The 57671-nt window shown below is 35.0% G+C and carries 54 protein-coding genes, 1 pseudogene and 3 other annotated features (2 of these 58 running past the window's edge); of the genes and pseudogenes, 44 read left to right on the top strand and 11 right to left on the bottom strand.

The window, feature by feature from the left end; genetic code table 11:
* The 3 genes from PSR14_RS09925 to PSR14_RS09935 all read left to right on the top strand — a co-directional run.
* On the top strand, positions 1-792 hold the 3' portion of the coding sequence (locus PSR14_RS09925) for an S-layer homology domain-containing protein (RefSeq protein WP_098486999.1). The gene continues 621 nt to the left of window position 1, outside the view; 792 of the gene's 1413 nt are visible here — the last part of the coding sequence; its start codon lies beyond the left edge, outside the window; its stop codon occupies positions 790-792.
* Between the two features lie 196 nt (positions 793-988).
* Complete coding sequence (locus tag PSR14_RS09930; protein ID WP_074542493.1) at positions 989-2251, top strand: MFS transporter; 1263 nt, start codon at positions 989-991, stop codon at positions 2249-2251.
* 29 nt (positions 2252-2280) lie between these two features.
* The gene (locus tag PSR14_RS09935) at positions 2281-2559 is read left to right on the top strand and encodes a hypothetical protein (RefSeq protein WP_000905834.1); all 279 of its coding nucleotides are present in this window, start codon (positions 2281-2283) and stop codon (positions 2557-2559) included.
* 19 nt (positions 2560-2578) lie between these two features.
* On the opposite strand, the gene PSR14_RS09940 is transcribed toward PSR14_RS09935, so the two are convergent.
* The gene (locus tag PSR14_RS09940; protein ID WP_098486998.1) at positions 2579-3043 is read right to left on the bottom strand and encodes a hypothetical protein; all 465 of its coding nucleotides are present in this window, start codon (positions 3041-3043) and stop codon (positions 2579-2581) included.
* A 90-nt stretch (positions 3044-3133) separates the two neighbouring features.
* Between PSR14_RS09940 and PSR14_RS09945 the strand changes: the two genes are divergently transcribed.
* The 5 genes from PSR14_RS09945 to PSR14_RS09965 all read left to right on the top strand — a co-directional run bounded on the left by PSR14_RS09945 (position 3134) and on the right by PSR14_RS09965 (position 8506).
* Entirely contained in the window at positions 3134-3442 is a 309-nt protein-coding gene (locus tag PSR14_RS09945) for a hypothetical protein (protein ID WP_000661601.1), read from the top strand.
* A 273-nt stretch (positions 3443-3715) separates the two neighbouring features.
* Entirely contained in the window at positions 3716-4528 is an 813-nt protein-coding gene (locus PSR14_RS09950) for a polyphosphate kinase 2 family protein (protein WP_061130804.1), read from the top strand.
* A 176-nt stretch (positions 4529-4704) separates the two neighbouring features.
* Positions 4705-5244 carry a PadR family transcriptional regulator gene (locus PSR14_RS09955; protein WP_061131122.1) on the top strand — a complete coding sequence of 180 codons (540 nt, stop codon included), beginning with the start codon at positions 4705-4707 and terminating at the stop codon, positions 5242-5244.
* A gap of 35 nt (positions 5245-5279) precedes the next feature.
* Complete coding sequence (locus PSR14_RS09960) at positions 5280-7028, top strand: MFS transporter (RefSeq protein ID WP_098486997.1); 1749 nt, start codon at positions 5280-5282, stop codon at positions 7026-7028.
* Positions 7029-7267: 239 nt separating this feature from the next.
* On the top strand, positions 7268-8506 hold the full coding sequence (locus tag PSR14_RS09965; RefSeq protein WP_406644237.1) for an MFS transporter: 1239 nt from the start codon (positions 7268-7270) through the stop codon (positions 8504-8506).
* Positions 8507-8549: 43 nt separating this feature from the next.
* Here the strand turns inward: PSR14_RS09965 and PSR14_RS09970 are convergent, their stop codons facing one another.
* Positions 8550-9533, bottom strand: a complete 984-nt coding sequence (locus tag PSR14_RS09970) for a ketoacyl-ACP synthase III (RefSeq protein WP_001983142.1) — start codon at positions 9531-9533, stop codon at positions 8550-8552.
* A 174-nt stretch (positions 9534-9707) separates the two neighbouring features.
* Between PSR14_RS09970 and PSR14_RS09975 the strand changes: the two genes are divergently transcribed.
* Complete coding sequence (locus PSR14_RS09975; protein ID WP_000821911.1) at positions 9708-10253, top strand: hypothetical protein; 546 nt, start codon at positions 9708-9710, stop codon at positions 10251-10253.
* 483 nt (positions 10254-10736) lie between these two features.
* On the top strand, positions 10737-11996 hold the full coding sequence (gene hflX, locus PSR14_RS09980) for a GTPase HflX (protein WP_000391879.1): 1260 nt from the start codon (positions 10737-10739) through the stop codon (positions 11994-11996).
* A gap of 41 nt (positions 11997-12037) precedes the next feature.
* Here hflX and PSR14_RS09985 read toward each other — a convergent pair.
* Positions 12038-13688 (bottom strand): annotated as a pseudogene (locus PSR14_RS09985) (peptide ABC transporter substrate-binding protein).
* A 222-nt stretch (positions 13689-13910) separates the two neighbouring features.
* On the opposite strand from PSR14_RS09985, the gene PSR14_RS09990 reads away from it, so the two are divergent.
* From PSR14_RS09990 to PSR14_RS10005, 4 genes are all read left to right on the top strand, one after another.
* Entirely contained in the window at positions 13911-15122 is a 1212-nt protein-coding gene (locus PSR14_RS09990; RefSeq protein ID WP_001149408.1) for an MFS transporter, read from the top strand.
* 10 nt (positions 15123-15132) lie between these two features.
* Entirely contained in the window at positions 15133-16050 is a 918-nt protein-coding gene (gene cysK / locus PSR14_RS09995) for a cysteine synthase A (RefSeq protein ID WP_000762261.1), read from the top strand.
* A gap of 77 nt (positions 16051-16127) precedes the next feature.
* Positions 16128-16640, top strand: coding sequence for a GNAT family N-acetyltransferase (locus tag PSR14_RS10000; RefSeq protein ID WP_000771318.1), 513 nt, complete (start codon positions 16128-16130; stop codon positions 16638-16640).
* A 90-nt stretch (positions 16641-16730) separates the two neighbouring features.
* Positions 16731-17555 (top strand): DUF4037 domain-containing protein, encoded by an 825-nt coding sequence (locus PSR14_RS10005; RefSeq protein ID WP_000523168.1) that lies wholly within the window; start codon positions 16731-16733, stop codon positions 17553-17555.
* 39 nt (positions 17556-17594) lie between these two features.
* Here PSR14_RS10005 and PSR14_RS10010 read toward each other — a convergent pair whose 3' ends face one another.
* The gene (locus tag PSR14_RS10010; protein ID WP_000107888.1) at positions 17595-19229 is read right to left on the bottom strand and encodes a polysaccharide biosynthesis protein; all 1635 of its coding nucleotides are present in this window, start codon (positions 19227-19229) and stop codon (positions 17595-17597) included.
* A 220-nt stretch (positions 19230-19449) separates the two neighbouring features.
* Positions 19450-19672: a binding site (T-box leader), on the top strand.
* A 300-nt stretch (positions 19673-19972) separates the two neighbouring features.
* Between PSR14_RS10010 and PSR14_RS10015 the strand changes: the two genes are divergently transcribed.
* Entirely contained in the window at positions 19973-21310 is a 1338-nt protein-coding gene (locus tag PSR14_RS10015; protein ID WP_001088182.1) for a sodium-dependent transporter, read from the top strand.
* Between the two features lie 40 nt (positions 21311-21350).
* On the opposite strand, the gene PSR14_RS10020 is transcribed toward PSR14_RS10015, so the two are convergent.
* A complete protein-coding gene (locus PSR14_RS10020) occupies positions 21351-22055 on the bottom strand; it encodes a polysaccharide deacetylase family protein (RefSeq protein ID WP_098486994.1) in 705 nt (234 codons plus the stop codon).
* Between the two features lie 330 nt (positions 22056-22385).
* Here PSR14_RS10020 and PSR14_RS10025 point away from each other — a divergent pair, with 330 nt between their 5' ends.
* The 4 genes from PSR14_RS10025 to PSR14_RS10040 all read left to right on the top strand — a co-directional run bounded on the left by PSR14_RS10025 (position 22386) and on the right by PSR14_RS10040 (position 24553).
* Complete coding sequence (locus PSR14_RS10025; protein WP_000878319.1) at positions 22386-22649, top strand: CD3324 family protein; 264 nt, start codon at positions 22386-22388, stop codon at positions 22647-22649.
* Positions 22650-22804: 155 nt separating this feature from the next.
* Positions 22805-23491 carry a DUF421 domain-containing protein gene (locus PSR14_RS10030; protein ID WP_001015532.1) on the top strand — a complete coding sequence of 229 codons (687 nt, stop codon included), beginning with the start codon at positions 22805-22807 and terminating at the stop codon, positions 23489-23491.
* Between the two features lie 110 nt (positions 23492-23601).
* Complete coding sequence (locus PSR14_RS10035) at positions 23602-24243, top strand: FusB/FusC family EF-G-binding protein (RefSeq protein WP_000387063.1); 642 nt, start codon at positions 23602-23604, stop codon at positions 24241-24243.
* A 109-nt stretch (positions 24244-24352) separates the two neighbouring features.
* Positions 24353-24553: a hypothetical protein gene (locus tag PSR14_RS10040; RefSeq protein WP_000473064.1), complete on the top strand. Its 201-nt coding sequence runs from the start codon at positions 24353-24355 to the stop codon at positions 24551-24553.
* Positions 24554-24716: 163 nt separating this feature from the next.
* Here PSR14_RS10040 and msrA read toward each other — a convergent pair whose 3' ends face one another.
* Positions 24717-25253 carry a peptide-methionine (S)-S-oxide reductase MsrA gene (msrA, locus tag PSR14_RS10045; RefSeq protein ID WP_073541907.1) on the bottom strand — a complete coding sequence of 179 codons (537 nt, stop codon included), beginning with the start codon at positions 25251-25253 and terminating at the stop codon, positions 24717-24719.
* Positions 25254-25445: 192 nt separating this feature from the next.
* Positions 25446-25691 (top strand) — a binding site (T-box leader).
* A gap of 62 nt (positions 25692-25753) precedes the next feature.
* Positions 25754-25993, top strand: a binding site (T-box leader).
* 152 nt (positions 25994-26145) lie between these two features.
* On the opposite strand from msrA, the gene ilvE reads away from it, so the two are divergent.
* The 6 genes from ilvE to ilvA are packed head-to-tail and all read left to right on the top strand — an operon-like array spanning position 26146 to position 33028.
* Positions 26146-27045: a branched-chain-amino-acid transaminase gene (ilvE, locus tag PSR14_RS10050; RefSeq protein WP_000528129.1), complete on the top strand. Its 900-nt coding sequence runs from the start codon at positions 26146-26148 to the stop codon at positions 27043-27045.
* Between the two features lie 22 nt (positions 27046-27067).
* Positions 27068-28783: an acetolactate synthase large subunit gene (gene ilvB / locus PSR14_RS10055; protein WP_000437840.1), complete on the top strand. Its 1716-nt coding sequence runs from the start codon at positions 27068-27070 to the stop codon at positions 28781-28783.
* A complete protein-coding gene (locus PSR14_RS10060; protein ID WP_000019906.1) occupies positions 28780-28992 on the top strand; it encodes an ACT domain-containing protein in 213 nt (70 codons plus the stop codon). Before ilvB ends, PSR14_RS10060 begins: the two co-directional genes overlap by 4 nt.
* A 14-nt stretch (positions 28993-29006) precedes the next feature.
* Positions 29007-30014 carry a ketol-acid reductoisomerase gene (gene ilvC / locus PSR14_RS10065; RefSeq protein WP_098486993.1) on the top strand — a complete coding sequence of 336 codons (1008 nt, stop codon included), beginning with the start codon at positions 29007-29009 and terminating at the stop codon, positions 30012-30014.
* A 46-nt stretch (positions 30015-30060) separates the two neighbouring features.
* A complete protein-coding gene (gene ilvD, locus PSR14_RS10070; protein WP_001255809.1) occupies positions 30061-31734 on the top strand; it encodes a dihydroxy-acid dehydratase in 1674 nt (557 codons plus the stop codon).
* A gap of 31 nt (positions 31735-31765) precedes the next feature.
* Positions 31766-33028 carry a threonine ammonia-lyase IlvA gene (gene ilvA / locus PSR14_RS10075; RefSeq protein ID WP_000250338.1) on the top strand — a complete coding sequence of 421 codons (1263 nt, stop codon included), beginning with the start codon at positions 31766-31768 and terminating at the stop codon, positions 33026-33028.
* A gap of 80 nt (positions 33029-33108) precedes the next feature.
* Here ilvA and PSR14_RS10080 read toward each other — a convergent pair whose 3' ends face one another.
* Positions 33109-33336, bottom strand: a complete 228-nt coding sequence (locus PSR14_RS10080) for a hypothetical protein (RefSeq protein WP_000910228.1) — start codon at positions 33334-33336, stop codon at positions 33109-33111.
* A 52-nt stretch (positions 33337-33388) separates the two neighbouring features.
* Positions 33389-34492 (bottom strand): CapA family protein, encoded by a 1104-nt coding sequence (locus PSR14_RS10085; protein WP_061536822.1) that lies wholly within the window; start codon positions 34490-34492, stop codon positions 33389-33391.
* Positions 34493-34705: 213 nt separating this feature from the next.
* On the opposite strand from PSR14_RS10085, the gene PSR14_RS10090 reads away from it, so the two are divergent.
* The 3 genes from PSR14_RS10090 to PSR14_RS10100 all read left to right on the top strand — a co-directional run bounded on the left by PSR14_RS10090 (position 34706) and on the right by PSR14_RS10100 (position 37675).
* Positions 34706-35422, top strand: a complete 717-nt coding sequence (locus PSR14_RS10090) for a DUF554 domain-containing protein (RefSeq protein WP_000236043.1) — start codon at positions 34706-34708, stop codon at positions 35420-35422.
* Between the two features lie 18 nt (positions 35423-35440).
* The gene (locus PSR14_RS10095; RefSeq protein WP_000390865.1) at positions 35441-36292 is read left to right on the top strand and encodes a GNAT family N-acetyltransferase; all 852 of its coding nucleotides are present in this window, start codon (positions 35441-35443) and stop codon (positions 36290-36292) included.
* A gap of 168 nt (positions 36293-36460) precedes the next feature.
* Complete coding sequence (locus tag PSR14_RS10100; RefSeq protein WP_000179317.1) at positions 36461-37675, top strand: multidrug efflux MFS transporter; 1215 nt, start codon at positions 36461-36463, stop codon at positions 37673-37675.
* A 50-nt stretch (positions 37676-37725) separates the two neighbouring features.
* On the opposite strand, the gene PSR14_RS10105 is transcribed toward PSR14_RS10100, so the two are convergent.
* Positions 37726-38487, bottom strand: coding sequence for a class III extradiol ring-cleavage dioxygenase (locus tag PSR14_RS10105; RefSeq protein ID WP_000982925.1), 762 nt, complete (start codon positions 38485-38487; stop codon positions 37726-37728).
* 203 nt (positions 38488-38690) lie between these two features.
* Between PSR14_RS10105 and PSR14_RS10110 the strand changes: the two genes are divergently transcribed.
* The 6 genes from PSR14_RS10110 (at position 38691) to PSR14_RS10135 (ending at position 44572) form a co-directional block, all read left to right on the top strand.
* Positions 38691-39614 carry an alpha/beta fold hydrolase gene (locus tag PSR14_RS10110; protein WP_001102559.1) on the top strand — a complete coding sequence of 308 codons (924 nt, stop codon included), beginning with the start codon at positions 38691-38693 and terminating at the stop codon, positions 39612-39614.
* Between the two features lie 247 nt (positions 39615-39861).
* The gene (locus PSR14_RS10115; protein ID WP_000389714.1) at positions 39862-40506 is read left to right on the top strand and encodes a LytTR family DNA-binding domain-containing protein; all 645 of its coding nucleotides are present in this window, start codon (positions 39862-39864) and stop codon (positions 40504-40506) included.
* Between the two features lie 127 nt (positions 40507-40633).
* Positions 40634-42148, top strand: coding sequence for an acetyl-CoA hydrolase/transferase family protein (locus tag PSR14_RS10120; protein WP_000429847.1), 1515 nt, complete (start codon positions 40634-40636; stop codon positions 42146-42148).
* 214 nt (positions 42149-42362) lie between these two features.
* Complete coding sequence (locus PSR14_RS10125) at positions 42363-42806, top strand: GNAT family N-acetyltransferase (protein WP_000701904.1); 444 nt, start codon at positions 42363-42365, stop codon at positions 42804-42806.
* 27 nt (positions 42807-42833) lie between these two features.
* A complete protein-coding gene (locus tag PSR14_RS10130; RefSeq protein ID WP_000342916.1) occupies positions 42834-43193 on the top strand; it encodes a hypothetical protein in 360 nt (119 codons plus the stop codon).
* A gap of 53 nt (positions 43194-43246) precedes the next feature.
* Entirely contained in the window at positions 43247-44572 is a 1326-nt protein-coding gene (locus PSR14_RS10135; RefSeq protein ID WP_001997220.1) for a bifunctional S-methyl-5'-thioadenosine deaminase/S-adenosylhomocysteine deaminase, read from the top strand.
* Between the two features lie 151 nt (positions 44573-44723).
* On the opposite strand, the gene PSR14_RS10140 is transcribed toward PSR14_RS10135, so the two are convergent.
* Entirely contained in the window at positions 44724-46106 is a 1383-nt protein-coding gene (locus PSR14_RS10140; protein WP_001035239.1) for a S9 family peptidase, read from the bottom strand.
* Between the two features lie 583 nt (positions 46107-46689).
* Here PSR14_RS10140 and PSR14_RS10145 point away from each other — a divergent pair.
* The 8 genes from PSR14_RS10145 (at position 46690) to PSR14_RS10180 (ending at position 55126) form a co-directional block, all read left to right on the top strand.
* Positions 46690-48318 carry a peptide ABC transporter substrate-binding protein gene (locus PSR14_RS10145; RefSeq protein ID WP_000823528.1) on the top strand — a complete coding sequence of 543 codons (1629 nt, stop codon included), beginning with the start codon at positions 46690-46692 and terminating at the stop codon, positions 48316-48318.
* A 337-nt stretch (positions 48319-48655) separates the two neighbouring features.
* The gene (locus PSR14_RS10150) at positions 48656-49441 is read left to right on the top strand and encodes a hypothetical protein (RefSeq protein WP_000418478.1); all 786 of its coding nucleotides are present in this window, start codon (positions 48656-48658) and stop codon (positions 49439-49441) included.
* 58 nt (positions 49442-49499) lie between these two features.
* Positions 49500-50372 (top strand): WXG100 family type VII secretion target, encoded by an 873-nt coding sequence (locus PSR14_RS10155; RefSeq protein ID WP_000526898.1) that lies wholly within the window; start codon positions 49500-49502, stop codon positions 50370-50372.
* Between the two features lie 14 nt (positions 50373-50386).
* On the top strand, positions 50387-50596 hold the full coding sequence (locus PSR14_RS10160; RefSeq protein ID WP_001036914.1) for a hypothetical protein: 210 nt from the start codon (positions 50387-50389) through the stop codon (positions 50594-50596).
* A 1-nt stretch (position 50597) separates the two neighbouring features.
* On the top strand, positions 50598-50882 hold the full coding sequence (locus PSR14_RS10165; protein WP_000531359.1) for a DUF4176 domain-containing protein: 285 nt from the start codon (positions 50598-50600) through the stop codon (positions 50880-50882).
* Between the two features lie 79 nt (positions 50883-50961).
* Positions 50962-51342 (top strand): hypothetical protein, encoded by a 381-nt coding sequence (locus PSR14_RS10170; RefSeq protein WP_000838921.1) that lies wholly within the window; start codon positions 50962-50964, stop codon positions 51340-51342.
* A gap of 342 nt (positions 51343-51684) precedes the next feature.
* Entirely contained in the window at positions 51685-53715 is a 2031-nt protein-coding gene (locus PSR14_RS10175; RefSeq protein WP_000835418.1) for a class I SAM-dependent methyltransferase, read from the top strand.
* Positions 53716-53992: 277 nt separating this feature from the next.
* Complete coding sequence (locus PSR14_RS10180) at positions 53993-55126, top strand: TIGR04053 family radical SAM/SPASM domain-containing protein (protein WP_001046898.1); 1134 nt, start codon at positions 53993-53995, stop codon at positions 55124-55126.
* Between the two features lie 117 nt (positions 55127-55243).
* Here the strand turns inward: PSR14_RS10180 and PSR14_RS10185 are convergent, their stop codons facing one another.
* The gene (locus tag PSR14_RS10185; RefSeq protein ID WP_000483981.1) at positions 55244-55774 is read right to left on the bottom strand and encodes a GNAT family N-acetyltransferase; all 531 of its coding nucleotides are present in this window, start codon (positions 55772-55774) and stop codon (positions 55244-55246) included.
* Between the two features lie 142 nt (positions 55775-55916).
* Here PSR14_RS10185 and PSR14_RS10190 point away from each other — a divergent pair, with 142 nt between their 5' ends.
* Together PSR14_RS10190 and PSR14_RS10195 are read left to right on the top strand one after the other, a co-directional pair.
* On the top strand, positions 55917-56615 hold the full coding sequence (locus PSR14_RS10190; RefSeq protein ID WP_000414537.1) for a response regulator transcription factor: 699 nt from the start codon (positions 55917-55919) through the stop codon (positions 56613-56615).
* Positions 56605-57671, top strand: partial view of a cell wall metabolism sensor histidine kinase WalK gene (locus PSR14_RS10195; protein WP_000695279.1) — the 5' portion only. Its footprint extends 1 nt past the window's final position; 1067 of the gene's 1068 nt are visible here — the first part of the coding sequence; the start codon lies at positions 56605-56607; only part of the stop codon is in view: it crosses the right edge, with 2 bases visible at positions 57670-57671. The genes PSR14_RS10190 and PSR14_RS10195 overlap by 11 nt, the downstream gene beginning before the upstream one ends.

The following is a 57671-nucleotide window of genomic DNA, read 5'->3' on the forward strand; positions in this document are numbered from 1 at the left end:
GTTCCTGTTGAACAACCATCATATATTAATCTAGATGTGACATTACCATCTAACGTAACAGCGCAAGAGATTGATAATTATATTCAAAGATTCCATCCAGATAGCCCGTTAGTTGGAATTGGACAAGACTTTATTAAAGCGCAAAATGAGTATGGTGTGAATGCACTATACTTAGCTGCACATGCAATCTTAGAATCTGGTTACGGTAAATCAGAAATTGCATATCGTAAACATAATTTATTTGGTTTAAGAGCATATGATCGTGATCCATTTGCATATGCAAAATATTTACCGTCATACGGACTAAGTATTTCATATAACGCTGATTATGTAAAAAAGAACTACTTAGAAGATGGTGCAAGATATTTCAAAGGTTACACATTGCCAGCAATGAATGTTATGTATTCAACAGATACAGCATGGGCTGGGAAAATCGCTAATATCATGGAACGCATTAAGCCTTTTAATAAAGCAGATTACCAAAATGCAAAACGACTACCGAAAAACCCTAATACATTAAATGTAGAAGTATTAAGTGAAGCGATTCCTTATACAGATTATGCAAAAGATGCAAAAGCTACTGTCCAATCGGTAGGATCTTACTATCAAGTTCCATTCCCGTTTAACAATCCAATTAAGAGTGTACCAAATGTGACACAAAATGAAGTTGGAAAACTAGAAAATGGTACAAAAGTAAATGTATATCGTGAAGATCCAAATGGCTGGGTAGAATTTTCATTTGAAAATGCGCAAGAAAAATATTGGACATTGAAGAAGAACTTAAAAATATAAATAAAAAAGGTGTTTTCATAAGTGAAAACACCTTTTTTATTTATATTTAACATGTAATATTTTTAGATTCAGTATGAGTTTCTTTTTTATGTTTTACCAATAATTAAACCGTTTCATATATAATTAAAATTGTTGAAGATTGAATTTTCTGTTTTTTGGTTTTGTTGTTAACTTAATTTGAAAAGAGGAGAGGTATATGCAAGGAGAAATACCAACAGAGAAAAGTTTAAGTTATATCGGTAAATTGTTATTGCCGGTTAAAGCGTCACCACATTTTAAATTTTTATGGATCGGGCAATTGCTTTCGACTTTAGGTAGTTCGATAACGATGGTTATTTTGCCAGTCGTTGTATATTCATTAACTGGATCAACAGTTGTAATGGGAATGACTATGGCAATGTACATGCTTCCTAATATTCTTGCGTTACCGTTTGCGGGATTAATCGTAGATCGAATGGATCGAGTGAAAGTAATGTTATTTACAGATATAGTTCGCTGCATATTAATGCTATTACTTGCAACACTTATATTTATGGATGATTTAACAATTCCGCTTCTATATGTCCTCATAGCATTATATGGACTTATGGAAGGGATATTTCAGCCAGCATATGCGGCTGTAAGAGCGAAAGTATTTGTACCAGAAATTCGAAATGCAGCTAATGCATTAACGCAAATGAGCAATCAAGGTATACGACTAATTGGACCGGCTCTTGGAGGATTGATCGTTTCAGTTGCATCTGCCGGAATAGGGTTTGGACTAGATGCAGTAACATATTTGTTATCATTTTTTTGTTTATTATTTTTAAGAGAAATAAAGTTTAAAAAAGTAAAACCTATTGAAAAGAAAAAAGTCGATTATAAACAAGAGTTTATGGAAGGTGTTTTCGTTTTAAAAAGTCATCCGTGGCTATGGATTACAATTTTAGTCTTTTCTTTCATCAATATTTGTTATGCAGGAATTATCGTCGTATTAATTCCATGGTTATTTAATGTTCATCATCATTTTGAAGCATACGTGTATGGATTAGGAATGGCATCCTCTGGTGTTGGAGCTGTAATTGCCGCGCTAATATTTGGCGGGAGAGAACGGTGGCATAAGCGGGGATTACTTGCCTATGGTGGTGTTTTAATAAGTGGTTGTGCGCTTTTAATAATGCCGTTTATTGCTTGGGCACCTGCTTTAATCGCATTAATGGCAATTGAAGGATTCGGTATGATGATATTTGGACTCATTTGGGAAACGAGTTTACAAGAGCTCGTGCCAGAAGAAGCATTTGGAAGAGTGGCAAGCCTTGATATGTTAGGTTCATTTGCTTTATTGCCACTAGGTTATGTAGTTGTAGGATGGTTAGCTACTGTCATAGGTGGTGAGATAACGATTATAACATTAGCTATTTTAGTACTTGTAACAATTGGAGTAGCATTATGTGTGCCGAGTATTCGAAGATTTGATTGATGATATAAGGGAAGGTGGGAACGACTTATATGCTTATAAAAAATTTGAACGATATAGTCGCAAAGGAATGGGACAACCAATATACTTTGCAGGAAAAGATCTTTGAAGCAAAAAATTTCACAGTCTATATTGCTACCCATAGAGAAAATAAGCTAGCATATAATCAACTAGTATTAATAAAACATTTTTGTAACGAAAAGCCTTCCGTGCATATTTGGCATAAGAAAATTAGCACCGATGCAACAAAACTGGACATAACAAAAGAAGTGACAGAAGCCATTCAAACTGGTTTTGTAAATGAAGAGTAAGCCCTAATTAAATTAGGGCTTACTCTTCATTAAATACAAATGTTTGTTTCATTTTTTTACTTTCATTTACTGGATGGCCGTTGTAAGAAAAGTTCTTTTCTTCCCAAGTAATCACAACTTTAAAATTATGGCTATTAAAGTCTAATGGGAATACCATGTAGTCAAAGCTTGTATGACATTTAGAAATATTTTCATTAGGGGTAGTAGGTTTAAAGGTAGCTTTAGAGGTAGGATTGTTATTAAGTATTTCCACGGATACGTTTGATACATCATGACCGATGTTTTTTACGAGTAAACTATATGTATCAAATACACCTTGTTTTGGCTGGATTGCTTGCTTGTTTACGTTATGAGATTTATCAATTTCGATATACCATTGTTTAGACTTTGATGCAATTGGTAGTGATTGAAATGTGTATGCACTAGCTTGTATTGGTAGTGCTAAGCATATAAGCGTAAAGAGAGTTAATATTTTTCGTTTCATTTTTTGAGAGCTCCCATTCTTTAATGAATTTTTTGTTATTTTCTTCTTTTTTTTGAGATAATATACCATACGGTTTAGGGGGAGGATATATTGAAAGAGCTCGTAAGTATGGGAAGCAGTATTTTTCTACAATTATTATTTTTGTATATATTTATTTCTGGTGTTTTATTAGAACTCAATCCATGGTATGCAGTAGTTGTTTATGTGACTATTGCTATAATAAGTCTTCTTCTGGGGGTATACTCGATGATTTTCTCTATGAAGAGAAGGCCGAATACTCTTTTTCTAACATTACCAGGTGGAATTATAATAACATTATTTTCAATGTTAATCATAGGATTTACAGTATTTGCTTATTTTTTACCAGAAGGAGGTATTCCGCCTGTCATTCGTTTGTAGTATGAGTGAATCGATGGAGTTTCTATTTTTTTTGTTAGTCTTTCTAAGTAAGCGACATACATCTTAAAAAAGGAAACTGTGTAGAGATTTTTTTGCATAGTCTCCTTTTTTGTTTTTGTAATTAATAATAGGTGTGCTTAAAAATATATTGGTGAAGTTAATTTATCGATATAAAAAAAGTAGAGATTGTTTTTCGAAAAAATTTTTAATTTGAAAAAAATCCCAATGGATATGTTAAAATAACATTGTCATACAACAAGGGGGATTTGTTTTATGGAACATGGATATCTTGCTAAAGTAAATGTAACGAAAAGAATTGAATCGAAATCTAAGTACAATAAGAAACTTGAAAAATATCAAAGGCGCTTATTAGCGTTGCAGCAAATTGTAAAAGAAGAAAAAATTGCAGTTATGCTCGTTATGGAAGGCTGGGATGCGGCTGGAAAAGGTGGGGCGATTAAACGAGTGACGGAACACCTTGATCCGCGTGGATTTCAAGTAAATCCAATTGGAGCACCGGCACCTCATGAGAAACGGTACCATTACTTGCAACGTTTCTGGCGGAAACTACCTCAGTACGGGCAAATTACTATTTTTGATCGCTCGTGGTACGGCCGCGTGTTAGTTGAGCGTGTTGAAGGGTTTGCTACAAAGGAAGAGTGGACGAGAGCGTATGACGAGATTAATGATTTTGAAAAACTATTAACAGATGATCATTATATAATCGGGAAGTTTTTCTATCATATTAGTAAAGATGAACAGTTAAAGAGGTTTAAGGATAGAGAGAACAATCCTTTAAAAAGATGGAAAATTACAGATGAAGATTGGCGTAACCGTGAAAAATGGGACGAGTATGTTGAGGCAATGGAAGACATGTTTGAAAAAACAAATAAGCCTAATGCAAAATGGCAAATAATCGCGAGCAACGATAAATTATACGCACGTTTGAAAACGTTGAAAGTGATTATTTCGTTAATTGAGGATTATTTTGTAGAGCATGGTATAGAATTGCCTTCTTATTATTATGAAATGAAAGAAGGTAAGACGGAAGACTTTGAAACGAATCAAGATGTAGTTGTAAAATAGTACAAGGTTTACATATGAAATATAAAGTAGAGATACCCTGTAATTTTGAACAATAAAATTACAGGGTGTTTTTTATTTAGAAACATTTTACAAATAACAGAATAAGGTATATAATCAATAATCATATTAACATTGTTAATATGATTATTGATTATATACTATGTGGGGGTCTTATTTTGAAAGGAAGAGATGTTGTTTTAGGTTTATTAATGGGAAAAGAATTGTCTGGTTATGATATTAAAATTGTGTTTGAAGATGTATTTACTCATTTCTTTGATGGAAGTTTTGGGATGATCTATCCAACGTTACGTCAGTTGGAAAAAGAGGGGAAAATAAAAAAAGAAGTTGTTATGCAAGAAGGGAAACCGAATAAGAAAATGTACTTTATTACAGATGCAGGGCGTGAAGAGTTTTATCAATACATGCAAACGGATGTAGAGAAAGATGTTTTACGTTCAGATTTTTTAATGAGGATGTATTTCGGTAATTACAGCGATGGTCAGGCGATAAAAAAATGGATTAAGGACGAAATTGAAAGGAAAGAAGCATACATTGCGGATCTACGTCTGAAATATGAAAAGTGGAGAGAAGGTATTACTTTTGTTGAGGAAATTTCACTTGATGTAGGAATCGCATCGTATAGTGCTCAAGTAGAGACTTTGAAAAGAAAACTAGAGCAACTAGAAGCAAAAGAACACAATAAAATGGAAGACTGAAAAAACGTTCATAATAAATAAAGGGGTAGAAGAACATGGAACAATCAAAGGGTATTAAGATTGTCTTTTTAATGTGCTTAGGTATATTTCTTTGTATGATTGATACGACAATTATGAATATAGCTTTACCAGCGATACAAACGAGTGTAAATACTTCATTAGAAAAGATGTCTTGGGTATTAAATGTTTATACAATGACAATAGCTGTACTCGCTATTCCGCTAGGACGGATAGCTGATATTTTTGGGAAAGCAAAGATGTATATTGTTGGTTTGATAATTTTTGGTGGTGGATCAGTACTTTGTGCTTTTGCTAATACGGGCGATTTTCTTATCTTTTCTCGCTTTATACAAAGTGTAGGTGCAGCGATTTTATTTCCAACTAGTATGGTAATTGGCGTATCAGCTATGCCATTAGCAAAGAGGCATGTTGCACTTGCGATTTTGGGAGTAACACAGGGACTATCAGCTGCGATGGGTCCAGTAATAGGTGGAATTATTACACAAAATTTCGGTTGGAGATGGGTGTTCTTCGTAAATGTTCCAATTTGTATTCTTGGAATCATTTTATGCTGCTTTATGCTACAAATAAAAAATGAAGAACGTATTACCTCAAAAATAGATTGGATAGGATTGCTATTAAGTAGCACAGCAATTTTTTCTTTTACTCTCATATTAGTAAAAGGTAATACATGGGGATGGCAAAGTAATATAGCTTTGTTTTGTTATGCAATTAGCACTATTTCTCTTATTCTATTTGTTTTAGTAGAGCGAAAGATTCATAACCCCATGGTGAATTTAAATTTATTTAAAGATCGAATGGTTGTCGGAGCATCTATCGTTGTCATATTAAGTAATGTATTTTTAATTGGAGTTACTGTATTGCTTCCGACGTTCTTGACGAAAATACAAGGTCGAACGGAAATTGAAGCAGCTTTTTTAGTGACACCTATTTCAGCAATGATATTTTTTGTTTCACCAGCTGCAGCAACTTTAATTAAAAAACTCGGAAAAGTAACTATTATTTTATCAGGCTTTCTTGTGATGGGCTTATCTTATTATTGGTTGCAAATGATTGATGTTAATTCAACAAATATAGAAATTATTATTCCATGTATGATATTGGGTGTTGGGTATGGTTTAGTAGTAGGTCCAATTACAGTTTTAAGTGCTTCTTCGTTTGAAGGGGAATTATTAACTGCTTCTCAAAGTGTCGTGTCAATGTTGCGGCAAGTAGGTATTGTTTTAGCGGTCGCAATATTTGTATCTAATTTAACTCACAACTTAACTGTAAATAAAGAGAATGTATATCGTTATGCAGAAGAAAAAGTTCATAATATTCATGTGAGTAGTGCCGAGCAAGCGGAGATATTACAAGTAACAAAGGAAAAAATAGAGAATCAAAGTATAGAAACAAATGTAGAAAAGCATCAAAATGAAACATTTGTAGGGTTAAATAAAGAAAAAAAAGACGAATTAATTCACCAAAAAGTGGATGAAGTATTAAGAGAAGTTCCAGTAGAATATAGAGATGTAAAAAGAGAAGAAGTTATGAGTCAAGTGACAAATGAAGTTAAAAAACAAGAAGAAAGTGTAAAGAAAGAAGTACTAGCATTTTCGAATGATGTGAATCATTATGCTAAGAATCAGATGGCTATGAGTTTTACAGATTTATATAAAGCAAGTGTGCCAATTATTTTAATTTGTGCTTTAGTAAGTTTGTTATTTTCGGAAAGAAAGGCTTTGAGTAAAAAGAAAAGTGGAAGAGTAGTAGAGGAAGTGTAAAGAAAACAGGCTAATAGCAGCCTGTTTTTTGTTTTCCGATTACATATTGTGAATGGTAGTATTTTTAATATAGCATGAGAGAAGTCGAGTTCGGTTAGAAAGTTTTTTAGAATGAAAGAGAAGAATGGAAATTGGCATTGAATATGTAACGTTAAACATAGTACATTAACAAGAGGGTTTAATTTTAAAGGGAGGATGAAGAATTGTTACATAAGGCGGGGGCTTTAATAAGTAATCGTATGTATACAGAGGAAGAGCAACAAAAATTATACAAAAGAACGTTAATAATCGTAAGTATTTCACAAATGTTCGGCGGAGCTGGGTTAGCTGCTGGGATTACAGTAGGTGCACTTCTTGCGCAGCAAATGCTTGGGACAGATGCATTTGCAGGTTTACCGGCTGCTATGTTTACGATGGGATCTGCGATAGCGGCTTTCTTTGTTGGGAAGTTATCGCAAAAGTATGGTCGCCGCGTAGGGCTTGCAGCGGGTTTTATAGTAGGTGGACTAGGGGCTATTGGAGTTGTATTGGCAGCTTTAATAAATAGTATTATTCTTTTACTAGTTTCTTTACTCATATATGGCGCGGGCACAGCTACAAATTTACAAGCGCGTTATGCTGGAACGGATTTAGCGAATAAGAAGCAAAGAGCAACTGCCATTAGTATTACGATGGTAATGACGACTTTTGGTGCAGTCGCAGGTCCAAATTTAGTAGGTGTAATGGGAAGGTTTGCTCATTCAATTGGAATTCCTGAACTTGCTGGCCCATTCATATTATCAGCGGCGGCGTTTATACTGGCGGGTCTTGTCCTTTTTGTTATGCTACGTCCAGATCCGTTACTTATTGCTAATATGATAGAATCATATAAACAAGAACATACATATAAAGGGCAAGCGGTAATAGAAGAAGCGAAAGAAAATAAAAGAGGCATTACAGTTGGAGCTATCGTAATGATACTTACGCAAATCGTGATGGTTGCGATTATGACGATGACGCCAGTTCATATGGGACACCACGGTCATGCTTTAAGTGCAATAGGTCTTGTAATTGGTTTTCATGTAGGTGCAATGTATCTTCCATCTCTCGTTACAGGAATATTAATTGATAAAATTGGCAGAACTACGATGAGTATAGCTGGTGGAGTAATCTTATTAGCAGCAGGTGTCATAGCTGCGATAGCGCCGAGTGATTCTTTAATACTATTAATCGTTGCTTTGTCTTTACTTGGATTAGGGTGGAACCTCGGTTTAATCAGTGGTACTGCTCAAATTGTTGATGCAACTATACCTTCCACACGTGCAAAAACACAAGGGAAGATAGATGTGTTTATTGCGTTAGCTGGAGCTTCTGGTGGAGCGATGTCAGGAATGGTAGTAGCGAATTCAAGTTATGCGGCATTGTCATTAGCTGGAGGAGTGTTAGCTTTCATGCTGATTCCTGTTGTGATATGGTCTCAAAAAGGAGAAAGAAATTAAAGAAGAGGTTCTAGTTATTGACTAGAACCTCTTTTTCATGCATTTAACTTAAATCCCACTCCACAATAAGACCTAAATGCGTAAGACCACCACCAAATCCGTACAGTAAAAGTGTGTCTCCGTTATTTAATTTCCCTTCTTTTCTAGCTAAATCTAGAGCGAGTGGAATAGAGACAGAAGATGTATTCCCCATATATTCCACGCTCGTTAATGTTTTTTGTATTGGAATTTGAGATTTTTCACAAATAGATTCAATCATGCGTAAGTTAGCGCTATGAGGAATGAGCCAGTCTATATCATCTATTTGCATATTTGCAGTATGTAATAGTTCTTTTATACCTGCTGGCACCGTACGTGTTGCCCATTTATATACTTCTCTTCCATTTTGAACGATTTTTTCATTTGTTTGCAGTGGGGTGTCATTCATAGTAGTAGATAAGTTTGTTCTATATAGATGAATACCGCCGTGCCCATTTGTGCCCATATGATATGCGATAAAGCTTGGTTTGTTTTCATCTCTTTCTAATAAAATAGCTCCAGCACCATCGCCAAATAAAATGCAGGTCGTTCTATCGGTGTAATCAGTAACCTTTGATAATGTCTCTGTCGCTACGACAAGTACTTTTTTATGTGATCCAGAAGTAATCAAGCTATTACCGACGTGCAAGCCATATGTGAAACCAGCGCAAGTGGCATTTAAATCAAATGCCATTGTATGAGGTATGTTGAAGTATTGTTGTATTTGGCAAGCAACACTAGGGAAAACGTAATCAGCAGTAGTAGTAGCGACAATGATACAGTCGACATCTTCTAAGTTTTTCTTATATGTTGTACATAAATTTTCAACTGCTTTAATGGCTAAGTTTGAGGAGTATTCATCTTCGCTAGCGATTCTTCTTTCCTTCATTCCTGTTCTTTGTACAATCCATTCATCATTCGTATCGATCATTTTTTCTAAATCATTATTAGATAATATTTGATTTGGAACATGAGTGCCAATTGCAGTGATACGGGATTTAGAATTCATAGGAACAGCTCCTAACTTTATTTTATAACCTGATACTAATATCAGGTTATAAAAATGTAAATATAGATTTTTAGTGTATTGAACGACTTAGCTTACTATGAAGGAATTTAGCGAGTGTTGTAAAAATAATATACGAGAAGTTTCTAAAATTGATAATGAAGGGAGTTGGGCTCCTTGAAAAGAATTTTACGTATGTTGCCTTTTGTCATTATTTGTAGCTTTATTTTTATTATTTTTCCAGAGAAATCTTATGCTTGTGATTGTATTAACGTATCAGCAGAAGAGGCTTTTCAAAAAAACGATGTAGTGTTTGAGGGACAAGTAATTGAGGTTGGAAGGAAAGAAGGAGGTGGAATTGAAGTATTATTTGAAGTGAAGAAAATTTGGAAAGGGACAAATTCTTCGCAAATTATTGTATATACAAATGGTGGTGATTGTGTGTTTCATTTTGTGGAAGGAGGAGAGTACTTAATATATTCTTCTCAAAGAGGATCTGAAAAACAATTACACACAAATAGTTGTAGTGGAACGAAGAGATTAGATGAGGCAGGGGCGGACAAAGTGGCTTTACGTCAAATTGCAAAAGAGTCTGTTCCAACGAAGAAAGTGGATTTAAAAGGGGAGATGGTGAGCGGTTTCAGTTGGTGGCAAGTTGCTATCATTTCCATTTGTCTATTATTAATCATTGTTTTTGTTGTGAGAAGAACTCGCAAAAAATGACGATTAAAGTAAATATATAAAGATTTTCTTTCTGTTTCTATAGGTGGTTTAATCTTGTGAAAGCGAATTACTTATGCTACACTTTATGTAACTTAAAATGAACGGAGGGGCTTCTTTTGATCTTAATCAGATTACGTCTCAATACTTTGTGCCAATAATTGAATAGCGCTCAAAGGCTCTGTCTGTGTGCAGAGTGAACGGGATTGGTCTGCCTATTTTAAAGGAACCCTTTATTAAGCTTATATGTGAAAAAGAGGGAGGGACGAATACGCCCTCTTTTTGTTTTGCCTTTATAAATAGAATGGGATTGTATAGGTGAACACTTATAGTGGATACGCATACGATCTTGGGACTTTTTAACTATGAGATAGGATGAAAGCACAACTTTCTTCTATTTCTTTGGTGAACCCTTATCCGTTTACGAAAACACAGGCAGCGACCTGTGTTTTTTATTTTACGTAATCGAAATGGAGGAATAAATATATGGAAGAATTATTACAAAGAGCAGTTTTAGTTGGAGTAAATTTAGGTAATGAGGATGATTTTGCATATTCGATGGAAGAGCTAACGAATCTTGCAGAAGCTTGTGATGTAGAGGTAATTGGACAAGTGACGCAAAATTTGCAACGTGTAAATCCATCCCATTATATTGGAAAAGGAAAGATTGAAGAAGTAGCAGCCTATGTAAATGAAGTAGATGCGAATATGGTCATCTTTAATGACGAATTATCTCCTTCGCAAATTCGAAATTTAGAAGCGGATTTAGATTGTAAAGTAATTGACCGTACCATATTAATTTTAGATATTTTTGCGCAACGTGCGAAAACGAAGGAAGCGCAGCTGCAAGTAGAGGTGGCCCACCTTCAGTATATGATGCCTCGTTTAATTGGTCTTCGTGAGTCGTTAGGAAGACAGAGCGGCGGTGTTGGTACGAAAAATAAAGGTGTCGGTGAGAAGAAATTAGAGTTGGATCGTCGTAAAATTGAAGAACAAATTTCAGTTTTAAATAAAGATTTAGAAGCTCTTGTTGCGCAGCGTCAAACGCAGCGAAAACAACGTAAGAAAAATGAAATTCCTGTTGTAGCATTAGTAGGTTATACGAACGCAGGAAAATCAACGACGATGAATGCGATGCTTGAAATTTATAATGGGACAGAAGAAAAACAAGTATTTGAAAAAGATATGTTATTCGCGACGTTAGAAACATCGGTGCGAAATATTGATTTACCAGATAATAAATCATTCTTATTAACAGATACAGTTGGATTTGTAAGTAAATTACCACATCATCTTGTGAAAGCATTCCGTTCAACGTTAGAAGAAGTAGCGGAAGCAGACTTACTTATTCACGTTGTAGATTATGCAAATCCGAATTATGAACAGTTAATTGATATTACAAATGAAACGTTAAAGAAAATTGGAGTAGAAAATATTCCAACAATCTATGCTTATAACAAATCAGATATGGTAGATGTTGAAATTCCGAAAGTACAAGAAGACCGTGTTTATTTATCGGCGAAGAAACATGTTGGAATAAAAGAGCTTGTCGAAATGATTCGCTCACACATTTATAAAGAGTATACGAAGTGTGAAATGTTAATTCCGTATGATCAAGGGCAGGTAGTTTCTTATTTCAATACTCATGCGCACGTTCTATCTACGAGTTATGAAAACGAAGGTACGAAACTAGAAGTGGAATGTAAGACGAGCGATTACGAAAAGTATAAGCGTTTTGCAATTTAATAAAGAAGGCGATCCTAATATGTTTTAGGATCGCCTTTTTCTTATTCCGTAATAGAGGCCCACTTATAAGAATAAATTCCTGCAAATGGACGAACAACAACACCTTTTACTGTTGGGCGTTCTAAATATACAAGTCCTGATTGGAAGATTGGAGCGATAGCTGCATCATCTTCAAGTAAGATTTTCTCTGCATCTTGGAACGCTTTCCAACGTGCTGGTAAGTCAGTTACTAAAGTAGAGCTCGTTTTCTCAATTAATTCGTCGTATTGTTTGTTTGAGTAACTCATCTTATTAAACGGTCCGTCTGTGACGAACATATTTAAAAATGTTGTAGGATCAGGATAATCTGGTCCCCATGTAGAAAGTGAAATTTCAAAATCACCATTTCCTTCACGATCTAAAAATGCTTTTACTGGAAGTGGTTGTAATGTGATTTTTAATCCAGGTAAGTTTTTCTCCAGTTCACCTTTTAAAAACTCACTAATTTTTTTATCGTTAGATTCATCAGTTGTTATGATTGAAAGAGAAGCGTTTTGTAAATTTGTTTCTTTTTTCGCAGTTTCCCATAGTGTTTTAGCTTCTTTCACATTTGTTTCTACTTTTACATGACTTGTACTGCGAAAATCTTTATTGTCAGGTCCTTTTACGAATCCTTTTGGAACGAATGCATTCGCAGGTATAGAACCATTGTTTAAAATCGTTGTTGCGATTCCTTGTTTATCAAAAGCAAGCGAAATAGCTTTACGAGCATTTTTGTTTGCTAATAAAGGGTTCTTTTGACTAAATCGGAAAAATGTCACAGAAGGACGTTCCATTTTCTTTAAGCTCGGATCTTTTTGATATTTATCAACAAACTCTGAATTGATCGTAATACGGTCTACTTGTTTACTTTCAAATAAATTAACGGCTGTTGAAGTATCTTTTACGATATTTACATTAATTTCATTTAATTTCATTTAATTTCACATTTTTATTATCCCAGTAGTTCGGGTTTTTTGTCATTTTATAACTTGTATCATGTTTCCATTCACTTAATTGGAAAGGTCCGTTATAAACTACATTTGCAGCTTCAAGTCCGTAATTTTTCCCTTGTGCTTCTACAACCTTTTTGTTTTGAGGATAAAATGTTGCAAATCCCATTAAACCTAAAAAGTATGGAACAGGGTGTTCTAACTGTACTTCAAGAGTTTTATTATCAATCGCCTTTACACCAAATGAATCAATTGGCAATTCTTTTTTATTTATTTTTTCAGCGTTTTTAATATCGAACATAATATGTGCGTATTCAGAAGCAGTTTCTGGATTAACGGCCCGTTTCCATGCATATTCAAAATCATGGGCAGTTACTGGATCGCCATTTGACCATTTTGAATCGTGTAATGTAAATGTATATGTTTTTCCGTCTTCGCTCAGTTTGTATGATTCAGCTGCTGCAGGAACAGGTTTATTGTCAGGACCAGGCATATATAATCCTTCCATTACGTTGTTTAATGCAGCGTAAGAAAACCCATCGGTTGCGATAGATGAATCAAGTGTAGAAATTTCCCCAGCTTCTACAATGTTTAATACTTGTTTCGAAGATTCTTTTTTCTTCTCTCCGGTAGTTGTTGCCTCTTGTTTTTGACCACATGCTGTTAAAAACATAGATAATGTGATTGAGAGTGCAACGATTCCCTTTGTTTTTTTCTTCATAGTTGTCATCCTTTCCTTCATCTCTGCCTTAGTATAAAAGAAAATATAGAAAATTTCTATAAATAAATCCGATAAAGCATATAGAAAAAATATATTATTTAAAAGGTGATATTTCTGGAAAAAGAAATGAAACCATTATAGAATAGAAATGTTTCAAAAGTCAGAATTTATTACACCTACTGTAATAAATATATATTTTGTACAGGAAGGAGAGATTCACATATGCAGGCAGTTTCGCAAAAAAACAGAGTAGAAACACCGACAATATATCGAATATTATTTGCGATTAGTTTCGGTCATTTTTTAAATGATTCGATGCAAGCAGTTGTGCCCGCGTTGTTTCCTATTTTGGAAAAAACGATGAATTTATCCTATATGCAAGTAGGGTGGATTGCGTTTGCGTTAAATATGACATCATCGATTATGCAACCGGTTTTTGGTATGTATTCGGATAAGAAGCCGTCACCATTTTTATTACCGCTCGGTATGTTTTCGAGTATGCTTGGGATGATTGGACTCGCGTTTGCACCGAACTTTATTATTGTTATTATTTCTGTTTTATTTATCGGATTAGGTTCCGCAGTCTTTCATCCAGAAGGCGCCCGAGTTGCTTATATGGCAGCAGGGACGAAACGAGGTTTAGCGCAAGCGATTTATCAAGTGGGAGGAAATACAGGTAATTCTCTAGCTCCTATTTTTACAGCGTTAATTTTCGTTCCGCTTGGACAAATTGGTTCTTTAGGTTTTACAGCCTTTGCGGCGGTAGGAATTGTATTATTAATTTTCGTATCAAATTGGTATAGGAATGAATTAGCGACTGGCGCTGTGAGGAGAAAAAAGAGGGCTGCGCTTGAGGCGGAAAATGCGATTGTAAGTACACATATTAAATTTGTTATTTTACTTCTTGTTTTTCTTACTTTTGTACGATCTTGGTACGGTGCTGGTATTGGGAACTTTTATCAATTTTACTTAATTGAGCATTACGGTTTATCGATAAAAAATGCTCAGTATTTCGTATTCGCATTTATGATTGCTGGTGTGTTAGGAACCTTCTTTGGTGGACCGTTAGCAGATCGATTTGGAAAGAAAACAATTATTGTATTTTCAATGCTAGGTTCAGCCCCACTTGCACTTTTATTACCCCACGTTTCGCTCGTATGGGTCATACCGCTATTTTTATGTATCGGTTTTATTAGTTCGAGTAGTTTTAGTGTAATTGTTGTATATGCGCAAGAGCTTGTTCCTGGAAAAGTAGGAATGGTATCTGGATTAATTGTAGGGCTTGCGTTTGGACTCGGCGCTTTAGGCTCTGTAGTTCTTGGGAAATTGGCTGACATATATAGTCTACAATTCATTATGTTACTATGTAGTTGTCTACCATTAATTGGACTTACTTCTTGGTTATTACCAAGTGATAAGAAAACGATAGAATAGGGGATGCACTATGAAATTATGTGAAAATGTTACAGAATTAATAGGAGATACACCTGTCGTCCGTTTATCTAAATTTATTCCAGAAGACGCAGCAGATGTGTATGTAAAACTAGAAATGTTTAATCCATCACGCAGTGTGAAAGACCGTGCTGCCTATAATTTATTGCACGTTGCAGAAGAGAATGGTCTTATCAAACCAGGAGATACAATTATTGAGCCAACAAGTGGTAATACAGGAATTGGTTTAGCGATGAACGCGGCTGCGAAAGGATATAAAGCGATTTTAATTATGCCGGACAATATGTCAAAAGAGCGTATAAATTTATTGAAAGCATACGGTGCAGAAGTAGTTTTAACACCGGCAGAACAAAGAATGCCAGGAGCAATTGCGAAGGCGTTAGAATTGCAAGAGAAAATTCCAAATAGTTTTATTCCGCAGCAATTTGAAAATCCAGCAAACCCGAATATTCATCGTTATACAACTGCACTTGAAATTTATGAACAAATGGATGGAGAGCTTGATGCATTTGTAGCAACGGCAGGAACAGGCGGAACGATTACTGGGACTGGTGAAACGTTAAAAGAGAAACTACCCAATTTATATGTTGCAGTAGTAGAACCGAAAGGATCTCCTGTTTTATCCGGAGGTGTTCCAGGTCCTCATAAACTAGTAGGAACAAGTCCAGGGTTTATCCCGAAAAACTTAAATACGGAAGTGTATAACGAAATTATTCAAATTGCAGACGAAGAGGCTTTAACGACAATGAGAAACTTAGCTAGACAAGAGGGATTATTAGTTGGGCCGTCTTCTGGTGCTTCTGTTTACGCAGCGATTATGATTGCGAAACGATTAGGTGCTGGTAAAAAAGTTTTATGTATTGCACCTGATACAGGTGAGCGTTATTTGAGTATGGGATTATTTGAATGAAAATGATAGAAACCCCTTAATGGTGAAAGAGAGCTATTAAGGGGTTTGTTGTAGGTTATTTAGAGAGGAGAAGCACAATGAAACTATTAAAACCAACATATGAATATAGCAAACAAATTATGGAGTATCGCGATGCGTTTTTACATGCTGATGAACAACCACACGGCAGTAGTTCTTTACAAAATTTTGATTCTCTCGATGAATGGTTTGAAAAAGTGAGTATACAAGAAGCGGGAGAAAACTTACAAGGTAATCGAGTACCGTCTAGCCAATTTTTAAGTTTTGAAAAAGGGGAACTTATAGGTTTTGTAAATATTAGACATCGACTAAACTCAGAATTATTGCGGGAAAGTGGTCATATTGGATATAGTGTCCATCCAAATAAACGTCGCCAAGGTTACGCTACAAAACAACTACAATTTGCATTGGATGAAGCACAAAAATTAGGATTGCAGAAAGTGTTAATAACTTGTGATAAAGCTAATATCGCTTCGGCTAAAACGATTCAAAAGGTTGGCGGTGTGTTAGAAAATGAAGTAGTTTCTTCTCATACTGGGGAAATTGTACAACGTTATTGGGTAGAAATATGATGTAGTGGAACTTTAAAAAGGGAATAAAATGTGTAATATCGAAATAAATAAAAGAAGTAAGGCTGTAATGCAATTATAGGGGGAAATGAAGTGGGATTAAAAGAGAAAGCAATAGAAATGTCAGAGATTTATAGGAAGAACCCAAAAGTGGAGGCTATTATTTTAGCCGGTTCAGTAGCTAGAAAGCTAGAAGATGAACATTCAGATATAGAACTACATATTTTATGGTCAATGCCACCAGAGAATGAGGATCGTAAAGGGCCTATTAACTATATTGGTGGAACAATTTTGTCATATCATCCTTATGAGGAAGAAGAATGGTCGGAAACGTATTTGACGAAAGAAGGAATTAAATTAGAGATTAGTAACTTTTTAACAGAAACAGTAGAGAAAGTGATTTCGGATGTGGTGGATCAATATGATATAAGTTATGAAAAACAATGTATTGTATCATCCGTGCATGACGGTGTTAGTTTGTATGGAGAAGAGAAAGTACATGCATTAAAAGATAGAGTGGTAGCATATCCAGAAAATCTAGCGAAACGGATGATTTCAGAAAATCTTTGGTTAAGCAATCGCTGGCATAATCGAGAGGCACTTTTAAAACGAAAAGACTGGCTTATGCTATATGATGTTATTTGTGAAGCACAAAGGAATATATTTGGGGTCTTATTTGGTTTGAATAAAATGTATGTACATCACCCGGCGTTTAAATGGATGCCATATAATGTGGAACGAATGATTATTAAGCCTGAAAACTTATATGAGCGTATGGCGAATGCTTTAATAGGGAAACCGGAGTATAGTGTACAGGAGTTAGAAGTGTTAATCGAGGAGCTATTACAGTTAGTAGAACACCATGCTCCAGAATTACATATTACGGAACAACAAAAACATATTCAATATGCGAAGTGAAAAAGAAGGGATGTAACAACGAGTTACATCCCTTCTTTTTTATTTGATTAATTTACCTAATACTGGTAATTGTTGAATCTTATCACCGAGAATATGTGAAGCAAGTCCACTTGTTAATACGAATAAAAGGTAAACAATCCCTCCTGCAGCGCCACATATAACGACAATGAGAAGTGATTCGATATAAGATTGTCCAGGAATTAACCATGTCAAAATTGCTTTTAATGCCATCACAACAGCAGACATTGCTGCGGAGTAAATTGTAATAAGAAATACTGTTTTTGCTGTCTCACCAATTTTAAATTTCGCAAACTTAACGATGCAGTACAACATAATACTATTGGAAACGAGGTATCCAAGAATGGTTCCAAGTACAGCACCGTGTCCGCCAAATAAATGTAAGAGCGGTGTATTTACTACAACTTTAACGAGAATTCCGGCTGAGAATGCAATCATTGTTTTTCGTTGATAATCGATTCCTTGTAAAATAGCTGCTGAAACTGTGAAAATCGCACTTAATATAGCAGACGGTGCGAATGAAATTAAATATTGTGATCCACCAAGTGCGATTTCAGGATTTACATAAACCATGCGGAATGCATCGTAAGCGATGCTAGCAAGACCAAATGCAGCCGGGATTGTGAAGAATAACAAGACTTGAAATATCTTTGAAATTTGTTCTTGTAATTCTTCTAATTTCCCGCTTGTATAAGATTTCGTTATAGCCGGAATGATCGTTAAGGAGAATCCAGTTGCAAGTGAAGCTGGAATCATAATTAACTTTTGGGCATAGTTCGTTATATAAGCGAAAACTGCATTTGCTGTTTCTAACGGCTCTCCCATCGCTCTAAGGACATCAGCTACAGTATATTGATCTACTAACGTGTAGAGTGGAATTGCGATGCCGACAAATACAATTGGGATGGCATATCGAAGTAATTCTATATAAATATTTTTTAATGGAATATTGGATGCTCTTGATTTTAATTCACCTTCGGGAGGTTTTAACCCATTATATTTTTTCCAGTACATCATTAAAATAGAGACGCTTGCAAGTGCTCCGATAACAGCTCCAAACGTAGCAACTGCAACAGAAGAGGCTACGGAACCTCCTAATAGTTTTGAGACGATAAAGCTACCAACTAAAATGAAAACAACGCGTGCAATTTGTTCTACGACTTGAGAAACAGCGCTTGGTTTCATATGTTGAAATCCTTGGAAATAACCACGTGTAACACTCATAGCTGGTACGATAATAAGTGCAAAACTTAATGCTCGCATCGTAAGTGTTACGTCAGAGATAAATTGTGGATCTGGCGTTTTCGAGCGAATAATAAATTGTGATATGTAGGGTGCTCCAATAAATAAAACTAAAAACCCTAAAAATCCCATAAACAACATTAATTTTACGCTAGAGTTGTATAATTTTTTGCTTGTACTATAATCACCAAGCGCATTATGCTTTGCAACGAATTTGGAAACGGCAATAGGGATACCGGCAGTTGAAAAGCTTAATAAAATTCCGTACCAAGAGTATGCATATCCATATAAAGCGACCCCTTGTGTTCCGACTAATAGTTGAAAAGGGAAGAAGTATATAAAACCTAATATACGTGAAATCATTGTTGCGCCGCTTAATAAAGCAGTTCCTTTTAAAACTTTTGAAGTAGACAAAATTCTTTCCTCCTACTCGTGCTGTCTTACGTTTATCGTATATTACTATAAACCTGTTAGAGTAGTTAATATAGTATGGAACATAAATATTCTAATATTATCCACTTAAAAGTCATATTTTACATTTTCAAATAGAATGTAATACGTAAAAATTCAAAATATAAGTTGACACTATTTTTAATGTGTGATAAAAATGATAGTAATCAATTCGGAAAATAATATTTGGGCAATGAAAGGGTATAGTAGTGAATATCTCCCTATTACAGAGAGCTGATGGTTGGTGTGAATCAGTATATAGATTATTCATGAAGTTCGTCCTGGAGCATCTTTCATAAATCTCACATTATGAGGAAATGAAAGACGGTAGTTTATACCGTTATCAAATAAAGTGGTGAAGATTGTTTCACAACTAGGGTGGTACCGCGATATTTATCGTCCCTACGTATTTACGTAGGGACGTTTTTTATTTAGGTCTTACTTTGTTGTGGCTTCATAACTAGGGTGGTACCGCGATAATTTATCGTCCCTACGTATTTGCGTAGGGACGTTTTTTATTTAGGTCCTAACTTTGGTGTATCTTCATAACTAGGGTGGTACCGCGATATTTTTGTCGTCCCTACGTATTTACGTAGGGGCGTTTTTTATTAGTAGAGAGGAAGTGAACGTATTAGAAAAGAGTGTGGATAGAACAATATAAATACCGAATTGTAAAACAGAAAAAGATAAAGAGAGGAGATTAACAAATGAATTCACAGCAATGGACATCGAAATTAGGTTTCGTATTAGCTGCGGCAGGTTCAGCAATTGGTCTAGGGGCTATTTGGAAGTTCCCGTATATGGCCGGAATTGGAGGGGGCGGCGCGTTCTTCCTTATTTTCATCGGTTTCACATTATTAATTGGTTTACCGCTATTATTAGCTGAATTCGTTATCGGAAGAAGTACACAAAAAGAGGCTGTTGATGCGTATAGAGAAATCGCACCAAAAACATTATGGCCATGGTTAGGGAAATTAGGGATTGTAACTTGTTTCATATTACTTTCTTTCTACAGTGTTGTAGGAGGCTGGATTTTATTATATTTATGGAATGCAATTACAGGTAGACTATGGGAAGGAAATGGCGCATACGAAGCTACGTTTGGTGAAATCATTTCCAATCCGTATTTAGCAGTAGGATCACAGCTATTATTCATCCTTATTACTATTTTTATCGTAAGTAAAGGTGTACAAAATGGTGTTGAAAAAGTAAATAAATATTTCATGCCAGCACTATTCGTTTTATTCTTTGTATTAATCGTTCGTGCACTTACGTTAGATGGTGCAGGAGAAGGGGTTCGTTTCTTCTTACAACCTGATTTCTCACATGTAACATCAGAAGTTATTTTATATGCGATGGGACAATCGTTCTTCTCACTATCAGTCGGAGTAGCAGTAATGGTAACGTATAGCTCATACTTACCGAAAGAGGAAAGTTTACCGCGTTCAGCATTTTCTATCGTAGCTTTAACGCTTGTGATTACATTACTTGCAGGACTTGCAATTTTCCCAGTAGTGTTCGCATTTGGAATGGAACCATCTCAAGGACCGGGACTATTATTTATCGTACTGCCAGCTATTTTTAGTAAAATGGCATTCGGAAAATTCTTCTTCATCGTTTTCTTACTACTATTCTTCTTTGCTACTATTACATCAGCGATTTCGATGTTAGAAATTAGCGTGGCATCTTTAACTGCAAAAGGTAAAGGGAAACGTGAAAAAATGGCTTTAATCGTAGGTTTATTAATCTTCGTTGTAGGAGTACCATCAGCATTGTCATTTGGTATATTAAGCGATCTGAAGATTTTCGGAAAGACAGTCTTTGATTTAGCGGATTATGCAGTTAGTAACGTATTAATGCCACTTGGTGTTTTATTAGTTTCTATCTTTGTTCCTTTAAAAATGAAGAAAGATGTATTAATGAAAGAGCTTGGTGTAAGTAAAAATAAAGGCTATAAATTATTCGTATTATGGTTATTCTTACTTCGCTTCATCGCACCAATTGCGATTATTATCGTATTCTTAAATGTACTTGGCATTATTTAAACAAAAAGGTAGCGTATCATTGTATGATACGCTACCTTTCTTACTTTGTTCTTTTTTGTAGTTCGTTTACTGTTACGAACTGATAGCCCTTCTTAGATAAAGAGTCTAAAATACCTTCAATGGTCTGTAAACTTTCATTAGACTCATCATACATAGAGTGCAGTAAAATGATAGAACCTGGTTTTACATTTTTATTAACATATTCAATTTTATCAGCAGCAGATTTATAAAAAGTATCAGGTTCAAGGTCCCAGGTGATTGTTTCGATATTGTTTTTATTTAAATAATAGGGCAGACCAATTAGCTTTTTCCCGTTAGGTGGTCTAAAATCAATTGCGCCTGTAAATCCTGTTTGGCGGATTAATGCATTCGTTTTTTCTATTTCTTCTTTAATAAAAGAAGGTGTTTTAAAAACCATTCTGTTATGAGAATATGTATGGTTTCCAACTTGGTGTCCAGATTGTACGATAGATTCTCCTAACGATAGGTTTTTCTCTAATTCATTTCCAATTAAAAAGAAAGTAGCTTTTGCATTGTATGTATCTAGTAGCGGTAATATTTGTTTTACATTGTTAGTAGGGCCATCATCAAAAGTTAAAGCAATCACCTTTTCATTTGTTTCTACTCGATTTGTTAAATCTCCAAATAATTGAAAGCTTCTTGCATTCATCAATTTGTATGTTCCGAATAATGCTACAGTAATAATGAATAATGTAATGATTGTAATGATTATTTTCTTTTTCATAAAGCAACCTCACTATAGTTTTTGATTGGACTAAAAAGTATTATATCAAACTAAGTAATTTCATGCTTTAAAAAGGATGTGGATGCAAGGGGAAGGAATTTATCATATAATGTAATGAAAAAGGTATATTAGGAGGTGTTTACATGGCGATTATAATTCAATTGCCAGACACTGCAGCGTCTCATGCAAAGCCAAGTATGGAAATGGCGATACTTTGCGTGAGGTAGACAGGTAATATACAATTCATCGCCAAAATGAGCTTGTATCATTTTTTGTATTTGGCTTTGCACCTTATTGAAATGAACCATAAAAAATAAGGGGCGAGCAGAAATGAAATACGTAAAAGCTAAGGCAGTTTTACCAGAGAGTTTAATTACTGAAATTCAAAAGTATATACAAGGTGAAACAATTTACATTCCAAAACAAGAAACGAAACATTATAAATGGGGAACACGATCTGGAGGAAGAAAACAGTTAGATGAAAGAAACAAAGCCATTAAAGAAGCGTTTAAAAGTGGAATTGCTATTCATCAACTTGCAGAAGAGTATTTTCTTTCCGGAGAAACGATTAAAAAGATTGTGTATTCTAAATGAAAAAAAGAGTCTAGTTCAAATATTATTTTGAACTAGACTCTTTTTTGCTTTGTATCTATTGGATATATAGCTTATGAATGGGAAAGATAATAGAAAAATATGTCGTTTTTTTACTAAATAGAACATTTGAGTGAAAAGCAGAAAGGTGAGCATATATGAATCATATTGGACAAATAACGATAGAGCTTTTAATTGGTTTCTTTGTTCTATTAATTGCTACAAAAATATTAGGGAAAACACAAATATCTCAGCTGACGCCATTTGATTTTATTTCTGCTATTGTTCTTGGTGAGCTCGTTGGAAATTCAATATATGATCCTAAAATTAAAGTGTGGTCTATTTTATATTCAGTATTTGTATGGGTAATTTTAATTTATACAATAGAAGTGATAACGCAAAAAATAAGAGGAACAAGAAGGTTTTTTGAAGGATATCCTTCCATTATTATTCGTAATGGAAAGATTGATCGTGAACAATTAAGTGTAAATCATTTGGACATTAACCAATTACAACAAATGCTTAGGCAACAAAAAGATATATTTTCAATCCGAGAAGTTGAATATATGATATTAGAACCTAACGGAAATATAAGTGTTCTGAAAAAAAGTAAATACGAATCTCCCACTATAAATGATTTAAGTTTAAAACATAAGCCTGTATACTTACCAATTTCATTAATTAGTGATGGAAAAGTAGTGAAAGATAATTTGAGAGAAGCGGGCTTTGATGAAGGATGGCTGTATAAGCAAATAAAGCAAAAAGGAATTACTAAATTTGAAGACGTGTTATATGCGGAATGGAAAACAGATGATGGCTTCTTTTGTCAGGAAATGGAGCGGTAAAATATAATCGATGTATGTAATATTCGTTTCTAAGTTATCTTTTACATACCAAAAAGCTAAATCATTGTATACAATAAGATTAGATCAACAATTTGTATGGAGTGATAAAGATGGAAGCTTTTATTAGAAGTGATCAATATAATTTTATAAAATCACAAGCTTATATTTTAGCGAATGGGCACGCAACGGCAAATGATAGAGGTGTCATTCAAGCGTTAAAATCATTAGCAATTGAAAAAATAATACATGTATTTGAGAATTTAACGGATGAGCAGAAAGAGTTAATCGATACGGTATTAACAGTTCAAAATAGAGAAGATGCAGAATCGTTTTTAATGAAAATAAATCCGTACGTCATTCCGTTTCAGGAAGTTACAGCGCAAACATTAAAAAAACTATTTCCTAAAGCGAAAAAGTTAAAACTGCCTGATATGGAAGAAATAGATATGAAAGAAATATCTTATTTAAGCTGGATTGATAAAGGATCAAGCAGGAAATTTATTATAGCAAAAAATGATAAAAATAAGTTTGTTGGTCTGCAAGGAACGTTCCAAAGCTTAAATAAAAAGAGCATTTGTTCTTTATGTCACGGACATGAAGAGGTAGGGATGTTTTTAGTTGAAATTAAAGGTGATATACCAGGAACTTTCGTGAAAAAGGGAAACTATATTTGCAAAGATGCCGTGGCCTGTAATCAGAATATGAAATCACTTGATAAATTACAGGATTTTATTGAGAGATTGAAGAAATAAAATGGAAAACCTCTAGTGCTTAAACTGGAGGTTTTTTATTTAAGAAACGGTAATAGATTTCTTTTTTAAAAGATATAATTTATAAATAAAACATAGGAGAGCTAAAGAAATGTTTAAAAAGTTTTTACTTTCTTTACCGGATGTTTTACTTATATGTATTGTTATCTACATAACATACACAACTACTCTTAGTTTTGTACAGATGTTAGTAATTTCAATTACAATCGGAATCGTTGGTGGTCTTGTTATAAGAATTTGTAAGGATGTATTCACGTATATAAGGTGGACAATGAAACAAAGGAAATCTTGAATATGTTAAATAGCTATAAGGAGAAAATAAAATGACTAATAAAAAGAATAAAACTAAAAATGAGATAATACTTTGGACATTAACAGCTGTTGTTTTTATCATTGTATGGTACTTTTTTCAAAGATAAAAATGCATCGTACTTAAAAGGTACGATGCATTTTTATTATTTTTTTTGCCAATTTTCTTTTATAAAATCTGCACGGCCAGATTCTTTTTGCTCAGTAGCATATTTCTCTGGATTTTTTTTATAGAAATGTTGATGGTATTCTTCAGCCTCATAAAAAGGTGCAGCCGGGCGAATTTCAGTTACGATTGGCTCTTTAAACATACCGCTTTCCGCAAGAGTTTGTTTTGATTTTTCAGCAAGTTCTTTTTGCATTTCATTATGATAAAAAATAGCGGTGCGATAAGATGGACCACGGTCAAAAAATTGTCCGCCATCATCAGTTGGATCGATTTGTGGCCAATATAAATCCAGTAATTTTTCATATGGGAAAATAGAAGGATCAAATGTAATTTGTACAACTTCTAAATGACCAGATGTACCCGCTTTTACTTGTTCATATGTTGGGTTTTCTACATGACCACCTGCATAGCCAGAAAGTACTTTATGAATACCAGGAAGTTCATCAAACGGCTTTACCATGCACCAAAAGCAACCGCCTGCGAAGGTTGCGAGTTCGTATGTTATTTCGGACATTGTTGTAATCCTCCTAAATATATATGTTTTATATAGTATTATATAAAAAGTTTTATTGCGCAATAAAAAAGATTCGAAAATATATGTAGTATTAAAAAAAATCAAAAAAACATGTTGACAATGAAAAGAACAACGTCCTATAATACGTTTAACAAATGAAAGTTAATTGAGAATTTTCTAACTTTATATGTTGTATATGCAAAGAAGAGGAAAGTAGATGATTATGATCGTTTCAGAGAGCTACTCCAAGGCTGTGAGAGTAGTAACAATCGAGTCATTGAAGATCACCTCGGAGCATCGCTTGCGAAAGGGAAACTGAGTAGAGGGCGACGGCATCGTCTCCGGTAAAAGGACGGGGGTCTAATTGGACCTACAGAGCTTATATTTCGTGAGAAGTATAAGGAAGCTGAGTGGTAACGCGAAACTCTCGCCTCAGCAATCAAAGCTACTAAATTGTAGTAGTTGATTGCTGAGGCGAGAGTTTTTATTTTTAAAAATAAGAGAATGCGTAGAAGAGGAGAGTAAATGATAAAAATTGTTTCAGAGAGCTACCCAGATGCTGTGAGGGTGGTAACAATGTCATCATTGAAGATCACCTCGGAGCACTACTTTTGAAAACTAGTAAAAAGTAGCGGGGTTGTTTCCGATAGAAAAACAAAAGTCTAATTGGACTTGCAGAGCTTACATTTCGTGAGAAGTGTAAGGAAGCTGAGTGGTACCACGATTCCCTCGTCTCAGCAATGGATTGCTATAAGTATGTATGTAATCGATTGTTGAGACGAGTATATTTTTAAAGTTTATATACTGAATATTCTGTTAAAAATACTCATCTCAGCAATCGATATAGAAATAGATTGCAAAAATAGAGAGAAAAAAAGAGGAGCGATGTGAGATGGGAAATCAGTACATTTATATGAATGGGGAATTTGTAGAAAAAGAAAAGGCAGTTGTTTCAGTATATGATCATGGTTTTTTATACGGAGACGGTGTATTTGAAGGGATTCGTAGTTACGGTGGAAATGTATTTTGTTTAAAAGAACATGTAAAACGATTATATGAATCGGCAAAATCTATTTTACTTACAATCCCGCTGACGGTTGACGAAATGGAAGAAGCAGTTTTACAGACACTTCAAAAAAATGAGTATGCAGATGCTTATATTCGGTTAATTGTTTCAAGAGGAAAAGGGGACTTAGGGCTCGATCCGAGAAGTTGTGTGAAACCGAGCGTTATTATCATTGCAGAACAATTAAAGTTATTCCCACAGGAATTTTACGATAATGGATTAAGCGTTGTATCTGTTGCATCAAGACGTAATACGCCAGATGCTTTAGACCCACGTATTAAGTCAATGAACTACTTAAATAACGTACTTGTAAAAATTGAAGCGGCACAAGCAGGAGTGCTAGAGGCTCTTATGTTAAATCAACAAGGATATGTTTGTGAAGGATCTGGAGATAATGTTTTCGTTGTGAAAGATGGAAAAGTATTAACCCCGCCATCCTATTTAGGAGCATTAGAAGGTATTACAAGAAATAGTGTTATTGAGCTATGTGAGCGACTTCATATTCCATGTGAGGAAAGGCCATTTACTCGCCATGACGTATATGTAGCAGATGAAGTATTTTTAACGGGAACGGCAGCAGAATTAATTCCTGTTGTAAAAGTTGATTCAAGAGAAATTGGAGATGGGAAACCAGGAAGTGTAACGAAACAATTGACAGAGGAATTTAAAAAGTTAACGAGGGAAAGAGGAGTACGTGTTCCAGGATTGGCGGAAAGCTTACTGTAGGTAGGGAGAGGAGTTAATTAAAATGGAGCAACAGTATACAACATATGAGAAATTACAGTGTGAAGATGTGACAGGAGCTGGACACGTTATTCAATGCTTGAAGAATTTAGGCGTAACGACTGTTTTCGGTTATCCGGGCGGAGCGATTTTGCCAGTGTACGATGCGTTATACGGAAGTGGTTTAAAGCACATTTTAACTCGTCATGAACAAGCTGCTATTCATGCGGCAGAAGGATATGCGAGAGCTTCTGGAAAGGTCGGGGTAGTCTTTGCTACCTCTGGCCCAGGGGCGACAAATTTAGTTACGGGCTTAGCAGATGCTTATATGGATTCGATTCCTTTAGTTGTCATTACAGGGCAAGTTGCAAAGTCATTAATTGGTAAAGACGGATTTCAAGAAGCAGATGTTGTTGGAATTACAGTACCTGTTACAAAGCATAATTACCAAGTTCGTGATGTGAATCATTTATCGCGCATTGTACAAGAAGCTTTTTACATCGCCGAAAGCGGGCGGCCGGGGCCGGTATTAATTGATATTCCAAAAGATGTTCAAAATGCAAAAGTCACCAGTTTCTTTAATGAAGAAGTTGATATTCCGGGGTACAAACCAGAACTCGTACCAGACAGCATGAAACTTAGAGAGGTAGCGAAAGAAATTTCAAAAGCGAAACGTCCACTTCTTTATATTGGAGGAGGTGTCATTCATTCAGATGGATCTGATGAACTGATCAAATTTGCAAGAGAAAATCGTATTCCAGTCGTGTCAACTTTAATGGGACTAGGTGCATATCCGCCGGGAGATCCATTATTTTTAGGAATGCTCGGTATGCATGGAACGTACGCTGCAAACATGGCAGTAACAGAATGTGACTTATTACTTGCTTTAGGTGTTCGCTTCGATGATCGTGTAACAGGAAAATTAGAACTCTTTTCTCCGCATTCGAAAAAGGTACATATTGATATAGATCCTTCGGAGTTTCAAAAAAATGTAGCGGTAAAGTATCCAGTTGTTGGAGATGTAAAAAAAGCGTTACACATGTTGTTACATATGCCAATTTGTACACAGACAGATGAATGGCTTACGAAAACCGAGGAATGGAAAGCGGAATACCCTCTTTCCTATATTCAAAAAGAAAGTGAGTTAAAACCACAGCATGTTATTAGCTTAGTAAGTGAATTAACGAATGGTGAAGCGATTGTTACGACAGAAGTAGGACAGCATCAAATGTGGGCTGCGCATTTTTATAAAGCGAAAAACCCGCGGACTTTTCTAACATCAGGTGGATTAGGAACGATGGGATTTGGCTTCCCGGCGGCAGTTGGTGCTCAGCTTGCAAAAGAAGAAGAACTCGTTATTTGTATTGCAGGTGATGCTTCTTTTCAAATGAATATTCAAGAACTACAAACAATTGCTGAAAATAACATCCCTGTAAAAGTATTTATTATAAACAATAAATTTTTAGGGATGGTAAGGCAATGGCAAGAAATGTTTTATGAAAATCGATTATCAGAGTCGAAAATTGGATCGCCAGATTTTGTGAAAGTGGCAGAAGCTTATGGAGTGAAAGGATTAAGAGCGATAAATTCAACCGAGGCGAAACAAGTGATGTTAGAAGCATTTGCTCATGAAGGACCTGTCGTAGTTGATTTTTGTGTAGAAGAAGGTGAAAACGTATTTCCGATGGTTCCACCAAATAAAGGGAATAACGAAATGATTATGAAGAGGTGGGAAGAATGAGTCATACTTTTTCATTAGTTATCGATAACGATCCAAATGTCTTATTACGCATAAGTGGAATTTTTGCTCGGCGTGGTTATTATATTTCTTCATTAAATTTAAATGAAAGTGAAATGGAGTTAACGGCAGTTTGTACAGAACAAGAAGCAACATTACTCGTCGGTCAGTTGAAAAAGTTAATCAATGTACTGCAAGTAAACAAATTATAAGGAGTGTATGGAGTATGAAAACATATTATGAGCAAGATGCAAATGTAGAGTTATTAAAAGGGAAAACAGTTGCGGTAATTGGCTATGGGTCTCAAGGTCATGCACAGGCGCAAAATTTACGCGATTCTGGTGTGGAAGTTGTAGTTGGTGTTCGGCCTGGTAAGTCTTTTGAAGTAGCAAAAGCAGATGGATTTGAAGTAATGTCTGTTTCAGAAGCAGTTCGAACCGCGCAAGTTGTACAAATGTTACTGCCAGATGAACAGCAAGCTCATGTGTATAAAGCAGAGGTAGAAGAGAATCTTCGTGAAGGACAAATGTTACTTTTTTCACATGGATTTAACATTCACTTCGGCCAAATTAATCCGCCAAGTTACGTAGATGTAGCGATGGTTGCGCCAAAAAGTCCAGGTCATCTCGTTCACCGTGTATTTCAAGAAGGAAATGGTGTTCCAGCATTAGTCGCAGTACATCAAGATGCAACAGGCACAGCGTTACATGTAGCACTTGCTTATGCAAAAGGTGTAGGTTGTACACGTGCAGGTGTAATTGAAACGACATTCCAAGAAGAAACAGAGACGGATTTGTTTGGTGAGCAAGCGGTACTTTGCGGAGGTGTAACTGCACTTGTGAAAGCTGGTTTTGAAACGTTAACAGAAGGCGGATATCGTCCTGAAATTGCATACTTCGAATGTTTACATGAATTAAAGTTAATTGTTGATTTAATGTACGAAGGTGGTTTAACGAACATGCGACATTCTATTTCCGATACGGCAGAGTTCGGAGATTATGTAACAGGATCGAGAATTGTTACAGATGAAACGAAGAAAGAAATGAAACGAGTACTTACAGAAATTCAGCAAGGTGAATTCGCGAAGAAATGGATTTTAGAAAACCAAGCTGGGCGTCCAACGTATAATGCGATGAAAAAAGCAGAGCAAAATCATCAGTTAGAAAAAGTAGGAGCAGAGCTTCGTGAAATGATGAGCTGGATTCATGCACCGAAAGAATTAGTAAAGAAATAGAGTAATAGATTGTAAGTGAAAAATACGTAAGAGGGGATTTGACAAGATGAGAAGTGACATGATTAAAAAAGGTTTTGATAAAGCGCCGCATCGTAGTTTATTAAAAGCAACTGGTTTGAAAGATGAAGATTTTGATAAACCGTTTATAGCTATTTGTAATTCTTTTATTGAAATTATTCCAGGTCATAAGCACTTAAATGAGTTTGGGAAACTTGTTAAAGAAGCAGTACGTGCAGCAGGCATGGTTCCATTTGAATTTAATACAATTGGAGTAGATGACGGTATTGCGATGGGGCATATCGGTATGCGCTATTCGCTTCCGAGTCGAGAAATCATTGCAGATTCAGTAGAAACGGTTGTAAATGCACACTGGTTTGATGGCATGATTTGTATTCCAAACTGTGACAAAATCACACCTGGTATGATGATGGCTGCACTACGTATTAATATTCCGACTGTGTTTGTTTCGGGCGGCCCGATGGCAGCAGGAAAAACATCTAAAGGAGAAGTTGTTGATCTGAGTTCCGTTTTTGAAGGAGTAGGAGCTTATCAATCTGGGAAAATTTCAGAAGAAGAATTAAAAGATATTGAAGATCATGGCTGTCCATCTTGTGGTTCTTGTTCCGGTATGTTTACAGCGAACTCTATGAACTGTTTATGTGAAGTATTAGGCTTAGCTCTTCCTGGTAACGGTAGTATTTTAGCTATTGATCCAAGACGTGAGGAATTAATTAAACAAGCAGCAGAGAAATTAAAGATTTTAATTGAAAGAGATATTAAACCGAGAGACATCGTAACAGAAGAAGCAATTGATGATGCGTTCGCGCTTGATATGGCGATGGGCGGTTCAACAAATACAGTGTTACATACATTAGCACTCGCACATGAGGCAGGACTAGATTATGATATGAGCCGTATTGATGCTGTTTCAAGGCGTGTACCACATTTATGTAAAGTAAGCCCTGCTTCTAATTGGCATATGGAAGATATTGATCGCGCGGGCGGGATTAGTGCAATTTTGAAAGAGATGAGCCGAAAAGAAGGGGTACTTCATTTAGATCGTATTACTGCTACGGGGCAAACATTAAGAGAAAATATTGCTCATGCAGAGATTAAAGATAAGGAAGTGATTCATTCTCTTGAAAATCCTCATAGTGAAGAAGGTGGATTACGTATATTAAAAGGAAACCTTGCGAAAGATGGAGCAGTTATTAAAAGCGGGGCAACTGAAGTAAAACGATTTGAAGGACCTTGTGTTATTTTTAATTCACAAGATGAGGCGCTTGCCGGCATTATGCTTGGGAAGGTTAAAAAAGGAGATGTAGTTGTTATTCGTTATGAAGGACCAAGAGGCGGTCCTGGTATGCCGGAAATGTTAGCACCAACGTCAGCGATTGCTGGCATGGGATTAGGTGCAGATGTTGCGTTGTTAACCGATGGTCGTTTCTCTGGTGCTTCACGTGGTATTTCAGTAGGGCATATTTCGCCAGAAGCAGCTGCGGGCGGAACGATTGCACTTCTTGAACAAGGGGATATCGTTTGTATCGATGTTGAGGAAAGGTTGTTAGAAGTAAGAATTAGTGATGAAGAATTAGATAAGCGTAAAAAAGAATGGAAACGACCAGAACCGAAAGTGAAAACGGGATGGCTTGGGCGCTACGCACAGATGGTAACGTCGGCGAATACAGGTGCAGTCCTAAAAGTCCCAAATTTTGATTGAGCCAATATAAAAGAGATAAGGATGATATGAAATGGTGCAAAAGGTAAAGGAGAGAGTGAAAATTGAAGATATCTTAATGGCTCATAATTGCATGAAGGATATCGTTATTAAAACACCGTTACAACGTGATACAGTTTTATCTGAGAAATATGATTGTGACGTTTATGTAAAACGAGAAGACTTACAATTAATTCGCTCTTTCAAAATTCGTGGTGCGTATAATCTAATTCAAAGTTTACCGAAAGTACAATTACAAAACGGTGTTGTTTGTGCAAGTGCTGGTAATCATGCGCAAGGAGTAGCTTATACGTGTAATTTATTGAAGATTCCGTCAAAAATTTTCATGCCGACGACGACACCTAAACAAAAAGTGTCACAAGTACAATTTTTCGGTGGTGATTTTGCGGAAATTGTATTAGTTGGTGATACATTTGATAGCTCTTTCCAAGAAGCACAGCGTTATTGTGAAGAAAATAGAATGACATTTGTTCATCCGTTTGATGATCCGTACGTAGTTGCTGGTCAAGGGACAGTGGCAGTTGAAATTATGCATGATATGGAGAAACCGGTTGATTATATCTTTACAGCAATTGGTGGTGGTGGATTAGCATCAGGTGTTGGTACATATGTGAAAGGTGTTAGTCCTGCTACACAGGTCATTGGGGTAGAGCCAATGGGAGCTGCATCTATGAAAGAGGCTTTTCTTCAAAATGATAATGTCGCATTGGAGAAAATAGATAGTTTTGTTGATGGGGCAGCGGTTAAAAAGGTAGGAAAGTTAACATTTGAAACTTGTAAAGATGTAATTGATGACATTGTTTTAGTACCAGAGGGAAAGGTTTGTACGACGATTTTAGAACTGTATAAGAAAAATGCGATTGTAGCTGAACCAGCTGGTGCACTCTCTATTGCAGCGCTTGATTTATATAGAGATGAAATAAAAGGTAAAACAGTTGTTTGTACGCTAAGTGGTGGAAATAATGATATTGATAGAATGCAAGAAATGAAAGAACGATCTCTCATTTATGAAGGATTAAAGCATTATTTCATCATTGAATTCCCACAGCGTTCAGGTGCGTTAAGAGAATTTCTTGATAAAGGATTAGGGCCAGAAGATGATATTACTCGCTTTGAGTATATTAAGAAACATAATAAGGAAAATGGTCCAGCATTAGTCGGAGTAGAATTAAAACATAAAGAAGATTACGAGCAGTTAATTACCCGTTTTAAAGAAAATAACATTCAATTTATGGAGCTTAATAAAAATCCTGTTTTGTTTGATTTGCTTATTTAATAGAAGGAAAGAGTTAGCACCCAAATAAAAAAGATAGATACAAGCGGGGAAATATAATGCTTGTTCTATCTTTTTTATAGTTAAACTAGATATTCATTAAATTCAAGAAGAATAAAGCTAGCTAACCAAAAGAGGATCGCAATACGAATGATTACATACATAGTAAATTCAAAGGTAGTAAGTTTTCGTTCCCGTTTTATTTTTTTTAGAAGTCTAACAGAGAAAAGTGAACATAAAAGTAGAACGGCTATAGACATTTTATAAATATTCTCTAACAAACTTACATTTTCTAATAAATCTTTTAGCATGTTCATCACCTATTCTTTAATGTATATTACAGGAAAATAGATTATGCGCTGTTTAGTTTCGTCTGTTTTTTATTTTCCCTGCATCATCAATTTCTACATCGCTTGAAACTTCTTGTAAATATTGTAGAGCTTTTCTCTTTTCCTCCTCATTCACAGGGGAAACTTGGTTGTTACGGATGATATAAGGATTGAATGACATTTGGACATCCTTTCCTTTAAAAGTTAAAGTTAATACACCAGTTTCAGCACTTTTTCCGTTCACATAACTTGGGAATAAAAAGTTTCCTAATGAGTAAGCGACAGGAACGTTATTATAATATTCAAACCCTTGTAACCAATGTGGATGACTTCCGACAATCGCGTCGGCTCCTGCTGTAACCATTTTATTTACATATTGTTTTTGATAATCTACCGGACGATTTGATTTTTCGACACCCCAATGCATATAGACAATTAAATAGTCTGCATCTTTCTTTTGCTCTTTAATTGTTTTTGTTACAAGATTTAAATCATACCCGTTCGCAACGCCAGGTTTATTGTCATCAGCTACCCAAGTAAAATCAGGCATAAATCGGACGAATGAAAGGAATTTGAATTTTTTTCCTTTTACAGTCATTTCTCGTGCAGTATATGCGTCTTTTGCATTTTTTCCGGCTCCAATGTAAGGGAACTTTGATTTTTCTACGTAAGAGATTGTATCTAGTAATCCCTCTTGTCCGTAATCAAGTGTATGATTATTCCCGATATTTACGATGTCATAACCGGTGTTTTTTATAGCTTGAAGCGTGGATGGATCACTTTTAATCCAAAACAGTTGTCCAGGAGCTTTTTTTTCTCTCGTTGTAAATGCAGACTCTAAATTAACGAAAGAAATATCAGCTTTTGTTATTTCTTCTTTTACATGCTGGAATGGATAATCAGCCCCGTTTTTTTCGATTACCGGACGTAATTGCCAATCAAACATTGTATCACCAGAAAAGGTGAGGGTAATTTCTGGGTCTTCTATTTTCTTTTCTCTCGTTGAAGCAGTTTTGCTAGATTTGTTTTGGAAATCGGGTTTGTCTTTCGCTTTTGAAGTAAAAGAGTGGTTAATTAATACAACAATTGGCGTAATGCAAAAGGCTATTAACAAAAATCGTTTTAGTAAAGTTTTCATAAATACCTTCCCTTTTGAGTTTATCCCGCAATTAAATTAGCAATGAGTCTATAAAAAGTAATTGGTTTATGTACAGATATAAAAAATGCGGTTTATGTATTGAAAAAAACATTTGTTAATATTCTCAATATTAAGTTAACATATAGATAACCTGTAAATCAATGAATAAACCAAAATATAGAAATAAAGAATTCGAAGGGTGAAGAATGAGAAATGGTTATATTAGGAGCAGTTGTAAATGGGATTTGCATTATATTTGGTACTTTACTAGGTAAATTATTTAGTAGAATACCAGAAAGTATGAAGGGAACAATTATGCATGCAATCGGTTTAGCGGTTACTGTACTTGGACTTCAAATGGCATTGAAAAGTGAAAATTTTCTTGTTGTCATACTAAGTTTAGTAATTGGTACCGTCATCGGGGAATGGTTACAATTAGAGGGAAAGTTAAAACAGTTAGGAGATTGGCTAGAAAATAAAGTTGGATCGAAAGGGAAAGGGAGCATATCAGAAGGTTTTGTAACAGCTACTTTAATATTTGCAATTGGCGCGATGGGGATACTTGGTGCACTCGACAGTGGAATTCGCGGAAATCATGATATTTTATTTACAAAGGCAATTATCGATGGATTCATTTCTATTATATTAACGACAACTTTAGGAATTGGCGTAGTATTTTCAGCGATTCCCGTTATTTTATATGAGGGTGGTATTGCAATTTTTGCAACACAAATTAATAGTTTGGTCCCGAAGGAATTAATGAATCAATTTATAGTAGAAATGACAGCTACAGGTGGTATTATGATAGCCGCTATTGGATTGAACTTGCTTAGTATTATTAAAATCAAGGTGGCAAATTTACTTCCAGGTATATTGGTAGTGGGTGTAATTGTTTCAATTATTTATGGTTACGGTTTGTTAGTAAATTAGTAGAGGATGGAAATACATATGGAGGAGTTTCAATTTACAAAACGTGTGCATAACATATTGGAGATTGCAGCAGAAGAGGCAGAATGTAATATCATTCAACCAGTTCATTTATTTATTGGCATGTGTAAAGAAGGTACTGGCGTTTGTGGCGAGTTGTATATGTATTTGTTCCGTAATATGGGTACGGATTTTTCAGAAAAATTTTCATTACGAAAACAATATGATTTAACGGATCAAGATTATAAAAAAATAGGACAATATAAATTATCCCATAAGACGCTAGAAATTTTACAAATAGCGAAAAAACGTATGGAACGTTTTCAGCAAGTAATAATTAATGAAGGACATGTTATATATGCATTATTTCGTGTAAATCCAGTTATTGAAAATGCACAGATGCAAAGAGATATATTACGTATTATAGCTGAGCCAAGAGATTTAGCAGTCGATTTAAAAAGTTTTGTTCCTATTTATAATGATTTAACTTGTACTGTTAGAAAGGCTAACGCTTCTGATTTTGAACAATTAGCAATTTTTGTTGAAGCAGAATTTGGTGAACGGTGGTTACATTCGATAGAGTATGGATTTCGTACATATAAAGAAAACTTACCTATTTATATAGCAGAGCAAGAAGAAGTGATAGTAGGTTTCGCTTGTTATGACGTAGTGAGAGGAAAGAAAGGATTGTTTGGTCCAATGGGCACGGCGAAACAAAATCGTGTGAAAGGTGTAGGGAAGCAATTGTTACATTGTAGTCTACATAGTATGAAGCAAGAGGGTTATGAATATGCAATTATTGGGCAAGCGGGCCCAATTGAGTTTTATGAGAGATGTTGTAATGCACGTTTAATACCGATCATGGATTATTAACCAACTTCATTTAGGTGGAGTTGGTTTTATTATGAAAAAAATGTGGGAATGTAGTGATTTTTATTAGAAAATAGCGGGTTTTGTAGTAAATCTTACAAATAAAGCAAATTACTAAACTTTTTATAAGAAAGGGTGTAGAATGGGTATCTAAAGAAAGAAGGTGTGAAAATGGCCAGCTGGAAACGAAATTTAATGATTTGTTGGCTAGGTTGTTTTACCACTGCAGCCGGTATGAGTTTAGTAATTCCTTTTTTATCTTTTTATATTGAGGAATTAGGGGTGACTGGCACTTCTAGTATTGCACAGTGGTCGGGACTTGCATTTGGTGTAACATTTTTAATGGGTGCGATCGTATCACCAATATGGGGAAAGCTTGGTGATATACATGGACGGAAATTGATGCTAATTCGTGCTAGCCTTGGTATGGCGATTATTATGACGCTTATGGGGTTTGTAACGGATGTATATCAACTAGTCGCACTAAGATTTTTGATGGGAGCAGTATCTGGTTTCCTTTCAACAGCAATGACATTTATTGCAGCAGAAACTCCGCAAGAGCATTCAGGTTGGGCGATCTCCACAATTTCAACTGGTGGCGTGAGCGGTTCTTTACTTGGACCGTTACTTGGAGGTTATTTATCTGAGTTAATTGGAATGCGTCATGTTTTTCTTGTTACAGGAGCTTTTTTATTCCTTTCCTTTCTCATCGTTTTTTTCTTTCTACATGAAGAAAATCACTCTGCTCAAGCAAAAAAAGTACAAACGAAAAAAGTATGGACGATGGTTCCAGCTAAACATTTGATTATTAGTTTGTTTGTAACAACATTTATTATTCAACTTGCTAATATGTCTGTTCAGCCAATTGTTACATTGTACGTGAAAAATTTAGTTGGTCCTCAAACAGCGCATATTGAAACAATTGCAGGCGCCGTTATGTCAGCGACAGGATTAGCTGTTATTTTGGCAGCACCAAGATTAGGACGATTATCAGATCATATCGGTCCTCAAAAAACGTTAGTTGTAGCGTTGTTTGCTGCAGGAATTATTTTTATCCCGCAAGCATTTGTAACCTCAGCTTGGCAACTATTAATTCTTAGATTTTTATTAGGTATTGCACAAGCAGGATTATTACCTTCCGTACAAACTCTACTAAAACAACATACACCAACTCATGTAACGGGACGAATATTTGGATATAATCAATCGTTTCAGTTTTTAGGAAATATGATTGGACCAGTACTTGGTGGACAAATTGCAGCACATGCAGGGTTTCAATATGTTTTCTTCTCTACATCATCACTATTGTTTATTGCGTGTATTTGGGTTTATTTTCATAATAAGAACGAAGAGGTATCAGAGAAACGACATTTGGAAGTTAGTTAACTAAGTGAAAGAAAAAAGGATGAAGCAATGATTGCTTCATCCTTTTTTCTTTAAAATTGGAGACAAAGATAACTTAATGTACCAAGCTCGTAACTACGGTGAATGACTTCACCGCTATTTTCACCACTTCCCATAGCGATAAATAAAGGAACAAAATGCTCTGCTCTTGGTACTGCTAATTGTGCATGAGGCGCATTGTTTTCCCAATTAAACAACGCATCTTTATCGTTAGTCTGCATATGTTTTATAATCCAATCATCAAATTCAATTGCCCATTGTTCGGGTGTAGTTTGATTCCATTTCAGTGCTCGTAAGTTATGAACGGTAACACCGCTACCGATTACTAAAATATCTTCTTGTCCAAGTCCTTTTAATGCTTCTCCAATCTTAAATTGTTCTTTTGCAGAAAGGAATGGATTTACTGATATTTGTATGACAGGAATATTTGCTTCTGGATACATACGGTGCAATAGTGTCCATGAGCCGTGATCTAAACCTCTCGTCATATTATGATGAACTGGAATACCTTTGTTTTTAAATTTTGTTTCTAACATGGATGCAATGCTAGAAGAACCTTTTGCACGATATTTAATTTCATATAACTCTGGAGGAAAACCTCCAAAATCATAAATTGTTTCATATTCGTTATCTGATGAGGAAATCGTTAATACTTCACTTTCCCAGTGAGCAGTGAAAATAACAATTGCTTTCGGTTTATATGTTTCTCCAAGTGTTTTTAAAAAACTTGTATAATCTGTATCTTGAATAGCGAGCATTGGTGAACCATGTGCTAAAAATAGTGATGGCATCATAGTAAAAACCTCCTAAAACCATATAGTTACTTTATGTAAGTAACTATATAATTTTATAGACGTTTCGTCAACATAAATAGTTTGACAGCTAATCGGAAAAGGTAGGTATTTGTCATAATGAAAGCAATTGCATATAATACATAATAAGAATAATGAATAGATATTCATTTTTGAGATACATAATAGAGTTGGGGGCTGACGAAATGAACGTACAGGAAAGTTTCGTTACGGCATTGGATGAATCAGAAATTTATTTACGCAAGTGGTTACCAGAATGTGAACCGAAAGGGATTATTCAAATTGCACATGGTATGACAGAACATGCAGGTGTTTATACAGATTTTATTGATGCTTTATTAGAAGCAGGGTATGGTGTTTATGCGCATGATCATAAAGGCCATGGGAAAACAGTAAAAAGAGAAGAAGACTATGGTCATTTTGAACCGGATATAGGGTGGAATCAGGTTGTGTCTGATGTGATCTTTGTTTCGGAAATGATAAAAGAAGAGCAGTCATGTCCATTATTTTTACTTGGCCATAGTATGGGATCTTTCCTATCAAGACGAGCTGTGCAACTTAGAGGCGAACTATATGATGGATTCCTTATTTCAGGAACTGGTGGAAACCCAGGGTTCTTAGGAGTCATTGGTCATAGAGTAGCGACAATTGAGATGAAATTACGCGGGGCAAAAACGAAAAGTCCGATGCTAAACTTTTTATCTTTCGGAAATTTCAATTCGCACTTTAAACCAAATCGCACAAAATTTGATTGGTTATCTTCAGATAACAGTCAAGTAGATAAATATATTGCGGATCCATTATGTGGATTCATTTGTACGACTAGTTTTTATCGAGAATTATTTTCTGGTGTGTTAGAAGTAAATAAACTAGAAGAGTTTAAGAAAACACCGCAAAACCTTCCAATACATATTTTTTCAGGAGATCGTGATCCTGTTGGAGATATGGGAAAAGGTGTAAAAGAAGTATATGAAAATTATAAAAAATGTGGCGTAAAAGATGTAACGCTGCGTCTATATGAAAATGGAAGACATGAAATGTTCCATGAAGTGAATAGAGAAGAAGTATTTCAAGATTTGATTTCGTGGTTAGAAGAACATAATAAATGAGAATGAAAGCTAAGTCCAGACTGTTTATAGTTTGGACTTTTTGTTTGTAGGTGTTGCAAGTATTTACTGATGTAGTGTTCATGTCATTTTTACATATTTGAAGGTAGGTTATATTCTATATAATTAAATAAATAGAAAGCCTTGTGCAAATGAGGAGATAAATGTATAAAATTAATAATCAAACTTTTTATAAAGCAACAGAGGCCATTCATAATAGTAGTATAATAGTGAATGAGGTGTTAATAGAATGGAAGATAAAACATTAGGTTTACTATTAGATGTTGTTGGGGAATTATTTTCAGATGAAATTTCAATTGCTGTATCGAATACGAAAGAATATATATACTATCGGCCAAGTAAACGAATTGATTTAAAGATTAGTGTCGGTGATCCTATAAAGGAAGGAACGATTGCTCATAAAGCAATGGTGACAAACCAAAAAACCTCTGAGTTTATGAATCGGGATGTTTTTGGTATTCCTTATCATGGTATGGCCGTACCATTCTCAAACAATGGAAAGCTTGAAGGTTGCGTGACAGCCATTTATCCAGCTTTAACGGACGGAAAATCAGTCGTTACTTTAAAAACAACGGACGGCTGGATTCCGGTTCCTTTTTCAAAAGTCATGTATTTAGAGGCGAAAGATAAAAAGACGTATGTAAATGCAGAAGAGTTAACAGGGACACATAAATACTCGTTACAAGAATTCGAATACTTACTTCCGAAAGATTCATTTATTAGATGCCACCGTTCCTTTATTGTAAATGTGAATCATATTCAAGCGATTTATCCTGATACGCATTCTACTTTTTTACTTTCTATGGATAATGGAGAGAGGGTTCCAGTTAGTCAATCATACGCTAGTTATTTTCGTAAACTTCTAGGATTCTAAATTATTCTGCTTTAGAGACTAGATTCGCTGTTTTGTCTGAATTTTTGCCATTGTATACTGAAATCCCTATTTAGATACTGTTAAAGTGTAAAATAATTATGAATATTCATAGGGAGAGGGATTACATATGGAGAATAATTTGAATAGAATTAGGGATGAACGTCTGAAAGATCGCGTAGTTACACCTGAAGAAGCAGCTTCATGGATTGAAAGTGGAATGACTTTAGGCTTAAGTGGGTTTACACGTGCAGGTGATGTAAAAGCAGTCCCATTTGCGCTTGTAAACCGAGTTAAGAATGATACATCTTTTAAAGTAAATGTTTATACTGGTGCCTCTTTAGGTTCTGATGTAGATAAATTATTTGCGGAAGCAGGAATTTTAGGGAAAAGATTGCCTTTCCAAGCTGATGCGACTATGCGAAAAGGAATTAATAACGGAGATTTTTTATTTGTGGACCAGCACTTATCTCATACATCAGAGTTACTTCGCGCTGACGTTATGGATGTAGATTTTGCTATTTTGGAAGCGGTTGCGATTACTGAAGATGGCATGATTATTCCAACAACTTCAATAGGAAATTCTTTAGCGTTTTCTTTAAATGCTAAGTCCATTATTATTGAAATGAATATGGCTCAATCCACGCAGTTAGAAGGACTGCATGATTTATATGAACCAGGTAAACAAGGAGAAAGACTTCCAATTCCAATTGTGAAAACGGATGATCGAATTGGAACGATTGGCATTCCAATCGATGTTGAAAAGGTGAAAGGGATTGTGTTTACGAACCAATTAGACTCACCATCGACAATTGTTCCTCCGGATGAAGAAACTGTTATTATGGCACAGCATTTAATAGAGTTCCTTCGAAAAGAAGTCGAAGTAGGCCGATTAACAAATCGTTTAGCACCGTTACAATCAGGAATTGGCTCAGTGGCTAATGCTGTTCTTCATGGAATGTTAGATTCGGAGTTTGAAGATTTAGAAGTGTATTCTGAAGTTTTACAAGATGCGGTCTTTGATCTTATGGATGCTGGAAAAGTCAATTTTGCTTCATGCTGTTCAATCACACTCTCTGAGGAGAAAATGCAAAAAGTATTTTCCAACTTTGAAAAATATCGTGACAAATTAATGATGCGCCCGCAAGAGATTTCTAATCATCCTGAAATCATTCGTCGCCTCGGATTAATCTCGATTAATACTGCTTTAGAATTAGATATATACGGAAATGTGAACTCTACTCACGTTTTAGGCACAAAAATGATGAATGGTATCGGTGGTTCTGGTGATTTTGCGAGAAATGCTCGCCTAGCTATCTTTGTTACGAAATCGATTGCGAAAGGTGGCAACATTTCAAGTATCGTTCCTTTTGTTTCACATGTGGACCATACGGAACACGATGTAGATGTTATCGTCACTGAACAAGGGTATGTTGATCTAAGAGGACTGGCCCCAAGAGAAAGAGTGGAATTAATTATCGAGAATTGCGCACATCCAATGTATCGTGATCAGCTAAGAGCTTATTACGAAGAAGCTAAAACGAGAGGTGGACAAACTCCTCATGTTTTAGAAAAAGCTTTTTCTTGGCATACGAATTATGCTAAAAATGGAACAATGCTTGAGGCGGTAGTAGAAACTGTATAGGTGTTTATCGTTAGAAATAGTAAAACGAAAGATTGAGTTTGAAAAAAATTTTAGAAGAAGAAAACGCCAACTTTCAAAGATGGCGTTTTTTTCTTTAAATACATTGTTACAGGCCGTACTGATTATAATAAAGATTTATGAAAATAAGAGGGTTTTTTAATTACTTTTCGAATCATTTTAATAGTTTACATATCGAAGGTGAGGAGAAAGAATCATGAAGATAAGAGAAGCGTTATTAAGTGAAGCAAATGAATTAAGTGAACTCGCACTACAATCAAAAGCGACGTGGGATTATAGTGAAGAATTCATAATTGCCTGTAAGGAAGATTTAACTATTACAGAAGAGTATATAAATAATAATTTTGTATATGTTTTTGAAAACGATAATACGAAGATTGGATTTTTCTCATTTTTACGTAATGATAAAGCTCTCGATTTCCTGTACATTCATCCTCGTTACAAAGGGAAAGGCTACGGGAAAATAATGTGGAAGTATGTAATAGAAAAAGCAAATGAACTAGGCTTAAAAAGTTTTACGATTGATAGTGATCCGAATGCAAAAGGATATTACTTGAAAATGGGCGCACAGTTAATCGGAGAGACACCATCAACGGTCTTTAAGGATCGTTTACTGCCTCTTTTGAAATATGATGTGTAAAACTATTAATAGTAGGGGAAGATTAGAGTGGATGATGTAAAGGAAAAAAGAATATATGAAGCATTAATAAGATCGTGGTCGATTGAAACAAGTTCGAAGTGGACGACTGAGAATCCAGCAAAGGGACAGTGTGGTGTAACGGCTTTGGTCGTTCAAGACATATACGGAGGAGAGATTAAAAAGACAAAAGTAAGAGAGGCGTGGCACTTTTATAACTTTATAGATGGACAGAGGTTTGATTTTACAGAGGCTCAATTTAATGAAAAACTGAATTATATGGATATAGAATCAAATCGAGAAGAAGCATTTGCAGATACAAATGAAAAACAATATTGCATGTTGAAGAAAAAGATAACGAAAGAATTGAAATTATCTTTTGACTCTTAATCTTTAATAAGTTACTATAATGGTGGTAACTTATTAAAGGGAACTTCATAGAGTTGAAAGGGGAAATACTTTTGAAAACAACTTATGTAAACGCTACAATCGTAACGATGAATGAACAAAATGAAGTGATAGAAAATGGATATATCATTGTAGAAAATGATCAAATTATAGATGTGAAGAGCGGAGAATTCGCTAATGATTTTGAAGTAGATGAAGTAATTGACATGAAAGGAAAATGGGTTTTACCAGGGCTTGTCAATACACATACACACGTTGTAATGAGTCTCTTAAGAGGTATTGGTGATGATATGTTATTACAGCCGTGGCTTGAGACAAGAATTTGGCCACTTGAAAGTCAATTTACTCCAGAACTTGCGGTTGCTAGTACGGAACTAGGATTACTTGAAATGGTGAAAAGTGGTACAACATCATTCTCTGATATGTTTAATCCAATTGGAGTAGATCAAGATGCAATTATGGAAACGGTATCAAGGAGCGGGATGCGAGCTGCTGTTTCAAGAACTTTATTTAGCTTTGGAACGAAAGAGGATGAAAAGAAAGCAATTGAAGAAGCTGAGAAATATGTGAAGCGTTACTATAACGAAAGTGGTATGTTAACTACGATGGTTGCACCGCATAGTCCATATACATGCAGTACAGAACTGTTAGAAGAGTGTGCACGTATTGCAGTAGAAAATCAAACGATGGTTCATATTCACCTTTCGGAAACAGAGCGTGAAGTACGTGATATTGAAGCGCAGTACGGAAAACGTCCAGTAGAATATGCGGCAAGTTGCGGATTGTTTAAACGACCAACAGTGATTGCACACGGTGTAGTATTAGATGACAATGAGCGTGCATTTTTAGCGGAACATGACGTTCGAGTAGCTCATAATCCGAATAGTAATTTAAAACTAGGGTCTGGTATAGCGAATGTAAAAGCGATGTTAGAAGCAGGGATGAAAGTAGGAATTGCAACAGATAGTGTTGCATCTAACAATAATTTAGATATGTTTGAAGAAATGCGCATAGCGACTTTACTACAAAAAGGTATTCACCAAGATGCAACAGCGTTACCGGTTGAAACAGCTCTTACACTTGCAACTAAAGGAGCTGCTGAAGTAATCGGTATGAAACAAACAGGATCACTTGAGGTTGGAAAGTGCGCTGATTTCATTACAATTGATCCGTCTAATAAGCCCCATTTACAACCAGCAGATGAAGTATTATCGCATCTTGTATATGCTGCTAGTGGAAAAGATATAAGCGATGTAATTATTAACGGAAAACATGTCGTTTGGAATGGCGAATGTAAAACGTTAGATGAAGAGCGTATTATATTTGAAGCAAGTCGATATAAACGAGGTTTGCAAAGATAGGTATTTTCAGGATGTGGAGAAAGTCTTCTCCACATCCTGTTTTTGTGTCTGAACCTTTTTATTAATAAAAAGAAGTTAAGAATTTAGATAAAATCATTAGTTTCAAAAATCCTTTACATCATAATGATTATTTAAAGGATTTTGATGTTTCTTATTCTTTTGTCGCGTTGACCCATTTAATAATGTCCTGAATTACGTATTTAGGAATATTAGCAGGGATTTCATATTCACTAGGAAGACTTAATTCCCCATCACCCTCTGTGAAGAAATGATTCAATTTTGGGTATTCATTGAACTGAACATTCCTGCGGTTTGAAAGCCCTTCCTGCCATTTTATATATTCATTTTTTACTGTTACTTGATAATCGCGTGCTCCTTGCAGAATCAGTAAAGGTTCTTTTCGTGATCTTGCCTCTTCAACAGGACGCCACCTAGAAACATCATACATAAAATGAGGCGATCCCAAATTGTAGCCAGTTGGAGGATGCTCAGGATTGAACGTAGGGTCTTGGATAAAAGCGAACTGTCTTTTTAGTTCATCGATTACTTCCTTTGACGCCCCTAGGTATTGATTCTGATCAATGGCAATGTCAGTCAAGGGGCGTGCAGGTGGTGCGAGTAAGATACTTCCTCTAACAAGTGAAGAAGGTGATTTGCTTAGTATACGTGGCATTGCGCCAGCTCCTAGACTATGTCCAAGAATGAAAATATTATTTGGATCAATGCCTTCCTGCTGCGCTGCTGATTTTGCTGCATATATTGCATCATCTGTAGTATCACGGTCTAACGTAACAGGTTCTGCACTCATCTTTAATGCGTGTTCTAAGGTACGTTTTTCATAGCGCAACACTGCAATTCCGTTGGATGAAAGGCCCACCGCAAGATCGCGTAAGATTTTTGTTCCCATATATGTGCTATCGCGATCATGGATGCCAGCACCATGAACAAGAACAACTACGGGTAGCTTTTCACCAGGCTTATGTTTCGGAACCGTTAATGTCGCTGGTAACGGATAGGTGGAATTTCCGATGACGATTTCACGTTCTTGATAAGAGTCAGGTTGATCATAGCTAGGATGCGGGATGGTATATGATTCCTTGGGAGGCCTTTCTCCAATTTCATCTACTTTCCCGCCAGGTGTAAATTTAAGGAGTAGCGGTATGGTAGTTCCTTCGATAACTGCTGGCATTTCCACCGTCTGATGGACTAAGTTTCGTTCTTTTATCACGGGGGGCCCCATGCTTTTTATACCGCTCCAGCCACTCTGTGTCCACCAGTTTTGTAATGTGTTTGCTGTAAACTTGGATTGAAAAGCAGCAGACGTCAACTGAAGTGCCTCTGCATATTTATCTTGCTGGAGATATTCAAAAAATAATGAGGTACGCTCCGTTAAAGAGACTCGTTTTTTTTCTACAGATGGTTCCTCATGTGTATTTGCGTGAATAGCTGTTGTAAGCGGAAAAGATGAAATGCCTAAAGAAAAGAGCAGGGTAAAGGAAAGTATTGATTTTTGTATTTTCTTTTTTTTATTCATGTTTTAACCTCCAATATGTGATGGTGAAAAATAGGTATGATAAATTAAGGTTCTGTTGTAACAACGTCTAAACCATTGATATGTTCATCTAAAACCAACAGTTCTGGTTTTGTCGTAATGGCTCTAGTAACTCCTAATCTCTCTTTCTTCACTTTATATTTTGACTATACGAAACAAAGTTCTCGTTTTTCTTACTTGATCCTTACAAAATCCTTAAGTGTATAAGATTTGTAAAATATCACTTGCTACTTGACCTGAATTTCAAAAAAAAAGCGGCATTTCTTAATGGAGATAAAAAAATATCCCAACCAAACTGTACCTATATGTCTATTAAGTTAATTATGGGGGGATTTATATGAAACAGAAGAAAAGTTAAAGCAAAAAGGGAGGTATACAATAGGAGATGTTTTTTAAACTTGAGCGAACAGCGTAGATTATACATTCAATCTTTAGTGATCCTTTTTAAAAGGGTCACTTTTTTCTTGAACGAATAAATATTCAAAAGAATGTCGCATCTTTCTGTTCATATTTCTGCTATAATATATAACGCTTTATAATATTTTATATTTAAGGAGAACAACTCATGAAGCGAAAAAAGAGCCATTTAATGGTAATGGCACTTGTTACATCTTTATTATTAACAGCTTGTAATAACAAGGAAAATAGAAGTGATGCAGAGTCAAAAAAACAAGTATTAAATGTAACAGTATCAGAAGAGATTCCTTCTCTTGATACCGCGAAAACGATGGATGGTACGTCAGCGCACGTTATGCAAAACATATTTGAAGGGTTGTATGTATTAGATAATCAAGATCAGCCTATTCCAGCGGTAGCAAAATCGTTTAAAAGAAGTGAAGATGGTAAAAAATATACATTTGATTTGCGTAAAGATGCAAAATGGTCAAATGGAGACAGTGTGACAGCAAATGATTTTATGTTTGCATGGAAACGTGCAATTAATCCTGAAACAGCGTCTCAATATGCGTATATGCTTTTTTACGTGAAAAATGCAAAAGAGATAAATAAGGGAACAGTACCTCTTGCTGAACTTGGGGTTAAAGTTATAAATGATTATAAATTGGAAGTGGAACTTGAACAGCCAATCCCGTATTTTTTACAGTTGTTAGCGCTACCTATTTACTTACCACAGCATGAATCATTTTTGAAAGAACAAGGAAAGAATTATGCATTGGAACCTAGTAATCTCATATATAATGGGCCATTTGTATTAGAGAAATGGAAGCATGAACAAGAGTTTCAATTAAAGAAAAATGCTACATATTGGGATGAAAAGAAAGTGAAATTAGACGAGATAAACTTTCAAATTGTAAAGGATACAATGACCGCTGTTAATTTATACGAAGCTGGTAATTTGGACCGGGTGCCTATTAATTCTCAATTTGTAGACAAGTATAAAGGGGATAAGGAGTTACATATGTCGAGCGAACCTGCAATTGCTATGCTACGTTTTAATGAAAAAAATAGTGCGTTAGCAAATAAGAAAGTGCGACAGGCTATTTCATTCGCGTTAAATAAAGAGGATTTCGTTGCTCATTTTATTAATAACGGAGCAAAACCTGCAACTGGGCTAGTACCAGTTGGGCATATCAATGAAGAAACGGGAAAAGATTTTAGGGAAGAAAACGGAAACCTTTCTTTATATGATGTACAAAGTGCGAAAAAAAATTGGGAAGAAGCGAAAAAAGAGCTTGGAGTAGAACAAGTAAACTTCGAGTTTTTAACATTTGAACAAGATAACGCAAAACGTATGGCAGAATATATAAAAGGTGATTTAGAAAAGAATTTACAAGGATTAACGATACAAATTAAACAACAGCCATTTAAGCAAAAATTACAGTTAGAACAAACAGGTGATTACGATATAACTATGGCAAATTGGGGACCAGACTATAAAGACCCAATTAGTTATTTAGAACTATTTACGACGGGTAATCCGAATAATAAAATGAGTTACTCCAATCCTCGTTACGATGAATTAATAAAGAAAGCGAAAACTGATCTCGTACTAGAACCAGAGAAACGATGGGGAGCATTGCTAGAAGCTGAGCAGGTATTATTAGAAGATGCAGCTGTAGCGCCGCTGTATCATATTGGTTCAGCTTATGTACAAAAGGATTACGTAAAGGGAATTGAAAAGCATCAATTTGGTGGTGTTTATACTTATAAAAATGCTTATATCGCTAATAAATAAATAAATAAAAAAACCTTACTTATTAAAAGTAAGGTTTTTTTACAGAGGACAGGGAAATCCTTTGGTAGTGTTCCTAGCATATAAAGAAGAGAAGTGCAAAATTGTAGTTACACATTCATAAGAAGTTGCAACAAATAGTTTGTTTAAGTAAAAAGAAGAATAGAAATATAGCATACAAGGAATAAGGGAATGTAGTATAAATCAACATACAAGCATTTTCTTTCTGTAACTATGTTTGTTTTTAATTATATAAAAAAAAAATTAGATTATATATTTTGTCCTTGGTATACTTAAAAGGTAATTTGGGGTATTAAGATGAATTGATAGAGGTGTTTGTGTGGAATTATTTGAGTTTTATAAAAAAAAGGGGAAGTTTAAGTGTTTGATTGGAATTGGGCTCTTTCTTTATGGATTAATTGGTATATATAATACTCGAGGTAATATTAATTGGGGACCAGTAATTTTTATTATTATAGTTTCATTTGTTGTTTTTGGTATTGGATTTTGGCAACTAAGAAAAGGCGATTTATTAAAAGAAAATATAGTTGAAAATGATTTGAAGTTTTGGGATATCGATACTTATATTTTATTAGAATTACCTGAAAATAATAAACATTTGGGCTTATATACTCCTGATGGGATATATGTAGCAGGAACAAAGATGGTTTCTTCAACATTACCTGTTTTAAAAAATAAACAAGTTTTTGGATTGGAAGCAAGTGATGGAGAAATTCTAGCATATTTTCATAGTGAAGTTGAAAATTATGATTGGGCTATTTATGATTCAAATTATAATTGTGTAGGGATGTTTAAAGAAAATATGATACAAGGATTTGGAATGGTACGTGGTGCTTTAACGAATGAAAAAAAGATAAAAATTTCTGAAGTAGAAGTTGAATTTGATTTTTTCGAAACTTCTTTTCGTACAATGGATAACCGGATATTAATAAACTGTAAAAGAGGATATATGCCTTTGGAATGGAGCGAAAGATTCGGATTAAATGTACCTATTATTAAATTAGGTAATAATATTTCTAATGCTGAAAAGATATTTGGTTTAGGGGTTCTTATCTATATTTTAGAAACAATTAAAGTAAGAAAGAGTAGGATTTTTAATGATTAAAATTAAATGTTTATGTTATAAGATTTATTGAATGTGTTATTAGGGTAGGGGGATATCCATGGGGAATATACAAGTTAGACCGGAAGAATTGAGAAGAATTGCAAAGAATTTTAAATATGCTAGTAATATAGAATCAGATCGTCATTTGAAAATTCAAGGGGAATTATTAAATCTTCAAATGAGATGGATTGGTGCTTCAAGTTTAAGTTTTTATAATGATCTACCTAGAATGAATAAAGCACATGAATCTTTTCTTAATATTATAAAGCAAATAGAAGATGAATTACTTCGTATAGCAGAGAAATTTGAAAAAGCTGATATGGAATATTCGTCTAAAAACTCTAAAAATGATTCACTTTTGATGAATTCAAAGTCAGCGGTTGAAGCGGGAGTTGGAGTAGTTGTAAAAGGAATTGGTAATGTAATTAATGGTGAAAAGTATGAAAAGTCACTTGTAGATGAAAAGGGAAATGGTGGTCTATTTATTAAAGGTCTTACAGTTGAAGCCGAGCCGTTTGTAAGTTCTCGTACTTATGATAGATTTGATGTGAAAGATAAAAACAAGAGGGAACAAACTTTTGGACCTATGGTTGGTTTTACAGTAGCCCAAGCTGGAATAGAACAAGAGAATATTAGAGGATTTGGAGTAGGAGCTGAAGCTAAAGTAGCACTTGCTACTGCAGAGTTAGGTGCTCATGTAGAAAATGGGAATTTACATATAGGAGCTGAAGCTACTCTGGTAAAATATGAGAGTGCTATAAAAATCCCACTTCCATTTTCTGATAAAAAATTACAAATTGGAGGATCGGCGTCACTTGGGACAGTCGGGGGATCTTTAGAAGCTGGAAAAAGTGGAGTGAAATTCCATGTACCATTTGGTCCTGGTGTAGGTTTATGGGGATTTGGTGGAGAATTTGCTATTAAAGAATAAAGGGGAAAATTAGTATGAATAAGAAAGTGAAAATTTTAAAATATTTTATGGTTATATTAGCTTGCATTGCAATTTTTGGGACAGTTTTACCTAATGCATTAGATCCAAATGAATCATTAGCAGGGAAAATTTCAATTGCAACTTTCGGTACAATTGGAGCTTGTTTACTATTCTCTATTATGTATTTTATTGTAAAAAAAGCTATTTTAAGAGGTGGGAAATAAGATGGGACAAAATTTAGAGTTAGAATTACTTCCAATAGGTTCTGTTGTAATGTTTAAAGATTGGGAACATCCATTAATGGTTTATGGAAGAAGACAGATGGATTCTGAAACAAAAACAACATGGGATTATGTATGTTGTTATTTCCCTCATGGTAATATTTCTTCAGAGTACAATTTCTTTTTGAATCATGAAGATATCTCTAGTGTGTTACATCTTGGTTTTATTAATGAAACAGAATTAGAGTTTCAAAAATTATTTAAAAAAGAAATTGAAGAAAAACAGTGATTCTTTTTAGGTGTTGGTGTTTTTGAAATAGTTAAAGAATGGATCTTAATTCACATATACATAAAAAAGGGGAATTTCTATGAAATCATTACGTTTATTTATGATTCTCACTCTTGTTGTATTGTTAAGCGCGTGCAATACAGCAACACAAGTTACAAAGGTTCAAAAAAATGGCGAAACGACTTTAAAAATTGGTTCTCTGCAAGGGTATTACGATGTACAAACGCTTAAAGCTGAAAAAGGAAATGTGGAAATCCCTTATGAAGCAGCTGTTGAAGAAGGTACGATTTTATTACAAGTTACAAAAGATGATAAGGTTATTTATGAAGAAGAAATCACTTCTCAAAAAGAAGGTTTGCTTTCTTTTGAAGCTCCAAAATCCGGATCATATGATTTAATTGTACGGGTGAAGGGGGAAAAAGAGAAAGCGAAAGAAATTCAAATACATACTAAGCTATGAAAAAACGGCAAGTGGAATGCACCCGCTTGCCGTTTCCATTTTCAGTTGATTTTGTTACAACATATGTTTATTAATTTAAGAGGTGATCTTTCGAAATTCCTCATGAAGTTAAAATAAGAGATGAACAAAAAATATGTTACAACTTTGGCATGGTAGTAACGGAATTTATAACTCTCTTTTACATAATAAAAAGACTGGGTTTGATACATTTTTATTCGAAAGAGATGTAGATGGTAAAAAGCAAGTAGTAGTATTTAGGGGGAGGGACATAAGGTGATGTTCTTTTTGGAGAAGATGCCTTAGACCTTACTACAGATATTGATTATATATGGGGGAAATAAGTTGAAAAGCATTGAAGTTCTAAATACATACATTGAAGGGATTTCTGTTGCAATCCCTACGTGGTTAAAGCATCTAATTGAGGCAGAGGAGATACATCAAAACTATGAGAATGTACAAGTACTTGGTGCATTAAAAACAGATGCAGTGTTGTACTATGTACACCGTACGCTGCAAGTGTTAGATGGACTGTCTTTAGGTGAAGAAGCATATCGTATTATTGAAAAGGTACTAACGTATAGTGAGCTTGCAAAGGTAGGATCTTTAAAACAGCGGGAGCAATGGAAGAAAAAAGGGATTAATCTATTGGTACATAACGAGGGTTCTGCTGATATCTTTAGTGATATTCAGTTTATTGAACGTGTAGAGACAAACTTAAACTCTACTGAATATTTGTTTATTCAAGATTTAATTAGAACACATGGATTAATCGGGCAGTATATACGCGGGGAGGCTCGTTTGGACTCTCATGTTGATTTAGTTAACACATATAAAGAAGAATATGGAGACGTTAGGTTAAAGGAGATTCTATACTATCTTAACCAATGCATTATTGAGGGCGTATCAAAAGCTTTGTGGAGTGAAGTGAAGAACGATGTGAAGATTACAATTGATGGTCTGTTTGATGGTTATATGGAGCCATTTACTTCTCGTATACATAGACTCACGCCAAAACATAAGGAGTCAGCATTTGAAAAAGATATAATTATGGGGAGCGAGAAGAGTGACGTTCAAACATTCTTATCTGATAAGGATTTGTGGTATGTAGAACCGTCTATGCATGCTCTTAGCTTTGAGGATATTTGGACAGTTTTTGTTATGTTAAAGAATGAGATAGGCACTAGAAAAGTTCAGCATATACATTTCGAGAAATTGATGCAGCAGCTACATTATGATTTCAAAGGTGAAAAAAAGGACAACGTGTATCGTAAGCGAGTTATTGAGAAGTATTTACGGGAGTACCGTGAGAACGAGAAACCGAATACAACGCATGTTTCTTTTCAGGTTAAAGTCGATGAAGATATGAAGACTGCGTATGTGTCGTTTCGGTTTTCTGCTGTAGGTGAGGCGTTAATTACCTTCTGTGTAGAGGCAGAAAAGATAGATATGATGCATGCTCGAGCAAATGTCCTGCTGTTTGATTTCTTCGGGTTACGAAAGGATGCATATGATAGATTCCATAACGAAGAAGTGTATCTGGAGCATATGAATAGCTCGGCTGATGATAAACGAATTATTCTTGATTACATAAAGGGAGATACGATTGTAGATGTCGGAGCCGGTGGTGGTGTCATGCTAGACATGATTGAAGAAGAGACCGAGGATAAACGAATCTACGGTATCGATATTTCCGAAAACGTGATTGATACGTTGAAAAAGAAGAAGCAGAACGAGGGGCGTTCTTGGAACGTCATTAAAGGGGATGCAATCAATTTAAGCAGCTCATTTGAAAAAGAATCGGTTGATACGATTGTATATTCTTCTATCCTTCATGAGCTGTTCTCTTATATCGAGTATGAAGGTAGGAAATTTAATCATGAAGTAATTAAAAAGGGGCTGCAGACTGCTTATGAGGTATTAAAGCCAGGAGGCCGTATTATCATTCGTGATGGCATCATGACCGAAGATAAAAGGTTAATGCGGGTGATTCGTTTTAAAGATGCAGGCGGAATGAAGTTCTTAGAGCAGTATGTCCAAGAATTTAAGGGGCGTATAATCCAGTATGAGGTACTTGCAGACAATACAGTCAAAATGCCTGTTAATGATGCAATGGAGTTCTTATATACGTATACTTGGGGCGAGGATTCCTTTGTTCATGAAGTGCAGGAGCAGTTTGGAATTTTTACGCCAAACGACTATAAGGACTTCGTAAAGGGTATCTTTGGAGATAAAGTAAATATTGTTCAAGCTATGAACTATTTGCAGGATGGATATACAAACCATCTTAGCGAGAAAATCGAGTTTACAGATGAGTCTGGGAATGATATTGCGCTACCAGATAGTACGTTCTTTATGGTTTTAGAAAAGAGGTAATGATGTTGGAAAACTTTAAAAATACTATTTTAAAACAACTTAATTTAAATTTGATGAGTTGAAGAAAGCAGAGATGTTAATATAAATACCCCTTTAGATAATTTAGTCTAAAGGGGTATTTATATTAAAAAAAGAGATTTTGTAATTGGTGAAGAGGAAGGTAGAAACATTAGATCAACAGTAGGGTAGGAAGAGAATGATTTGTGATACATCTCACACCATAAATACATATATAACTTTACAATTAGAATATCAATTGATGGGAGGGTTAATATTGATGAATCTTGATTTTAATAATAATCCATTTATTGTAATATGGGAGTTGACAAGAGCATGTCAATTAAAATGTCTGCATTGTCGTGCAGAAGCACAGTATCATCGTCATCCTCTAGAGTTAACATTTGAAGAAGGAAAAAAACTAATTGATGATATATATGAAATGGAAAATCCAATGCTTGTATTTACTGGTGGAGATCCATTAATGCGTCCAGATGTATATGATATTGCGGAATATGCTGTGAAAAAAGGTGTTCGAGTATCTATGACGCCAAGTGCCACCCCGAAAGTTACGAAAGAAGCGATTCAAAAAGCAAAAGAAGTAGGACTTGCTAGATGGGCATTTAGTTTAGATGGACCAACAGCTGAAATACACGATCATTTTAGAGGGACAGAAGGGTCATTTCAATTAACGATGAATGCGATTCGTTATTTGCATGAATTAAAAATTCCTATTCAAATTAATACCGTTGTTTCTAATTATAATGTGGATGTACTTGAAGAGATGGCAGTGTTAATAGAAGAATTAGAATGTGTACTCTGGAGTATATTTTTCTTAGTTCCAATAGGGCGAGGGAAGGAAAAAGATATGATTTCACCAGCTCAACATGAAAGGGTATTCCGTTGGCTATATCAACTTAGTAAAAAGGTTTCTTTTGATATTAAAACAACAGCTGGTCAGCACTATAGACGTGTTGTGATCCAAGAAAAAATGAAAGAACATAAAAAGGAAAAACAGGTCATTCAATATCAGGATGTATTGATGAATGGGATGACGGGGCGAGTTAATGGGCTTGGGCGTGCTCCAAAAGGGGTGAATGATGGAAACGGTTTTGTATTTATTTCTCATATTGGAGATGTATATCCAAGTGGGTTATTGCCGATTAAAACCGGGAATATTAGAACAAATTCGCTAGCTGAAATCTATCGGAACTCCCCTGTTTTTCAAAATCTTCGTAATCCTGACAAGTATAAGGGAAAGTGTGGTGTTTGTGAGTTTCGATATGTTTGTGGGGGATCTCGTTCTAGAGCATATGCAATGACGGGGGATTATATGGAAAGTGAGCCTTTCTGCGTATACGTACCAAAAGCATTGCGAAAACAGAAAAAGAACATAAAAAAGGGCTATGAGTAAAAGCTTACTCACAGCCCTTTTTTAATGTTTTATAAAGTATAGTACTTCGCATCCTTCATTAAAAATTCGCTACCTATAACTGTTGTACTGAAACAAGTTTTTTACACATGTATTCTATTAAAACGATTTTAATAAAGAATAAAAATTCGTATCATAGGGAATGTCATCTTGATACATATAATTTTTTAGAACGCCTTCTTTTTCAAAGCCTAATTTTAATAGTACTTTATTGGAAGCTTCATTTTCAAGAAATACAATTGCTCCGATCCGCTTTAAATGAATCGTATGGAAACCGTATGATATAACCTCAGAAACAGCTTCAGTCGCATATCCTTGTCCCCAGTGTTCAGGCAAAAAGGCATAACTTATATTGGCCCGTTTATGCTCAGAAGACCAATCGTGAAAACCAATGGTACCGATGAGTTCTTTCTTGTCTTTTGATTCGATTCCCCATTTTATACCGCTTCTTGCATTGTAACTCAGTTTAAAGTTATGAATAATTTGTTTCACTTGATCAATATCTTGTAACGGTTTTTGGCCATAATAGCGCAGTACGTCAGTATTAGAAAAGCATTTTAGTATACTTGGTGCATCTTCTTCGGTAAGTTCTCGTAGAATGAGTCGGTCGGTTTTCAATATAGGAAACATGCTTTCACTCCATTTCTTTTGAAACTAGAATGTGTTGTTATTATATAATTTAGTCTGAAAATAAAGATTATTCAAGAGGGGAGTATGGCTTTAATTTATGATAAAATTGATTGTGGAATATATTTCAAAAAGAGGTTTGTATATGGAGAAAAATTCAATTTTAATTGTAGATGACGATCAAGATATTGTTCGATTTATGAACGTGAATTTAATGCAAGAAGGTTTTAAAGTTTTTAGTGCTCATAACGGAGAAGAGGCTTTAGAAATTATAAATAATAATAGCATTCAACTTGCTATTTTGGATATTATGATGCCACAAATGGATGGGATAGAATTGTGTAGAAGAATTAGAGAGAAACATAGTTTGCCAATTATGTTTTTAAGTGCAAAATCATCGGACGTAGATAAAGTCGTCGGATTTAGTACGGGAGCAGATGATTATATTGTGAAGCCGTTCAGTACAATTGAATTAATTGCAAGAGTGAAGGCTCAATTAAGAAGGTATACATATTTCAATCAAAATGCTGTCCAAGTAATAGAAAAGAAAATAAATATTAGAGGTTTAGAAATAGATGAAGCGTCTAGAACAGTAATGTTATATGGAGAAACAATCAATCTTACGAAAACTGAATATGATATTTTGTATTTAATGGCAGCTGCAAAGAATCGTGTATTTACTATTGAAGAAATATATGAGAGCGTTTGGAAAGAAAGGGCTTATGAAAGCAATAATACAGTAATGGTTCATATCGCAAGATTAAGAAATAAAATTGAAGAGAATCCAAAAGAACCGAAGTTTATTCAAAATGTTTGGGGAGTCGGATATAAAATTGAAGATTAAATCATTACAAGGCATTAGAGCTAAGTTTTTTATCGCATTCATATGTAGCATCTTGTTAGCGACTGTAAGTATAATAGTGTTTCAAATTTTGGTTGGAAATATATATAGTCAGGTTAATGTTTTAGAGGAAAAATATTCATTTTTATATTTTATAGTTTTTTTGATTTTTACTACAACATACTTTGCATTCATGACAAAAACGCTGATGAAAAGGTTGTCTCAAATTAACAAGAACGTGAAAGAAATAAGTGAAGGTAATTTTGAAATACATATACCTATTTCGAAAAGCGATGAGATTGGTGAACTAGCGACAAATGTTAATAGAATGGCGAAAAGCTTAAAAGAGTCTATCGAGAATGAAAAAAAATCACAGGAAATGAAAAATGAAATGATTAGTAATATTTCTCATGATTTACGAACGCCAGTAACATCTTTAATCGGTTATGCGGACTTATTAGGAAATAAGCTGCATGCAAATGGAGAAGAATGTGAACAGTATGTAAGCATATTAAAGCGAAAAAGTTATGAATTAAAAAATCAAGTTGATGAATTATTAGAATACTGTCAAATAAATTATAGAGAGATTGAATTACATAAAAGTGTAGTAAATATGAAAGCGTTAATGGAACAAATTATGATTGATTTTGTACCACAACTAGATGATGCCGATATGAGCTTTTGTATGAAAGGTGATAAGGAGTTACATGTGGAAATGGATGTAGCACTTATGGTGAGGTTATTCGAAAATGTAATTAGTAATAGTATTATGTACGGGAAAGACGGAAAGGAGATTGTAATTCAAATTTCTAAAAGAGACATGAATGTTGAAATAGAAATTAAAAATTTTGGGCAATGTATTCCGGATGAGAACCTGCCTTATGTTTTTGAGAAGTTTTATCGTGGTGAAAAATCACGCAGCTCTCATACAGGTGGAAAAGGAATGGGACTTGCAATTGCGAAAAGTATAGCAGAACTTCATAAAGGAGATATCGCTGTACGTAGTAACGATAAAGAAACAGTTTTTACTATCGTTTTACCGCAGTATAAAGAAATGTA

Origin of the sequence: Bacillus sp. A01H (genome assembly GCF_045277205.1) — a bacterium.
GTDB classification, from domain to species: Bacteria; Bacillota; Bacilli; order Bacillales; family Bacillaceae_G; genus Bacillus_A; species Bacillus_A paranthracis.

What these genes read in the sequence shown, in the direction of transcription:
- PSR14_RS09960 (WP_098486997.1), top strand. Translation starts at nt 5,280, where the DNA reads ATGGAACAATCAAAGGGTATTAAGATTGTCTTTTTAATGTGCTTAGGT.
- PSR14_RS10025 (WP_000878319.1), top strand. Translation starts at nt 22,386, where the DNA reads ATGAAATACGTAAAAGCTAAGGCAGTTTTACCAGAGAGTTTAATTACT.
- PSR14_RS10030 (WP_001015532.1), top strand. Translation starts at nt 22,805, where the DNA reads ATGAATCATATTGGACAAATAACGATAGAGCTTTTAATTGGTTTCTTT.
- PSR14_RS09935 (WP_000905834.1), top strand. Translation starts at nt 2,281, where the DNA reads ATGCTTATAAAAAATTTGAACGATATAGTCGCAAAGGAATGGGACAAC.
- PSR14_RS10110 (WP_001102559.1), top strand. Translation starts at nt 38,691, where the DNA reads ATGAACGTACAGGAAAGTTTCGTTACGGCATTGGATGAATCAGAAATT.
- PSR14_RS10180 (WP_001046898.1), top strand. Translation starts at nt 53,993, where the DNA reads ATGAATCTTGATTTTAATAATAATCCATTTATTGTAATATGGGAGTTG.
- PSR14_RS09970 (WP_001983142.1), bottom strand. Translation starts at nt 9,533, where the DNA reads ATGAATTCTAAATCCCGTATCACTGCAATTGGCACTCATGTTCCAAAT.
- PSR14_RS10140 (WP_001035239.1), bottom strand. Translation starts at nt 46,106, where the DNA reads ATGAATAAAAAAAAGAAAATACAAAAATCAATACTTTCCTTTACCCTG.
- PSR14_RS09930 (WP_074542493.1), top strand. Translation starts at nt 989, where the DNA reads ATGCAAGGAGAAATACCAACAGAGAAAAGTTTAAGTTATATCGGTAAA.
- PSR14_RS10125 (WP_000701904.1), top strand. Translation starts at nt 42,363, where the DNA reads ATGAAGATAAGAGAAGCGTTATTAAGTGAAGCAAATGAATTAAGTGAA.
- PSR14_RS09990 (WP_001149408.1), top strand. Translation starts at nt 13,911, where the DNA reads ATGCAGGCAGTTTCGCAAAAAAACAGAGTAGAAACACCGACAATATAT.
- PSR14_RS10160 (WP_001036914.1), top strand. Translation starts at nt 50,387, where the DNA reads ATGAATAAGAAAGTGAAAATTTTAAAATATTTTATGGTTATATTAGCT.
- PSR14_RS09940 (WP_098486998.1), bottom strand. Translation starts at nt 3,043, where the DNA reads ATGAAACGAAAAATATTAACTCTCTTTACGCTTATATGCTTAGCACTA.
- ilvA (WP_000250338.1), top strand. Translation starts at nt 31,766, where the DNA reads ATGGTGCAAAAGGTAAAGGAGAGAGTGAAAATTGAAGATATCTTAATG.
- PSR14_RS10170 (WP_000838921.1), top strand. Translation starts at nt 50,962, where the DNA reads ATGAAATCATTACGTTTATTTATGATTCTCACTCTTGTTGTATTGTTA.
- PSR14_RS10035 (WP_000387063.1), top strand. Translation starts at nt 23,602, where the DNA reads ATGGAAGCTTTTATTAGAAGTGATCAATATAATTTTATAAAATCACAA.
- PSR14_RS10165 (WP_000531359.1), top strand. Translation starts at nt 50,598, where the DNA reads ATGGGACAAAATTTAGAGTTAGAATTACTTCCAATAGGTTCTGTTGTA.
- PSR14_RS09965 (WP_406644237.1), top strand. Translation starts at nt 7,268, where the DNA reads ATGTATACAGAGGAAGAGCAACAAAAATTATACAAAAGAACGTTAATA.
- PSR14_RS10020 (WP_098486994.1), bottom strand. Translation starts at nt 22,055, where the DNA reads ATGAAAAAGAAAATAATCATTACAATCATTACATTATTCATTATTACT.
- PSR14_RS10090 (WP_000236043.1), top strand. Translation starts at nt 34,706, where the DNA reads ATGGTTATATTAGGAGCAGTTGTAAATGGGATTTGCATTATATTTGGT.
- msrA (WP_073541907.1), bottom strand. Translation starts at nt 25,253, where the DNA reads ATGTCCGAAATAACATACGAACTCGCAACCTTCGCAGGCGGTTGCTTT.
- cysK (WP_000762261.1), top strand. Translation starts at nt 15,133, where the DNA reads ATGAAATTATGTGAAAATGTTACAGAATTAATAGGAGATACACCTGTC.
- PSR14_RS10040 (WP_000473064.1), top strand. Translation starts at nt 24,353, where the DNA reads ATGTTTAAAAAGTTTTTACTTTCTTTACCGGATGTTTTACTTATATGT.
- PSR14_RS10190 (WP_000414537.1), top strand. Translation starts at nt 55,917, where the DNA reads ATGGAGAAAAATTCAATTTTAATTGTAGATGACGATCAAGATATTGTT.
- PSR14_RS10000 (WP_000771318.1), top strand. Translation starts at nt 16,128, where the DNA reads ATGAAACTATTAAAACCAACATATGAATATAGCAAACAAATTATGGAG.
- PSR14_RS10185 (WP_000483981.1), bottom strand. Translation starts at nt 55,774, where the DNA reads ATGTTTCCTATATTGAAAACCGACCGACTCATTCTACGAGAACTTACC.
- ilvD (WP_001255809.1), top strand. Translation starts at nt 30,061, where the DNA reads ATGAGAAGTGACATGATTAAAAAAGGTTTTGATAAAGCGCCGCATCGT.
- PSR14_RS10060 (WP_000019906.1), top strand. Translation starts at nt 28,780, where the DNA reads ATGAGTCATACTTTTTCATTAGTTATCGATAACGATCCAAATGTCTTA.
- ilvB (WP_000437840.1), top strand. Translation starts at nt 27,068, where the DNA reads ATGGAGCAACAGTATACAACATATGAGAAATTACAGTGTGAAGATGTG.
- PSR14_RS10145 (WP_000823528.1), top strand. Translation starts at nt 46,690, where the DNA reads ATGAAGCGAAAAAAGAGCCATTTAATGGTAATGGCACTTGTTACATCT.
- PSR14_RS10155 (WP_000526898.1), top strand. Translation starts at nt 49,500, where the DNA reads ATGGGGAATATACAAGTTAGACCGGAAGAATTGAGAAGAATTGCAAAG.
- ilvE (WP_000528129.1), top strand. Translation starts at nt 26,146, where the DNA reads ATGGGAAATCAGTACATTTATATGAATGGGGAATTTGTAGAAAAAGAA.
- PSR14_RS10105 (WP_000982925.1), bottom strand. Translation starts at nt 38,487, where the DNA reads ATGATGCCATCACTATTTTTAGCACATGGTTCACCAATGCTCGCTATT.
- PSR14_RS10015 (WP_001088182.1), top strand. Translation starts at nt 19,973, where the DNA reads ATGAATTCACAGCAATGGACATCGAAATTAGGTTTCGTATTAGCTGCG.
- PSR14_RS09950 (WP_061130804.1), top strand. Translation starts at nt 3,716, where the DNA reads ATGGAACATGGATATCTTGCTAAAGTAAATGTAACGAAAAGAATTGAA.
- PSR14_RS10085 (WP_061536822.1), bottom strand. Translation starts at nt 34,492, where the DNA reads ATGAAAACTTTACTAAAACGATTTTTGTTAATAGCCTTTTGCATTACG.
- PSR14_RS10100 (WP_000179317.1), top strand. Translation starts at nt 36,461, where the DNA reads ATGGCCAGCTGGAAACGAAATTTAATGATTTGTTGGCTAGGTTGTTTT.
- PSR14_RS10080 (WP_000910228.1), bottom strand. Translation starts at nt 33,336, where the DNA reads ATGCTAAAAGATTTATTAGAAAATGTAAGTTTGTTAGAGAATATTTAT.
- hflX (WP_000391879.1), top strand. Translation starts at nt 10,737, where the DNA reads ATGGAAGAATTATTACAAAGAGCAGTTTTAGTTGGAGTAAATTTAGGT.
- PSR14_RS10120 (WP_000429847.1), top strand. Translation starts at nt 40,634, where the DNA reads ATGGAGAATAATTTGAATAGAATTAGGGATGAACGTCTGAAAGATCGC.
- PSR14_RS10115 (WP_000389714.1), top strand. Translation starts at nt 39,862, where the DNA reads ATGGAAGATAAAACATTAGGTTTACTATTAGATGTTGTTGGGGAATTA.
- ilvC (WP_098486993.1), top strand. Translation starts at nt 29,007, where the DNA reads ATGAAAACATATTATGAGCAAGATGCAAATGTAGAGTTATTAAAAGGG.
- PSR14_RS10095 (WP_000390865.1), top strand. Translation starts at nt 35,441, where the DNA reads ATGGAGGAGTTTCAATTTACAAAACGTGTGCATAACATATTGGAGATT.